The sequence below is a fragment of the Cohaesibacter sp. ES.047 genome, from assembly GCF_900215505.1.
GTDB lineage: Bacteria > Pseudomonadota > Alphaproteobacteria > Rhizobiales > Cohaesibacteraceae > Cohaesibacter.
The window spans coordinates 4252753-4309689 of the sequence record NZ_LT907844.1 but is presented as its reverse complement, the minus strand read 5'-3'; the positions used below and the strand labels follow the sequence as shown (position 1 = coordinate 4309689).

Genomic DNA, 56937 nt, shown 5'->3' with positions numbered 1-56937 from the left:
CTTGCCGCCGGTGCAGCCATGGCTGGTCTCAGACCAATCGTCGAGTTCATGACCTTCAACTTCGCCATGCAGGCGATGGACCAGATCATCAACTCCTCTGCCAAGACGCTCTATATGTCCGGTGGGCAGATCACCAACCCGATCGTCTTCCGTGGTCCGAACGGCGCTGCTGCCCGCGTTGCCGCGCAGCACAGCCAGGACTATTCGGCATGGTACTCCTCGGTGCCCGGCCTGATCGTGGTGAACCCCTATACTGCGGCCGATTACAAGGGCCTGATGAAATCGGCGATCCGGACGAATAACCCGGTTGTCTTCCTTGAGAACGAGATCCTTTACGGCCACAATTTTGATGTTCCCGATATCGAAGATCATATTGTGCCGCTCGGCAAAGCGCGCGTCGCCCGCAAGGGGACCGACGTGACCATCGTCTCTTTCGGTATTGGCATGACCTATGCGCTTGGCGCAGCGGAAGAGCTGGCCAAAGAGGGTGTCGATGCTGAAGTGATCGACCTCAGGACCCTGCGTCCGCTCGATATCGATACGGTGCTTCGCTCTGTCATCAAGACCGGACGCTGCGTGACGGTCGAAGAAGGCTGGCCGCAATGTTCAATGTCTTCGGAGCTTGGTTTCCAGATCATGGAAAAGGCTTTCGATTATCTCGACGCTCCGGTCGCCCGGGTGACAGGCAAGGATGTGCCGATGCCATATGCTGCAAATCTCGAAAAGCTCGCACTGCCGAGCATTGCCGAGGTTATTCAGGCCGTCAAAGCCGTCACCTACGCGTAAGGAGAAAGATCAATGCCCGTAACCATTACGATGCCTGCGCTTTCTCCCACCATGGAAAGCGGCACACTGGCCAAATGGCTGGTGAAAGAAGGGGATGATGTGGCCATCGGCGACATCATTGCCGAAATCGAAACCGACAAGGCCACCATGGAAGTGGAAGCTGTCGACGAGGGTAAGGTTGGCAAGATTCTCGTTGAAGCTGGTGCGACCGAAGTCCCGGTCAATCAGCCGATTGCCATGCTGCTCGAAGAGGGCGAGGATGAATCCGCTCTTGACGAGGCCCCTGCTGCGGCTCCGGCGCCAAAGGCCGAAGACGACGCGAAAGAGGCGCCTTCCGAGCCTGAGCAGAAAGAGGCCGCTGCGCCTCAACCCGAGGTGGCTGCCGGTGCTGGTGTGTCCGATGGCGATGGTAATCGCCTCTTCTCCTCGCCGCTGGCTCGCCGACTTGCCAAGATGAACGATCTTGATCTCAGCAAGATCGAAGGGTCCGGCCCGCGTGGCCGTATCGTCAAGCGCGATGTCGATGCTGCTCTTGAAGCGGGTACGGCCAGTGCTTCGGCTCCGGCTGAGGCAAGTGCCGAGAAAGCGCCGAGTGCCGGTGGTGGTGCAGCTGCGGCTCCATCCGCACCAAGCGACGATGCGATCAAGGCTCTGTACGAGGAAGGCTCTTACGAAGAAGTGCCGCATTCCGGTATGCGCAAGGTCATCGCCAAGCGCCTGCAGGAATCCAAGCAGACCGTGCCGCACTTCTATCTTGAAGCCGACATCATGCTTGATGATCTGATGGCGCTGCGCAAGCAGGTCAATGGTCAGGCTCCTGTCAATGATGATGGCAAGCCGCTCTACAAACTCAGCGTCAATGACTTCATCATCAAGGGTATGGCGCTGGCGTTGCAGAAGGTCCCAATGGCGAATGCCACATGGACGGAAGGCTCGCGGCTCATTCACAAGAATTCTGATGTGGGTGTTGCGGTTTCCGTGCCGGATGGACTGTTTACACCGGTCATTCGCAAAGCCGAGCAGAAAGCTCTTTCTACCATTTCAAATGAAATGAAAGATCTGGCTGGACGCGCTCGCGACAAGAAACTTTCTCCTGAGGAATATCAGGGCGGCACGACCGCTGTGTCCAACCTTGGCATGTTCGGCATCAAGAATTTCTCTGCCGTCATCAATCCGCCGCACGGCACGATCATTGCGATTGGTGCTGGTGAAAAGCGGCCCGTGATCAAGGATGGTGAAGTCTCTGTCGCAACCGTGATGTCCGTGACGCTTTCTTGCGATCACCGCGTTGTTGATGGTGCGCTGGGTGCCGAGCTGCTGGCTGCTTTCAAGGCTTATCTTGAAAAGCCGATGGCAATGCTCGTCTAGAGCCGCATCAATGCTGTCCGGTCTGATCAGGAAAGCCGGACATTCAATCTGAAAGACAGTCAGGTCGCGCCACGGTGCGCGACCTCACTCCGGCCCGACGGGGCGGGGGGACGCTAGCGGCGTCCATTCGCCAATTGCCGGGATTGCGGGAGACGCCCTAGCGAAAGCATGGAGACGATCCCGAACAGAGGGCCCGCCACCAACGGCGTGAAGGCCCAGTGCCATCCAACCAGGTCGATCCAATGGGGCATGAGTTGAACAGAGACAAGCGCAAGGAAAAAGCCGACAGCGATCTGCATCGTCAGCATCGTGCCGCGATTTTCCGGCTTGGCCAATTCGCCCACAGCGGTCGAGCATTGAGCGCTGTCCGGAGATACGGTTGCGCCCCAGAGGATGGCGAGAAGACAAACAATAACAACCGGGCCGCCTTTGGCTCAGCTCGTGGCGATCTTCATGCCGACGGGATAGACGCCCGCGATGACCTCGCCGGTCAAAGAGAATTTGCGCGCCAGTGTTGGCGCAACCGCAGAAGCGGAGAACCAAAGAGACAGCACCGCGATCTGGCTGATGCAAAGCAGCCCCAGAGAGCGGGTTTTGATCAAAACAATGGTCATGGCTGTTCGGCAATCCACTTCGTGACTCACTATCGCACCAACACGGCGGCCTAGCGCCACAGTGTTGCAAAGACAATGAATCGAGAAAAGGGCTGGCCCTTTAATCCTTCGGAACAGGCTATGTAAAGGAACCTGTGATATGGCTCAAAATGAATTTGACGTGATCATCGTTGGCTCGGGCCCGGGTGGCTATGTTGCCGCAATCCGTGCGTCACAGCTTGGCATGAAGACCGCGATCGTCGAGAAAAAAGACCTTGGCGGCATCTGTCTGAACTGGGGGTGTATCCCGACGAAGGCTCTGCTTCGCTCTGCCGAGATCTATCACTACATGCAGAATGCCAAGGATTACGGCCTTTCCGCAGAGGGTATAGACTTTGATCTGCAAAAGGTCGTCGAGCGGTCCCGCGGTGTATCGAAACAGCTGAACAACGGCGTCGGCTTCTTGATGAAAAAGAACAAGGTGACCGTGATCAGGGGCACCGCTGTTCTCGAAGGCAAGGGAACGATCAAGGTTACGGGCGAGAATGAAGGCACCTACAAGGCGCCGCACATCATTCTGTCGACCGGTGCCCGTCCGCGCGTTCTGCCCGGCCTCGAGCCTGATGGCAAGCTGATCTGGACCTATTTCAATGCCTTGAAGCCGGACATCATGCCCAAGTCTCTGGTCGTGGTTGGCTCCGGTGCCATCGGCATCGAGTTTGCCAGCTTCTTCAATACCATGGGCGCTGATGTGACCGTGGTCGAGATGATGCCGAAGATCCTGCCCGTGGAAGATGATGAAATCTCTGCCATGGCACGCAAGGCGCTTGAAAAGCAGGGCATCAAGTTCCTGACCGAAGCCAAGGTGACAAAAGTTAACAAGAGCGGCGAGACTCTTGAAGCCACCGTCGAGAAGAAGGGCGGCAAGACCGAAACCATCAAGGCGGACCGTCTGATTTCGGCTGTTGGCGTTCAGGGCAACATCGAGAAAATCGGCCTTGAAAAGCTGGGCGTCAAAACGGATCGTGGCTGCGTCGTGATCGATGATTACGGCCGCACCAACGTTGAAGGCGTCTATGCCATTGGTGACGTTGCCGGTCCTCCGATGCTTGCCCATAAGGCCGAGCATGAAGGCGTGGTCTGCGTTGAGAAAATCGCTGGCAAGCATCCTCATCCGATGGACAAGAACAAGATCCCGGGCTGCACCTATTGCAACCCGCAGGTTTCTTCTGTCGGCTTGACGGAACAGGCGTGCAAGGAAAAAGGCCTTGATGTTCGTATCGGGCGCTTCCCCTTCATTGCCAACGGCAAGGCGATTGCGCTTGGTGAGCCGGAAGGCATGATCAAGACGATCTTTGACAAGAAGACCGGGCAGCTTCTGGGCGCGCACATGATCGGCGCTGAAGTGACCGAGCTCATTCAGGGCTTCTGTGTCGCGATGGGTCTTGAAACCACCGAAGAAGAGCTGATGCACACGATCTTCCCGCATCCGACGCTGTCGGAAATGATGCCGGAATCGGTACGCGAAGCCTATGACATGATGATCCAGGCCTGACGGGCCGAATGCAGGCCTTCGCAATGGGGCCAAACAACCGGACGAACGGGATCTCTCCCGTTCGTTAAGCTTTCGCTTGAAGATCCTTAACGAAATGTTATGTAAGAGTCGGGGCTTTTGGGGTCCGGGTGCTTATTTACAAGAGTGAGAGGCTAGAGATTATGGGCTTTATCGGTTGGATCATCGTCGGCATCGTTGCCGGTTTCATTGCAGAGAAAGTTACCAAGTCCGATCATGGACTGATTACAAACCTGATCGTCGGTTTGATCGGCGCATTTGTTGGCGGTTTCATTGCCGATAGGTTCGGCATTTCGTTCGTGAATAATGCGCTCGTCGATACAACGATCATTGCCACCCTCGGCGCAATTCTGGTTCTGTTCATTTACCAGAAAGTCAGAAGCTGATCGACATGGCTGACGATTGATGGTCGGCTAGGCTGGTTCGGCCGTATAAACGTCAAGGATGGCGAAGGATAAAGCGAATGGTTACTATCATCGATACCGTTTCGAACAAGGCAGCAGGCGAAGCAGCTCCTGCGCGTCCCCGCCATCCAGAAAAAGCGCATCGTCCTGACAGTCCGGTGCAGCGCAAGCCAGACTGGATCCGTGTCAAGGCACCCGGATCCGGGACCTATCAAGAAACGCTCGATATCGTGCGCAGCAACAAGCTCGTCACCGTGTGCGAAGAGGCAGGATGTCCCAACATGGGCGAATGCTGGTCGCATCGGCACGCGAGCTTCATGATCATGGGCGAGATTTGCACGCGGGCATGCGCTTTCTGTAACGTCTCGACGGGCATGCCCAATGCGCTCGATCCGCACGAGCCGGAAAACACTGGCCGCGCGGTGGCTCAGATGGGGCTGAAGCACGTTGTGATCACCTCGGTTGACCGGGATGATCTGGACGATGGTGGAGCGCAGCATTTTGCTGAGGTGATCCATGCGATCCGCGAAGCCTCTCCTGAGACAACCATCGAGGTGCTGACGCCGGACTTCCTGCGCAAGGATGGGGCTTTGGAAACCGTGGTGGCCGCCAAGCCGGACGTTTTCAACCACAACCTTGAGACTGTTCCGTCGAATTATCTCAAGGTGCGTCCGGGTGCTCGTTATTTCCACTCGATCCGCCTTTTGCAGCGGGTCAAGGAGCTGGATCCCACCATGTTCACCAAGTCGGGTATCATGGTTGGCCTTGGCGAAGAGCGCAATGAAGTTCTGCAGCTGATGGATGACCTTCGGGTGGCCGATGTCGATTTCCTGACCATCGGTCAGTATCTGCAGCCAACCAAGAAGCACCATCCGGTGATGAATTTCGTCACGCCTGATGAATTCAAGGGGTATGAAACGATCGCCTATACCAAGGGCTTCCTTCTTGTTTCTTCCAGCCCGTTGACGCGGTCGTCGCACCATGCCGGTGAGGACTTCGCCAAGCTCAAGGCTGCTCGTATTGCCAAAATCGGTCACTAAGAGGCCGACATCGCCGATGCCAAAATTCCAGACGCGCCACAAGGTCAATCACTCCGCGCAGCAGATGTATGCTCTGGTCGCGGACATTGAGCGCTACCCTGAATTCGTCCCGCTGTGCCAACACCTGTCGGTGCGGGGGCGGCATACCGCTCCAAATGGGGAAATCTTGGTGGCCGACATGACGGTGGCCTACAAGATGATCCGGGAGAGCTTCACCTCCAAGGTGACGCTGACACCGCAGAACAACCAGATTGTTGCGGAATATCTTGATGGACCGTTCAAACATTTGGAAAATCGCTGGACCTTCGAGCCAATCGAAGGGGAGACGGACAAGAGCATTATCGTTTTTTATATCGATTATGAGTTCAAGAGCCGCATCCTTGCCGGGCTGATGGGGGCGATGTTCGATAAGGCCTTCGCCAAATTCACCACGGCCTTCGAGCGACGGGCTGATCTGATCTACGGCTAGGGGCCGTCATCAGATATCAAATGCGAAAATCACAAAAGGCCGCTACGTGCGGCCTTTCTTTTTATCCAAGGAGGCGGGGTTCAGTCTCAGTCTTTCATGTCCGGATGCAGGCTCTTGCCCAGAATGTGGCTGTCGCTGCCGATCACATAGCCGGAATGCCCGACGATCAGAGGATCGGGGCCATGCACCAGCCTTGTGTCCTTGTTGGGATAGGGCAGGGACGAGAGAAAATGCTGCATGCAGTTGAGGCGCGCCCGTTTCTTGTCGTTTGACTTGATGATCGTCCAGGGGGCATCGGCGGTGTCGGTGTAGAAGAACATCGCCTCTTTGGCCTCGGTATATTCATCCCACTTGTCGAGGGATGCCTTGTCGATGGGCGAAAGCTTCCATTGCTTGAGTGGATCGGTCTCTCGTGCGGCAAAGCGACGGCGCTGCTCCTCCTTGCTGACCGAGAACCAGTATTTGAACATGCGGACGCCAGAGCGGCAGATCATGCGCTCGAACTCCGGTGTCTGGCGCATGAATTCGAGATATTCGTTCGGTGTGCAGAAACCCATGACACGCTCGACGCCGGCGCGGTTGTACCATGAGCGGTCGAACAGCACGAGTTCACCGGCAGAGGGGAGGTGCTCGATATAGCGTTGATAGTACCATTGGGTCTTTTCGCGCTCGCTGGGCTTGTTGAGGGCGACCACGCGCGCCATGCGCGGATTGAGATGTTCCATGAAGCGCTTGATGGTGCCGCCCTTGCCAGCAGCGTCGCGCCCCTCGAACAGTAGAACCACTTTCTGGCCTGTTTCTTCGACCCATTTCTGCGCCTTGAGCAGCTCGACCTGGAGCAGATTTTTCTGCTTTTCATAATTCGCCCGCTTCATCTTGGTCTTGTAGGGGTAGACCCCTTTCTCGAAGACGCGGTGGATCTCCGTGGGATCATGCCGCATTTCTGCGAGATGGTGCAGGCTGCTGCCCCGCCCGAACTGCTCTTCTTGTTTCGGTGCTGTCGCGTTGGCCGCGTCCGAATGATCCTGTTCGGCGTCGCTCAGGGGTTCCAAGTCTTCGTGTTCGGGCTGATCAGGTGTTATGGTCATCCGGAATGTCCTTTGATGCATCTGATGGCTCATCATAACGCAAAATGGTTAAGAGCGGGTGAGGCAAATATGACCGGTTTGCAACGCTTAAACTCTAGGAAACCTATGGTGAAAAGGGAAAACGTTGCAGAAATACAACTGATGGGTGGAAAGTGATTTGTTAACCATTCTGTTTCATAGAGTTTGCCCGTCTTCAGCCACAATATGCTGACACATTCGTCTTGACCACGAAAGCCGACTTCTTGAGCAGGGCGTTTGAATGCCAAACCTTAGGTCAGGTTCGCGACAAGAAGAGGCGTCTTGCAAAAGGCATCACAGAATCGATCGAATCGTCAAAGAATGCCTCGTCGTGGTTTATGACAAACAGGGTAATTAATGCTGCCGATGGGATGTGATCCTATTCGGTGGATGAACTGGTGAATGATGAAGCGTCAAATGGCTATTTCAAGAGTGATGCGCTGCCTGTCCTTGGCTGGGCTGCTGGCCGTTGCAGGATATGGCAACTGTTATGCTTTTGATCCCAGAACCATGCAAGATGGCGGTGCTCAGGCAGCGGATGCTTTCCGCTTCGGAGCACAAGCCTACAAGTTCGGTGACAAGACTGCTGCCGTCGATGCGCTGACCTATGCGGCGCACAATGGCCACATGGCATCGAAGTGGAAGCTGGGTATCATGTATTCCGAGGGTGATGGCGTCTCCAAGGACCGCGCCCGAGCCTTCGATCTTTTCAACGATATTGCCGCCCGCTACGGCGATGCGCGGCCCGGATCTGTTGAAGCGCGCTATGTTTCGAACGCGATTGTGAAGTTGAGCGAGTTTCTCAGGGTTGGCATCGAGAATAAAGTCAGGCCAAATCCGCAGAAAGCGCAGGAATTCCTGCATTATGCTGCGTCCTATTTCCGTGATCCCGATGCGCAATATCATCTGGCCATGTCCTTCCTTGGCAACTCGGATCGCAAGTCCGATGCCCGTCAGGCTGCGCGCTGGCTGAACAAGGCGGCGATGAAGGGGCATGTCATGGCCCAGATGCAGCTCGGAGATCTTCTGCTGGAAGGCAAGACCGTGCCGCGGCAGCCCGTCAATGGGCTGAAATGGCTGACCATTGCCCGCATGCTGGACAACGGAAATGCGGTCGTCATGGATCGGCAGGAAGCGGCCTTTGCGCTCGCTGATGAAGCGACCCGCAAGAAAGCGGTTGAGCTGGCCGAGGAATGGGTCAACGTCATCAATCCATGATGATTGATGGTGCGCCTTCCTTACAAGCGTCTCATCTCTTTTGAGGCCGGTTTGCCCTTAGGTGTCGCTTTGGCTCTAGGTGTCAGGCTGCCTGACAGTCTAGCGACAGCACCACGGGTACGTGGTCTGAAGGCTTTTCCCAGTCTCGCGTGTCTTTCTGGATTTCGCATGCAGCGAGCCAGTCAGCAGCCTCGGGCGAGAGCAGGTGGTGGTCGATCCGGATGCCCTTGTTCTTTTGCCAGGCGCCCGCCTGATAGTCCCAGAACGAATAAAGATGGGCGGTGTCGTCGCAGGCCCGATAGGCCTCGGTCAGGCCGAGCATCTTGAGCTCGCGAAACAGGTCTAGCGTTTCCTGCCGGTAAAGGGCATCTCCCCACCATGCATCGTGATCATGAACATCGTCGACCGTTGGGATGACATTGTAGTCGCCGGACAAGACAAAGGCCTCTTCCAGTTCAAGGCGCTGTTTCGACCAGTCGATCAGACGACGCATCCAGCCCAGCTTGTAGGGATATTTGTCGCTATCAACCGGATTGCCGTTGGGCAGATAAAGGCTGACGATGCGCAATGGCCCCTTGTCAGTTGACAGCACCCCTTCAATGAAGCGGGCCTGTTCGTCTTCCTCGTTACCGGGAAGGCGGCGGTTGACCTCTTCAAAGGGTGTCTTAGATAGAAGGGCCACGCCGTTGAAGCCCTTCTGGCCATGGGTCTCGACATTGTAGCCCAGCGCCTCAAGGTCGGCGCGCGGAAAGGCTTCGTCCACCGACTTGATTTCCTGCAGGCAGGCGATGTCCGGCTTTTCTTCTTCCAGCCAGCGAACAAGATTGATGCCGCGGGCCTTGATGCCGTTGATGTTCCAGGTCGCGATGCGCATGGTGTTCTTGCCTTTGCCTGAGCGTTCAATAGAGAGATATGGCCTAGATCGCGAAACTGGTGCCGCAACCACACGAAGCCGTGGCCTGCGGGTTCTTGATCTGGAAGGCCTGGCCCATGATATCGTCGACAAAATCGACAGCCGAGCCTTCCATGTAGGCCTGCGACATGGGGTCGATCACCACGATGGCGCCGTCCCGTTTGATCACCAGATCGTCGTCTTCGCTCTTGGTGACGAGGTCATAATTATACTGGAATCCGGAGCAACCGCCGCCGCTCACTGAAATGCGCAGCATGGAACCGTCGCTCTCTTTTGCGAGGATGGCAGCGATTCGGCGGATGGCGCTGTCGGTCACTGTGATCATATTCGACATGATGTGCGCTCCTGTCGTTGCGGGCATGATGTCTTTTGCCCGACTGAATGGGGTGCCTTTTTCACCTGTTCGGCCTTGTTGGTCAAGAGGGATTGGCCTGAAGGGAAGGCATGGGTTCGGATCGGCCATTGACAGTCCAGAAATCAAAGGTTTATGCCTTTGCCGAACTGCCGTGAGGCAATATTGTCATTGTTGATAGTTAAGACTGAATTGCCCCCAGTCAACCCTTATGCCAAAGCATGGTGCCAGCATTTGCGGTAAATCTCGAGTGAAGATTGGAAGTCATGATGAATCCTGCCATCGGATTTGGTGCCCAGCCACGCGCTTCGTATGCGGTGCAGCCCAGTGAAAGCAGGGGGCGGCTCTATCCGGAGGCGTCCAGTCCGACCCGGACGGACTACCAGCGCGACCGTGACCGGATCATTCACTCGTCGGCCTTTCGCCGTCTCAAATACAAGACACAGGTCTTTCTCTATCACGAGGGGGATCTGTTTCGTACGCGTCTGACGCATACCATTGAAGTGGCGCAGATCGCCCGCTCTATCGCTCGCGCCCTGTCCGCCGACGAGGATCTGGCCGAAGCGCTGGCGCTGTCCCATGATGTCGGGCACACGCCGTTTGGCCATGCCGGTGAACGGGCGCTTGATTCTCTCATGAAGCCCTATGGCGGGTTTGATCACAATGCACAGTCCTTGCGCGTCGTGACCAGTCTGGAGCTACGCTACGCGGAATTCGACGGCCTCAACCTCAGTTGGGAGACCCTTGAGGGGCTGGTCAAGCACAATGGCCCGGTGACAGACCGGGAAGGCAACGGGGTTGGTCGCTATCAGGAGAGCGGCGTGCCCTGGGGCATTCGGACCTATGCCGAGCAGCAGGATCTGATGCTCTGGTCCTATGCCAGCATCGAGGCGCAGGCGGCGGCGATTGCTGATGATATCGCCTACAACAGCCACGACATCGATGATGGCTTGCGGGCCGGGCTCATCCACCTTGATCAGCTGCGGGAGGTTCCCTTGGTGGGTGAGGCCTATCGCGAAGTCAGCGAGAAATACCCGAAATTGGATGAAACGCGCACGGTGCACGAGATCGTGCGGCGCCTGATCACCCGCATGGTTGAGGATGTGATCAAGACGTCTATGGACAATCTGGCGCGCATCAAGCCGCAGAGCACCGCCGATGTGCGTGCGGCCGGGGAAACCATCGTTCGGTTTTCGGATGCGATGGCCAAGGCGGAGGCTGGTCTCAAGGCCTTTCTGTTCGGCAATGTCTATCGCGAAAAGCATGTGATGCGCGTGATGCATAACGCCGAACAGGTGCTCAAGGATCTGTTCGAGGCCTATTTCGAGAAGCCCGAGAGCATGCCGCTTGAGTGGCAGTCCGATCTGGATGGCTGTGCCGAGACGGTACTTGCCCGGCGGGTGGCCGATTATGTTGCTGGAATGACCGATCGATTTGCCATTCTCGAACATCGGCGACTGTTTGACGTCACCCCGGATTTGCGCTAGAGCGTATCCAACAAAACCGGACGGTCCTTTGGGCACAATTGTGCCTTTTATGGCGTGGTGGGCGGTCGCGCGGTCTCGGGTGAGATGGCGATTTGCTCTGTCCAGAATAAAATGGTGGCGCGTGCCAGTCTGTTTGTTTTCTCCAATGCTTGAACAGCGTTGGGAAATGCGATGATTTGAGCCGCTTCACAAGACAGGAATGACGATGAACGTCTTTACTCTTTTTACCGATCGTGTCGTGTCAGCCGTGACGAAAAGTGATCTTTCCGCCCGTGATGGAGGGGAGTTGGATCTGTCTCGCGTTGCCGTAGAGCCGCCGCGCGATGCGTCTCACGGGGACCTGGCCACAAATGCGGCCATGGTGCTGGCAAAACAGATCGGTGCAAAGCCTCGCGATGTGGCCGAGACGATTGCTGCCGTGTTGCTCGAGGATAAGGATGTCGCCAAGGCCGAAGTCGCCGGACCCGGGTTCATCAACCTTACCCTGTCCGATGATTTCTGGCGTGGACTGGTCGCTTCGATCATCAAGGCTGGCAGCGCTTTTGGCCGCTGTGATCTGGGGCAGGGTGCAAAGATCAACGTCGAATATGTCTCAGCCAACCCGACCGGCCCGATGCATGTGGGCCATACGCGGGGCGCGGTGCTGGGCGACTGTATTGCCAATCTGCTCGATTTTGCCGGCTATGATGTGTGCCGTGAGTATTACATCAACGATGCAGGCGCGCAGGTGGATGTGTTGGCACGCTCTGCCTACTTGCGGTATCGCGAGGCGCTCGGCGAGGATATTGGTTCCATTCCGGACGGCTTCTATCCGGGAGATTATCTTGTTCCAATCGGTGAGGCGCTTGCCAAGGAACATGGCGGCAAGCTCAAGTTGGCGAGTGAGGAAGAATGGTTTCCCTTGGTGCGGGCATTCACCGTCGACGCTATGATGAACATGATCCGGGGAGATCTCGCTGCCCTCAATGTCAAGCATGACGTCTTCTTCTCCGAGCGCAGCCTCATCTATGGTGAGACGGACCGGGTCAAGGAAGCAATCGACTGGCTGACTGACCGGAACAAGGTCTATGTCGGCACGTTGCCGCCTCCCAAGGGGCAGTTGCCTGATGACTGGGAAGATCGCGAGCAGACCCTGTTCCGCTCGACGGACTTTGGCGACGACATCGACCGGCCATTGAAAAAATCCGATGGCAGCAATACCTATTTTGCCAACGACATTGCCTATCACTTCGACAAGTTCAAGCGCGGTTATGCGCATCAGGTCGATGTTCTGGGCGCGGACCATGGCGGGTATGTCAAACGGCTGAAGGCTGCGGTTTCTGCGATTACCGAAGAAAAGGGCGGGCTTGAAGTCAAGATCTGCCAGCTCGTGAACCTGATGCGCAACGGCGAGCAGCTCAAGATGTCGAAACGGGCGGGCAACTTCGTCACGCTGCGCGATGTGGTCGAGGAAGTCGGCCGTGATGCGGTCCGCTTCATGATGATGTATCGCAAGTCCGAGGTGACCATCGACTTCGATTTTGCTAAAGTGACCGAGCAGACAAAAGACAATCCGGTCTTTTATGTGCAATATGCCCATGCTCGGACGGCGTCGATTTTCCGGCAGGCAGCAACTGAACTGCCGGGCGCTTCGGTCTCAGCCGATGATCTGGCAAAGGCCGATCTGTCGCGACTCAAAGACGAAGTCGAATTGGCGCTCATTCGCAAGCTGGCAGAATATCCTCGGGTTATCGAGGGCGCAGCCGAAACACAGGAGCCACATAGGGTGGCTTTTTACCTATATGATCTTGCCGGATATTTCCATTCTGTGTGGAACAAAGGCAAGGAAATGCCGCAATTACGCTTTATTAACGCTAAAGATGAAGAATTGACTCAAGCGCGCTTGGCTCTTGTTCAGGCCGTGGCCACCGTAATCTCGTCGGGGCTGGGTCTGCTTGGTGTGACGGCACCAGAAGAAATGCGATAATATCGCTGTCGCGATAATGCAGACAAACTTTTGCCAGGCAATACGAGTACGAGTATGAATGAAAAGGCAAATCGTCATGTCTGATAGCAATGACAAGAAGCCCGCTTCCTCCAGTCCCGGTTGGCCCAGTGCCAGCGATCCGGCCCGACAGGGTACGGCCGCTGGCCATTCAATCGATGATCCTCTGGCGGAGTTGGACCGTATCGTGAACCAGAATTACGGTTCCGGTGGACAGCAGCATGGGGTGGTTTCAGATGAAGATTTGCGCTTCCTCGAGCAGGAACTGATCCGCGAGTTGCGCGGCAAGCAGGGCGTTGATCAACAATCTGCTCCAGCGGCTCGACCAGATCCGGTGGCTTCGCAGCCTGCGTCGCCCGCCCGGCCGCAGACCAGCGCACAGGATAGCGATCAGCTGAGCCGTCCTCATCCCCTTTCACCCAGTGCGTCTGCAGCGCAATCACCAGCGGCTCCTCGTCAGCCTGCTGCTGAACCTCGCAATGGTCCGACGATCAATGCGCCGGACTATCCTGCCGCGAGGCCTGAACAACCATCCCAGCCCGGTTCGCGCTATGCGCCCGAACCTGTTGGCCATCGGCCTGAAGAGAGACTGGCGACCCAGCCTCAGACGCCCCAGCCTTCTCAGCCACGGGCGGCCATGCCAAGCTCGGATCATGCCGCAAAGAGCAGCTTTGCTGCCCCCAGCCTTGATGACTGGAGCAACCTATTCACCGATGATACGCCGGATACCAGTTATGATGATCCTGCGACTGCATCTGAGCGAGGGGGAGCGACATCTGGCGTTTCAGCTCCGAGTGTTGATGCTGGAGGCGCGGTTAGCGGTAGCTACGGGCAGTTGAAACGCTCGTCAACCCGCGATCAGCAGACTGACGACAGGCTCGGAGCCTATCGTCCAGATCGATCGACAGCACCATCTTATGATCACCGGGAAGCGTCCCCCGCGGTGCCGCCTGTGTCCTCGACATGGGATGAAGAGGTTGCTACTCCTTCACCGAGTTATCCTGACCCGGCCCGCGACTATCGCCCGCAGGCGACATCTGCGCGTGATACTGCACCGGTTGATAATCGCCATTATTCTTCTTACACGGATCCGGGTCATGTCGATCATGGCCAACAGCCCGGTTATGTGCCGGCCTATGATCCCGCGCCCGCTCAGTATGTGCCGGAAGTGGCGGCTCCTGTTGCCAGTGATCTGGCGTCCGATCCCTATGCTGCCTTCAATCAGCATGGGGCGCAGCCAGAGCAAGGATATGATCCCGCGCTGGGCTACGGTGCTGCACCCAGTGTTGATGTGACGGGGCAGGGTGGCGATTATGCGGCCCAAGATCCGCGTTACTATGACCAGCAGAACTATGACCCGCAGATTTATACGGATCCCCATTCACCGCAGGCCCATGATCCCAACTACGCGGCCTATGATCCGGCCTATCAGTCAGATTATGCGCATGGAACCTATGCGGACCCGGCGGTGGCGCAGGCGGCCATGGAAGGGTCTCCCTATGTCCATGATGATGAGTATTCCGCTGCCGATGTCGAAGCCGCCGCTGCGGCTTCTGCTGCCGCTGCCCAGAGACGCGAGAAAAGCCGCAAGAAGCTGGTGCCCATCGTGGCTGCGGTCGCGGTTGTTCTTCTCGGTGGTGTCGCTGCTTGGAGTTTCTTTGGTGGTGACAATGGCAGCACCGAAACGCCAGTGATCACTGCGGATACCGATCCTGTCAAGGAAGCCCCTGAGGATCCGGGCGGCAAGGTCGTGCCGCATCAGAACAAGACCGTTTACAACCGGATCGATGGAACCGAGACCGACGAAGCGCCGAGCAGCATGATGCCGGCGACGGAAACGCCGATGGCGATTGATAACAATGGTCAATCTCCAAGGGTCATCGACATGTCTTCGGGCAAGTCGAATAACCCAGCCGATCCGGGATCGATCGCTCCCAAGGAAGTTCGTACGGTCATCGTTCGTCCTGATGGAACGATCGTGCCGCAGAGCAACCAGTCCGGGACTGCACAGACTAATCCCCTGCTGCAGGCGACCCCGTCCGAGTCTGCTTTGCAGCAAACCCTCAATTCTGACGTGAATGGTGCGAACAATCAGCCTGATCTGACAACCGCGCCCGCGACGGCTCCGTTGCCGCGGTCCAAACCGGCTGAACTCGTTGCCTTGCAAGAGGCCGCTCAAAGCACGCAGCAGGCTGTTCAGAATACGGTTGCACCACAGACAAATCAGAACGCTCAGACCAATTCTGGTCCGCTTGTGCTGTCTCCGGGCAATACGCCGACGCTGCAGGCGCCGACGCCACAGGTGCCGATCAACAATGTGGCCAATGGGCAATATACGGTTCAGGTTACATCCCAGCGCTCGCGAGACCAGGCAAGGGCAAGCTATGCCAGCATTCAGGCACAGCTTCCAAGCGTTCTCTCTGGCTATCAGCCTGATATCAAGGAGGCTGATCTGGGTGAACGTGGGACCTACTACCGCGTTCGTGTCGGTTCGTTTGCGGACCGGGCCAGCGCGACGAGCTTCTGTAGTTCGATCAAGGCTGCCGGCGGCGACTGTCTGGTTGCCCGCAAGTAGGCCTCGCTCAGTTGATGCACTTAAAACCCGGCTTTTCAGCCGGGTTTTTTGTTTGCCTGCTTGGATCATGGAGCGTTTGGCGCTAGGCTCCTGCGACAAGCCATGCGCACCTTTGGTGCGTGCGAATGAGTCGCTCTCTGCTGATCTGGATGGATGATGTCAGACACGGACGATCCCAGCACCGATTCCCCCAAGGACAAGGCTTCAAAGGTCGTTGAGGTCGAGGTCGTGCCGGGTTCCTTGTCAAAAGAGGATCTTGCGCAGCCTGACAGCTGGACTCATATGCAAGGCATTGATCTGGTTCCCAAGGCCGGGATTGGCGAGCCGACGCTGATCGTTGACGTCGAAGGCTTCGAGGGGCCTTTGGATTTTCTGTTGGCGCTTGCTCGGCAGCAGAAGCTCGACCTGACCAAGATTTCCATGGTGGCACTCGCGGATCAGTATCTTGCCTTCATTGAAAAAGCGCAGGCTTTAAGGCTCGAATTGGCTGCGGACTATCTGGTGATGGCAGCCTGGCTTGCCTACTTGAAGTCGCGCCTTCTCATACCGGATATGGAAGACGAGGATGAGCCCAGTGGTGAGGAACTCGCGGCGCTGCTTGCCTTCCGGCTGCGAAAGCTAGAGGCAATGCGCGAGGCTTCAGCCAAGCTGATGCAGCGAGAGCAATGCGGCAAGGATTTCTTCCTGCGCGGGGCACCAGAAGACATGTCACTCAATCGCAAGCCGCATTTTGAAGCAACGCTTTATGATCTTCTGACCTCTTATGCCGGGCTGCGGCAACGGCAATCGGTGTCGCTCGTTCATGTCCGCAAACGTGAGGTCTGGTCCTTGCAGGAGGCGCGGGATGTGCTGGTCCGTCTGGTGGGGGGATTGGCCGACTGGACGCCGATTGATGAGATCTTGCGCAGCTATCTTAAGCTGCGTGATGTGCGTGTCACCGCAACAGCGAGCAGCTTTGCCGCTGCGCTGGAGCTGGTGCGAGAAGGGCAGTTGGAATTGCGGCAGACGGATGCATTTGGCCCGATTTATATGCGCGGTAAGCAACGGGGAGAGGGATGAGCAAGGACGAAACCGAGGCGCTGGAAATCGGCGATGACGACGAGCTTATCGCTCTGGCCAGTGAAGCCCGCCTGCAGCTTAAACGCATGTTGGAGGCCCTTCTCTTCGCCAGTGCCGAGCCGCTGAGCCTGTCTGAGATCAGCGCACGGATGCCCGATCACATTGATGTCGTGGCGCTGTTGGCGCAATTGCAGAAGGACTATGCCGACCGCGGGGTCAATCTCATCCAGATCGAAAACAAGTGGTTGTTTCGCACGGCCAAGGACTTGTCCTTTCTCATGCAGGCCGAAGCTCTGGAGCCGAAGAAACTGTCACGCGCGGCTCTGGAAACCCTTGCAATCATCGCCTATCACCAGCCGGTCACCCGCGCAGAAATGGAACAGATCCGCGGCGTGTCGACGGTGCGCGGAACGCTGGACGTGTTGCTTCAGACCGAATGGGTGCGTGTGCGCGGACGTAGGAGGGTTCCCGGACGTCCCGTCACCTATGGTACGAGCGATCAGTTTCTTGTTCATTTCGATCTCGAATCGATCAAGGATTTGCCGGGTATTGAGGAGTTGAAGGGCGCGGGAATGCTGGATTCTGCCCTGCCTCCGGCCTTCTCCATGCCTGAGCCGGATGACAATGAGGATCTCGCGCCTGATGAAGACCCGATTGAGGATCTTGAGGCGCTTGAGGCCGTCGCGCTTGAAGATGAGAAACCATAGCGGTTGTTTACGCTCCCACCCAAAAGACGAAAGTTTCCATTGAGTTTGTCAGCGAGGACAGGATAAGAGTTGCCTTTAGAAGACAGTGAAGGGATTGGAATGGGCGTGCAAGAAGGACCGATGGATTGGGGTTCCAGATGGGGCAACCGAGGGACCGCGGCAGCGTCGATTGCTGCTGGACTGCGTTTCGATTCGATCTCCCGAAGCTTTGATGAAAAAGAGGTTCTTAGCGATATTGCCTTTTCTATCGAGCCGGGAGAAGTGGTTTCCCTGCTTGGTCAATCCGGGTCCGGCAAGACGACGCTGTTACGCATTGCTGCGGGCATTGAACGCCAAAGCCGCGGCTCGGTTCTGATCAACAATCGTGAGGTTGCCGCAGACGGCGTGTTTGTTCCGCCTGAAAAGCGCAGCGTCGGTCTGATGTTTCAGGATTATGCACTTTTCCCGCACCTTTCCATCCTCAAGAATGTGATGTTTGGCCTCACTGATCTACCGGCCCAGGCTTCCGAGATTGAAGCGCGTGCGGCGCTCAGGCGTGTGGGGCTGGAGGACAGGGCCAACAGCTTTCCGCATATGTTGTCCGGTGGCCAGCAGCAGCGCGTGGCACTGGCGCGAGCCTTTGCGCCCCGTCCGAGTATCTTGCTGATGGATGAGCCATTTTCGGGCCTAGACAATCGGCTGCGCGATCGGGTGCGGGATGAAACGCTCGCGGTGCTGCGCGAGATTGGCGCAACGTGCATGATCGTCACGCACGATCCCGAAGAGGCCTTGCGGATGAGCGACCGGATTGTGCTGTTGAAGGATGGGCGCATCGTTCAATATGCACGCCCCGAGGAGCTCTACTTTCAGCCGGCGAACTATTGGGCTGCGCGCTTTTTCTCCGATCTCAACGAAGTCGATGGGGTGGTAGAGGGCGGCAAGGTGCGCTCACCGATCGGCATTTTCGATTGCGAGGGGTTTCAGGACCAGCAGGCAGTGCGGGTCTGTGTCCGGGAGCAGGGCGTGATTCTGCATGAAGCCATCACGGACGGCTATGTTTCGGCACTTGCTGCGCGGGTGAAGCGACGGATGTTTCTGGGCGAAGTCGATCTTTATGAAGTGTCGATCAAGGGTGTCGAGCATCCATTTATAGTGCGATCCCGCATGGGGAAGACTTTTTCTCCGGGAGAGAATATTGGTGTATCTTTCCGAAAAAAAGATATGTTGATGTTTGCCAAAGAGGACTAAACAGCTTATCTCTTTCGCAAAATGAACAAAAAAAGGTGCGATCGTCATCATAGATTGCACAGTGTGCGTACACAAAACAGGGAATTGATCCATGGGTCAGATCGGAATTTGGCAAATCGTCATCGTCGCAGTCGTTGTTGTGCTGCTGTTCGGTCGGGGCAAGATCCCCGAGTTGATGGGCGACGTCGCCAAGGGCATCAACAGCTTCAAGAAGGGTCTTACCGGCGAGGAAAAAGATAAAGACGCCGAGCAGATCGAAAATCAGCCCGCAGAAAAAGTTTCCGCCGAAGACAAGCAGAAAGACAAGGTTAGCTGAGCCAGTCTGTTTTTGAAGTGCTGAACAGGGTCAACAGCGGAGCTCGTGCGCCTGAATGTTTGATATCGGTTGGAGTGAAATCCTCGTCATTGCGATCATCACGGTTCTCGTGGTCGGTCCCAAGGAATTGCCTGGTCTGTTGCGAACAGTCGGCAAGACCATAGGCAATTTGCGCCGGATGGCTGGTGATTTTCAGAACCAGTTCAATGAAGCCTTGCGAGAGGCAGAGCTGGATGACGTGAAAAACGCCATTGGTGATGTGCGCAACCTCAATCCGAGGACCGCGGTCAAGGATGCTGTTCAAAAACAGCTCGGCTTTGACGATGATTTTGCGGATGACCTGACCGAACAGGTTAGCCAGAGCAGCCGCGATATCAATTCGGCCCTTTCCGATGCCAAGGTTAAATCGGGCGGGACAGACAGCGCTGCCAGCTCAGTGAAAAAAGACAACAAAGACAAGTCCAAAGAGCCGGAGGTCGCCGACAAGGAACCTCTGGAGGTCGAACCCGGACCGGTCGCTGCGGTGTCAGATGACCAAACGCCGAGCGAAGACAAAGGATCGTCATCCTCTGAAGATGACGCGAGCCAGAAGGCCTGATCATGAGTGACAGTGAATTGGACGACGTCGAGTCCTCGAAGGCCCCCCTAATCGAGCATCTGATCGAGCTGCGCAGTCGCCTGATGAAGACTGTCATCGCGGTGTTTATTGCTTTTCTGGTCTGCTTCTTCTTTGCCAGCGATATCTTCAACATCCTCATCATTCCCTATGAGCAAGCGGTGGGTTCGGGTCGTCAGGTGGAGATGATTTTCACTGCGCCGCAGGAATATTTCTTCACTCAGCTCAAGCTGGCGTTGTTCGGGGCCCTGTTCATTGCCTTTCCAGTGATTGCAAGCCAGATCTACATGTTCATGGCTCCGGGGCTCTATCGTCATGAGCGACAGGCCTTTGTGCCGTTCCTGATTGCCACACCGATTCTGTTCGCAATCGGGGCCTCTCTTGTCTTCTTTGTTGTCATGCCGCTTGCGATGGATTTCTTCCTGTCCATGGAGCAGACCGGTGAGGGGGTTGCCCAGATCATTCATCTGCCCAAGGTGAGTGAATATCTCGGGCTGATCATGACGCTGATTTTCGCCTTCGGGCTTGTCTTTCAGTTGCCCGTGGTCCTGACCCTTCTGGCTCGGGCGAGCCTCGTGAATTCCGAAGGGCTGAAGACCAAGCGGAAATATGCCGTTGTTGCCACCTTCGTTATGGCTGCGGTTTTGACGCCGCCCGATCCGATCAGCCAGCTCGGTTTGGCTATCCCGACGTTGCTGCTCTACGAGATTTCGATCCTGTCGGTAAAAAGGGTTGAGAAGATGCGGCGCGAGCGCGATCAGGAACGCGAAGCGGCTGACTGATGCGTTCTGTCGCATCGATTTCGCTTCGTTCCGGGGTGATTGTGGTGGCTTAATCAACAGAGTTTGTGGGTTAGTCCCCCGTTTGGGAGCATGCTGCTGCTCTGGGCTTGCGTCCGGGCGCGCGCTCTCCTATTTTTCCGCCCGTCTAACAACCCTTCCCACCGACCAGTGTAGATTCGGATCATCGTTATGTTTGATATCAAATGGATTCGCGACAATGCGGACAGCTTCGATAAGGCTCAGATTGCTCGTGGAGCCGAGGCATCCTCATCTCGCCTGATCGCACTTGACGATGAACGCGTTACGCAGGTGCAGATCCTTCAGGATGCTCAGCAGCGCCGCAATGCTGCCTCCAAGGAGATTGGCAAGGCCAAGGGGCAGGGCGATGAGGACAAGGCACAGGCTTTGATGGCGGAGGTCAGTGACCTCAAGAGCGTCATCCAGAATGGCGAAGCCAAGACCCGCGAATTGCAGGACACGATCGCAGATATTCTAAGCAAGCTGCCCAATATTGCACTTGATGACGTGCCTGAAGGTGCGGACGAAGAGGACAATGTGGTTCACCATCTCTGGGGTGACAAGCCAGAGATGGCCTTTGAGCCCAAGGAGCATTACGAGCTGGGTGAAGCGCTCGGCCAGATGGACTTTGAAAGCGCGGCAAAGCTCTCCGGCTCGCGCTTTGTTGTGCTCAAGGGCCAGCTGGCCCGCCTTGAGCGTGCAATCGGTCAGTTCATGATCGATTTGCACACGAACGAGCATGGCTATGAGGAAGTATCCGTGCCAACGCTCGTTCGGTCCGAAGCTATGTTTGGAACCGGCCAGCTACCGAAATTTGCCGAAGATGCTTTTCACACGGACGATGACCGTTGGCTGATACCGACCTCGGAGGTGCCGCTGACCAACCTTGTGCGCGACTCCATTGTTGATGGCGATCAGCTGCCAATGCGCGTCACGGCGCTGTCGCAGTGTTTCCGTTCCGAGGCAGGATCCGCCGGGCGCGATACGCGCGGCATGCTGCGCCAGCATCAGTTCTCAAAGGTCGAGATGGTCTCCATCACCGATGAGGACAGCTCGGTTGCCGAGCAGGAACGCATGTTGTCTTGCGCTGAAGCGGTGTTGCAGAAACTTGGTGTGTCTTACCGCGTGATGACGCTTTGTACCGGCGATATGGGCTTTGGAGCCCGCCGCACATTCGATATCGAAGCATGGCTGCCGGGGCAGAACGCCTATCGGGAAATCTCGTCTGTTTCCACCTGTGGTGACTTTCAGGCTCGCCGCATGAATGCCCGCTATCGCCCCACCGGCGAAAAGGCTGTGAAATTCGTGCACACGCTGAATGGCTCTGGCGTTGCGGTTGGACGCTGCCTGATTGCCGTGGTGGAGAATTATCAGACCGAGGATGGGTCCATCGTGATCCCCGAGGTTCTGCGACCCTACATGGGTGGACTTGAAAAGATTTCGGCCAAGAGCTGAGATTCGCTTCGGGTCGATCTGAACGCCAAACGTTCTGTTGGCTTTTTTGTCGCTACGGGGGACTTTTGCCCGCGCAGCTCTTGACCGAGATTTGAAGAGGGAAAAGATGCGTATTCTGCTGACCAATGATGATGGTATCAACGCGCCGGGCCTGAAGGTTCTGGAAGAAATCGCGCATTCCCTCTCCGATGATGTCTGGGTGGTTGCGCCCGAAACAGAACAGTCTGGCATGTCGCATTCTCTGACACTGCATGATCCTTTGCGGATGCGCCAGATTGACGAGAAGCGCTTTGCGGTCAAGGGAACGCCCACGGATTGCGTGATCATGGGGGCAGGGCATGCGCTGCCGGAGAAACCGGATCTCGTGCTCTCCGGCGTGAACCGTGGTCAGAACATGGCCGAGGATGTGACCTACTCGGGCACGGTGGCCGGGGCCATGGAAGGGGCGTTGCTCGGTGTACGCTCCATCGCGCTCAGTCAAGCTTATGGCTGGGAGTCCAAGGACGGCATCAGCTGGGATTGCGCGCGCGAGCATGGAGCCCGCGTCGTCAAGGATCTGCTGAAGCATGTGCTGCCGTTCCAGACCCTGCTCAATGTCAACTTTCCTGATTGTGATCCTGCGGACGTCAAGGATGTGGTGCTCACCCGTCAGGGACGCCGGGATCAGGCACAGTTGAGCGTGGAAGCCCGCGAAGATACACGAGGCCAGTCCTATTTCTGGCTCGGGTTCGAGGGGCGCCGGTTTGAGCCGCAGGAGGGTACAGACCTTTATGCGATCTACCACAAGCAGATCTCGGTCACGCCGTTGCATCTGGATATGACAGATCGTGAAACCTTGAAGAAACTCTCCGCTCTATAGGCCGTCCAAGGCTGCTTACCGACCAAAGTCGTGCAACAAATCAGAGTGATTGCGGCTCATCACAATGTGGTGGGCCGTTTTCGTGTGTGTCCTATTGGAACAGGGCATCTCATTGAGAGGTTGTTCGGTCAATTTATGCCGATCCGGGTGAGGGCGCTCCTTGGTTCGTCAGCCCTCGCTCATCATCTCATGCTGCTCTACTGGTCTTTGTCGCGCGGTGGGTTGGGGACGTTGCGCGCTCTCTATCCAAGCCAATTTGCAATCTTTTTGGCAATCCTTGCGCGGAATCCAACCCGTTTTAAAGGTTTAGAAAGGTTACTGAGTTCTAATCAAACTGAGTAACGGGGTGTAGTGCGTTTAATCCGGTGTTGGTATGAACTATTCAGTATTGCGTAAGTTTCTGTCCACGACGTCTTTGCTTGCAGTCGCAGCTGTGCTTGGCGCGTGCAGTGGCGAGATAGAGCGATTTGGCACTCCCGGGTCGGGATATACTGCGAATCAAAAAGACGTTTTTACGAATTCGACTGCCAGGGCTCCTGTGCAGCAATCGGCGGCTCAGCCGATGCCGAACACGTGGTCTCAGCAGGCGTCTTATTCTGCGCCTCAGCCGACCTACAACAAGCCTCAGACAGTTTATGTCAATCCACAGCCCGTCAGTTCCCAATCGGTCAGTTATCAGCCGGTCAATGTGCAACGGCAGCAGGTCGCGTCAGCACAGCAGTCTGTGTCTAATTTTCCGACCCATTCTGTGAATACCCAAAGGACACCGGTTCCTGTGTCCTCGCAGCCCATGCCGCCTTTGGCATCAAATGCGCCGCAAGGGATCGATTATACGGCAACCAGCTCGATCAAGCAGTCCTCACGAACGCCGGTCTATCAGCCGAACACGAATTCGCGGTTTGAAGCGCTACCGAAAGCAGCTCCCAAGTCGAAGCGGATCGACAACACGCAGACAGCATCCGTAACGCCGCCTGCGCCGATCCCCACGACGGCTTCGGTTCCGGTCAATCAGCCGACCCGGACACAGGTTGCATCCGTCGCTCCATCGTCCGGGCAATCTCCGCGCACGAGCGGTCAGTGGACGAGCGCCGGTGGAACCATGGTGAGTGTGCTGCCGGGTGAAAATATCAAGCTTTTGTCCCAGCGCTATGGCGTTCCCGAAAAGGCGATTGCCGAGGTAAACAATCTGCCGAGCAATGGCGCGCTTGTCTCCGGACAACGCATTCTGATTCCAGTCTATCAGCAGCAGCGACACGAGACCTATCCGGCACGGCAACAGGTTGCCTCCCTAAATAGTCAGGGCTATGTGGCTAATCAGGGTTATGTGCCGCCGATCTCGAAAATGCCCGAAGCTAATCCATTGCGCCTTCAAAGCCAGACGCCGTACGCCCAGCAGGTGACGCGCATGCAGCAAAGCGCGAATGCCGAACGTCGTCACATGGTCATGCCGGGTGATACTTTGAGCGGGATTGCCAGTCGTTATAACGTGTCTATCGCGGCGCTTGCGAATGCCAATGGCCTGACAACAAAATCACATGTGCGGATGGGGCGGCGGCTTCATATTCCGGAGGCGCGGCAGTCCAGTCCGGTCGATTATACGTCAACCGCTTCGGTCAACCGGCAGCCAACCTACAGCAGGGTTCCGGTCAGCAGTCCTGATGCGATGCCATCAGTGCGGCTGAATAAAGTGCCGCGCTCGAAGCCACGCCAATTGGTGCAGCAGGCATCTCAGCAGATTCAGCAAACGCACGCCCGTCCTTTGGCAGCTTTGCCTAAGGCGAAAAGCCGCCATCAGGTTGCGAGTATCCGGCAGACGGTTGGGCTTCCCGGTCCCGATTCCAGCAGTGCGAATAGTGTGAACCACACGGGTTCCGTCAAGAAGCAAAACGCGTCGCAAACGCCGAAATTCCGCTGGCCGGTTCGGGGGCGGATCATTTCAAGCTATGGTCGCAAGCGGGATGGCAGCCGCAATGACGGGATCAATCTTGCGGTGCCTGGAGGAACCTCGGTACGCGTTGCGGAGAGCGGTACGGTCATTTATGCCGGTGATAAGCTCAAGGGATATGGCAATCTTGTGCTCGTGCAGCATTCAAACGGCTGGGTAACGGCCTATGCGCACAATGAAAAAGTGATGGTGTCCAAAGGGCAGCAGGTGCGGCGCGGACAGATCATCGCGCAGGCCGGCAAGAGCGGCAATGTGGAAGCCCCGCAAGTGCATTTCGAACTCAGAATCAAGGGCGATCCAGTGGATCCGGTGCCGTATCTGGTCAGCAGTTGATGTCTTGAAGACATGCGATACCACAAAAAAAGGGCTGCCTGTGCAGCCCTTTTTTTATGCCCTCACGGGCTTTTTTTGATGATTGTTTGCGCTGGTTATTCAATCGCTACGTAAGGTTTCTGCGTCATTGCTTCGATCAGCATGATCAGAGCGTGCTCAACCGTTGCCGCCCTGACGTCTTCGCGCTCCATGGTGGCGAAGATCTTGTGATTGTGGGCCTGGGGATAGTGGCGCGACGATACGGCAAAATGGACAAGCCCGACCGGCTTTTCCTTTGTGCCGCCTGCGGGACCGGCGATACCGGTCACGGCCACTGCAAAGTCGGCGCGCGAATGAAGGATCGCGCCCTCTGCCATGGCGCGGGCAACCTCTTCGCTCACGGCACCGCAATCCTCGATCATTTCGCTGGGCACGTCCAACATCTCTATCTTGGCTTCATTGGAATAGGTGACGAAGCCTCGATCAAAGAATTGCGAAGAGCCGGGGACTTCGGTGAGGGTGGCTGAAATCAGGCCGGCGGTGCAGGATTCGGCTGCCGCGATCGTGTATCCCTTCTTTTTGGCGATATCGAGCAACTCGTTCGACAGTTCGATTGCATCGGAGGGAACATACATGGCGAATCCTTGCCGCTTGTTTGATCATAGGGCCGCGTGAGTTGCGCATTCGTCCGGCTGCACGCAACAGGTCTATACCAGTGATACTCTAGTCTTGCGGTTCGGGCAATCGGACACAGACGCTTGCCAAGGCCGCAATTCCTTCTTTGCGGCCCGTGAAGCCCAACCGCTCGCTCGTTGTCGCCTTGACGCTGATACGCTCAAGGTCAAGATCGCAAATCTGAGCAATGCGGGCGCGGATGGCAGGGCGATGCGGTCCGATCTTGGGTGCTTCGCAAATGATCGTCAGGTCGATGTTGGAGACCTTTCCGTTTCGATCCGCAACGCGCCGCATTGCGTCCTTGAGGAAAAGATCCGAGGATGCGCCCTTCCATTTGGGGTCGGAGGGCGGGAAATGGGTCCCGATATCGCCATCTGCTATGGCGCCCAGCAACGCATCGGTGATGGCATGCAGGCCGACATCGGCATCCGAATGCCCCTTGAGCTTTTGGTCATGGGGGATGGATATACCACCGATGATCACGCCGTCGCCCGGCTCGAAGGCGTGAACATCGTATCCCGTGCCCATTCTTGCGTCGGTCAGAGGTTGGGTGGCGGGCTTGATGCCGCTAAGGGCCTGTTCTGCCATGTCTAGATCTTCCCGGTTTGTCAGTTTGGTGTTGCTGGGGCTGCCTTCTACAATGCGAACGGGCTGACCCGCCCATTCGGCCACGGCTGCGTCATCGGTGAATGCGGCGGTGACGGATTGGGCGGCGCGCCTATGGGCTTCAAGGATAAAGTCGAAATGAAAGCCTTGTGGTGTTTGGGCTGCCCAGAGTGTCGAGCGGTCGATTGTTGCCTCGATCACGCCGTCTTGCGATACGCGCTTGATAGTATCGGTGACCGGGGTGGCGACGAGGCAGGCCTTGTGCTGTTGCAGGGCACTGCGGCAGCGTCTCAGAATTTGTCTGGTGACAAAGGGGCGGGCGGCATCGTGGATAAGAACGTTGTCCAGCTTGTGATCGGCAAGACCATCAAGGCCGTTCAGGACGGATGATTGTCGCGTGTCCCCGCCTATGACTGGCGGCAGGAGTTTGGCTTTCAGAAGGCTTTCCGGATAATCGGACAGCAGCGGCTCGATGGCACAATCATAAAGCGACCTGTCCCCCTCGGCGATGACCACTTTGACGAAATCGATATCCTCTGATTCCAGGAAGGGTATCAGCGTGTGGCAAAGGACCGGTTTTCCGGCAATTCGGACATATTGTTTGGCAACAGTGTCGCTGCTTCGCTTGGCGCGGTTGCCAACTCCGGCAGCCACGATGATTGCGGCGCATGTCATGATGTTCGTTGCCATCCTTGTGCGTTTGTGCTTTTGCTTTAAGGGCGGATCCATTTGCGTTTGGCAGATCATTCTGGATTACCACCATGCTCATTGCTTTAGCAGGGGGCGGTCTGTTTGGGAATTGACCAATTGAAAATTCCTGTTTTTTGCCAAAGCAATCTGAGCCGCTTTTGCCCATGTGAGATCGCATGCGTGCACAAAGGGTGTTAATGACCAAATTGTAGACACTAAATTCCCTTGCACATTTATTAGGCATCTCTATACTGTTTTTGAAGAATGCCTTGAAAGATGACCTCCTTATGAAGTCCAGCTCCCTACATAAGGCCGCCTCCAGCCTTGCTATCGGACCCGTCGTCGTTCCAAACGGCGTCTTTCTTGCACCCATGTCCGGTATCACGGATGTGCCGTTTCGGACCCTTGCGCGTCGATTCGGAGCCGGGCTTGTGGTTTCCGAAATGGTTGCCAGCAAAGCCTTTGCTGTTGGCAAGGAAGAAATGCGCCTTCGGGCAGAAGGGCAGGGGCTTGAGGTCCATGCTGTTCAATTGGCCGGTAACAGAGCGGACTGGATGGGCGAGGCAGCACGCCTGAGTGAAGGCGCCGGGGCCTCGATCATTGATATCAATATGGGGTGTCCGGCCAAGAAGGTCATTTCAGGTTATTCGGGGTCGGCGTTGATGCGGGATCTGGATCAGGCGCTGAGATTGATCGATGCGGTTGTCGGCGCGGTGTCGGTGCCTGTCACCGTTAAGATGCGACTGGGTTGGGACGATGCATCCCACAATGCGGCGGAGTTGTCGCGCAGAGCTGAAGAGAGCGGTGTTGCGCTGGTCACCATCCATGGACGCACCCGCAACCAGTTCTATAAGGGAACGGCTGACTGGACTGCGATCCACGCCGTAAAAGAGGCCGTGTCCATTCCGGTCATTGCCAATGGCGATGTAATGAGTGAAGCGGACAGCATGGAAATTCTCGGCCAGTCGGGTGCCGATGGGCTGATGGTGGGGCGCGGTGCCTACGGGCGCCCCTGGCTGCCGGGTCATGTGGCGCACTATCTGGCGACCGGGGAAAAGCTTGACGAGCCCGAAGGAGAGACTTTGCTCCCTCTCGTGCTCGAGCATTATGACCGAATGATTGACTATTATCCGGACGTGGTGGGCGTGCGTTGCGCCCGCAAACATCTGGGGTGGTATATGGATTATCAAATTGAACGGACCGGCTATTATTCCTCCGAACTGGCCGATCTGAAAAAGACAATTTTGACCGCAAATGAACCGGAACGCGTTCGCGCGGGGCTGCGCGACTTTTTCGATTTGGCTGCGGCGAGGCAGGTAGCATGAATGACAAGCCAAGACGCAGCAATCCCAAGGACGTTCCCTATCAACTGATGCTCAGTGCCTTACCGCACCCGATCGTCATGATTGATCGGGACGGCTATGTGGTTGCGGCCAACGATATGGCGGAGTTTTTCTTTCAGACAAGCGCGGCGGTTCTTGCCAAGCAAAAGCTGACAACGCTTCTTCCCTTTGGTAGCCCCGTTCTGGCTCTGGTGGATCAGGCCAGAGAGCGACTTGCGCCGGTGAATGAATATCGGGTCGATATTTCCAATCCGCGCATCGGAATAGACAAGGTGGTGGATGTCTATGCCGCACCGGTACAGGATCGCACGGGCGCTGTTACCCTGATGCTGCAGGAGCGCACGATTGCAGACAAGATGGATCGGCAGTTGACCCATCGGGATTCGGCTCGCTCCGTTACGGGCCTTGCCTCCATGCTCGGCCACGAAGTCAAGAACCCGCTTTCGGGCATTCGCGGTGCTGCCCAGCTGCTCGAGAGCTCGGTGTCCGACGATGACCGCGCATTGACGAGGCTGATCACTGACGAGACAGACCGGATCGTCCGATTGATCGACCGTATGGAGGTCTTTTCCGACCAACGCCCCGTTGAGCGAGAGGCCGTCAATATTCATGTGGTGCTTGATCGGGTCAAGAAGCTGGCACAGGCTGAATTCGGCGACCGCATCCACTTCGGGGAACAATATGATCCGTCCCTGCCTTTCGTGCATGCCAATCAGGATCAACTGGTTCAGGTTTTCCTTAATCTGGTCAAGAACGCTGCAGAAGCCGTGTTGGAAGTACCCGGACCTGAGATTGTTCTGAGCACTGCATTTCGTCCCGGCATCCGCATTCAGGTGCCAGGATCGACCGAGAAAACATCCCTGCCGCTTGAAATTTGCGTCAAGGACAACGGGCCGGGCATTCCCAAGGAAATCGAAGATTGTCTGTTCGACCCCTTTGTCACCTCCAAGACGAACGGATCCGGTCTGGGACTGGCTCTGGTTGCCAAGCTGATTGGCGATCATGGAGGTGTGATTGAGTATGACGGAACTGGCCGTCAAACCATTTTCCGCGTCATGCTGCCACCCAGCGACATGGAACTATAATAGGAGATTGTACCATGACCAAAGGGACAATCCTGCTGGCTGATGATGATACTGCCATCCGCACCGTGCTCAATCAGGCGCTGTCCCGCGCCGGATATACGGTTCGGTTGACATCCAACGCGACGACCTTGTGGAGCTGGATCTCACAAGGGGAAGGCGATCTTGTGATCACCGATGTCGTGATGCCGGATGAGAATATTTTTGATGTTCTGCCAAGGATCAAGAAAACCAGACCCAATTTGCCAGTCATTGTGATGAGTGCGCAAAACACGTTCATGACGGCGATCAAGGCGTCCGAGCGCGGTGCTTATGAATATCTGCCCAAGCCGTTCGACCTCAAGGAACTGATCAACATTGCCGGACGAGCGCTGTCCGAGCCACGCCCGAGCCTTAAGACGACCGAAGACGACGGCATGGATATTCCGTTGATTGGTCGCTCTGCTGCGATGCAGGACATCTACCGGATGCTGGCGCGCCTGATGCAAAATGATCTCACGGTTATGGTCACCGGCGAGAGCGGAACGGGCAAGGAGCTGGTTGCCCGGGCCTTGCATGATTATGGCAAACGCCGCAAGGGACCATTTGTGGCCATCAACATGGCGGCGATCCCCAAGGACCTTATTGAGTCGGAGTTGTTTGGCCACGAGAAAGGCTCTTTCACCGGGGCGCTTGGTCGCTCGGCGGGCAAGTTCGAAATGGCTGAAGGGGGGACTTTGTTCCTCGATGAGATCGGCGATATGCCGATGGAAGCGCAGACCCGTCTGCTTCGCGTCCTGCAGCAGGGAGAATATACCACTGTCGGCGGACGCACGCCGATCAAGACGAATGTGCGCATTATCGCCGCAACCAACAAGGATCTTCAGTCCCTCATTCATCAGGGCCTGTTCCGAGAGGATTTGTTTTTCCGGCTCAACGTGGTTCCGATGCGTTTGCCGCCTTTGCGCGAGCGGTCCGAGGATATCAAGGATCTGATGCGGCACTTCTTCGCTGTCGGCGAACGCGAGGGCTTGCCGGTCAAGACCATCCAGCCAGATGCGCTTGATGTCATGCTGCGCTATCGCTGGCCGGGCAACGTCCGCGAGCTTGAGAATCTGGTGCGTCGTCTTGCTGCGCTTTACCCACAAGAAACAATCACGGCAGCGCAGATCGAAAATGAGCTCAATCAGATCAGTCTGACCACGGATGTTCAGCCAGAGCAGAAGGTCCAGAATCTGGCTGCTGCTATGGAATCCTATCTGGAGCAATTGTTCAAGGAATTCGGCGACAGCTTGCCGCCCCCCGGTCTCTATCACAGACTGCTGCGTGAAATCGAATATCCCCTGATTTGCACGTCGCTTGCCGCGACCAAGGGCAACCAGATCAAGACCGCGGAGTTGTTGGGACTCAACCGCAATACCCTGCGTAAGAAGATAAAGGATCTGGATATTCAGGTGGTGCGGGGTGCCTGACCGGCAGACTTTGGCGATTTTTCCCGGTTTGATGTGGCTAATTTAACACAACAAACTGTGGGGCATGGACAGTCATTGCGATAGCTGTCACATTTAAGCAACATTTCAGTTCAATAGAGGGGCCTGCTTCAATCGTTTGATCAGGCCCTTTGCAGAGGATGTGTTGCGCGTGAATGATCGTTCCGAAAAGGATTTAGAGCCCGGCCAAAGTGACCGGAGCGGCAGACGTACGGGTTTGCTCGCTGAAGGATTGTCGATGGTGGGCGAGATGCCGGACATGCAGCGCAAGGTGCGGCTGGTTGGTCTTGCTGTCGTCATTCTGGCGGTTGTCTCCGGCGTTACCACATTTGTGGTTCTGCTCGGTCTTACCTCAATCGAACCGACCGATGATGTCATTCGCATCGCAATGATCGTCAACGGCATCATTCTGGTCGGCTTGGCGTTTCTGATTTCTTGGGAAGCGAGTTCCATCATTCTGGCCCGCCACAAAGGCAAGGCCGGCGCGCGCCTGCATATTCGGGTCATGGGGTTGTTCGCCCTTGTTGCGACCGTGCCGACTGTGCTGGTGGCCATTTTCGCGTCTATCACCCTTGATCGCGGTCTTGATCGCTGGTTTTCATCGCGCACCATGGCGATCATCAACAGCTCGCAGACGGTCGCAACCGCTTACACCAAGGAACATGCCCGCGTTCTGCGCAACGAACTGCTCGGGATGGGACGGGCGTTGAACGACTCCGAGCCCTATTTTTTGTTGGCCGAAGACCGGTTCCGGGCCATCTTCGCCCGTCAGGCGCGCATTCGCGGCATTCCTGCGGCATTCATCGTCAGCGGAGATGGCAAGGAGATGATGGCGAGTCCGAGCCGACTTGATCAGCCCTTGCCCAGAATGCCGACCCCCGAATTGCTCGAACGAGCCCGTAGCGAGCCAGAGTTGATCGCGCTTGGGGATTCCAACCTTGTCGCCGGAATCTTGCGTCTTGACGAATTCAGCGATGCCTATCTTTTCGTGGTGCGGGTCATCGATCCGGTCGTGTCGAACTTCCTGCGCATGACATCGGAGAATGCGCAGGAATATCAGGCCTTTTTTGACAGCCGATCAAACATTCTGGCAGCCTTCGCCATGCTGTATATCGGTGCGGGGCTGATCGTGCTTCTCTCGACGACCTGGTTTGCCATCGGCTTTGCCAATACGCTGGTTGCTCCGATCCGGCGTCTGATCAGCGCAGCGGAGCGGGTCCGTCACGGTGATCTGTTTGTGCGGCTGCCCAACGAGATCGGATCATCGGATTTTTCGAGCCTCAACCAGACCTTCAACACCATGACAACCGAGCTGCGCTCTCAGCGGGATGAACTCATCCTTGCTCGCGACACCATGGACGCCCGGCGGCGCTTCACCGAGGCGATGCTGGAGGGTGTCAGCGCCGGTGTTCTGGGCATTGACGAGTTGGGGCAGATCACTCTCGCAAATCCCTCGGTTCAGAAGCTCCTGAACATGCGCGAGCGCGAGTTGCTGGGCAAGAAACTGACATCGGTGCTGCCCGAGATTGCGGATCTTTTCGAAAATGCGATCTATGCCGACGGGTCCCAGCATCTGGAAGAACAGATTTCTGTTGTCCGGAGCGGTTTGGAACTGGCGTTGCGGGCGCGTATCACCTCTGAAAGTGGAGATGATGACCTGCATTCCCATGTGGTTACGCTTGATGATGTCACCGATCTGGTTTCGGCCCAGCGTTCGGCCGCGTGGGCGGATGTTGCGCGGCGGATTGCTCATGAGATCAAGAATCCGCTCACTCCCATCCAGTTGTCAGCGGAACGGTTGCGCCGTCGGTATGGCAAAAAGGTCGCCGATGATGACCGCAAGGTGTTTGACCAGTGCGTCAACACGATCGTCCGTCAGGTCGGTGACATCGGACGCATGGTCGATGAGTTTTCCTCGTTTGCCCGCATGCCCAAACCGGTGTTTGAGCCGGGAGACCTGTCGGAAGTCGTCAAGCAATCCGTGTTTCTGATTGAAGTCGCCAATCACGACATCACGTTCGAAACGGATCTGCCGGAAGAAATGCCCGGATCCTTTGATCACCGTCTTCTGTCTCAGGCGATGTCCAATATCGTGAAAAATGCAACCGAAGCGATCAGTGGCCGCGATGGTGGAGAGGACCGAGACGAAGAAGCAGGAAAAGTTCTCGTCGTTGCCACGGTCGAGGACGACACCTATTGCGTCCGGGTGATTGACAATGGCATCGGGTTTCCCGTCAACAATCGTCAGCGCTTGCTGGAGCCTTACATGACGACGAGAGAAAAGGGCACGGGTCTAGGACTCGCCATCGTGCGCAAGATTTTGAATGAGCATGGCGGTTCGATCCAGTTGCGGGATGCCGCGGAAGTTTCCGATTTTGAGCATGGGGCCTGCATCGAGATGCGGCTTCTCAAGGATGCTGTAGCGTCTATGGATGGTGCCGATGGCACCGCAGAAGGACACCATAATTCAGGGCTGTCGCTGGATAATCTGCGACAGGCAGGAGGAGAGTGAACATGTCAGCGGATATTCTTGTAGTTGATGATGAAGTCGATATTCGCGAACTCGTCGCCGGTCTTCTAGAGGATGAGGGCTATGATACGCGCATGGCGTCCCATAGCGATGAAGCGCTCGAGCTGATCGAACAACGACGGCCGTCCCTGATTTTTCTGGATATATGGCTTCAGGGATCCCGCCTTGACGGGCTTGCGTTGCTCGCAGTGATCAAGCAGAAGCATCCGGAATTGCCGGTGGTGATGATCTCGGGCCATGGTGGCGTCGAAACGGCGGTGGCGGCCATCAAGCGCGGGGCCTATGACTTCATTGAAAAACCTTTCAAGGCCGACCGGCTTATTCTCGTCGCGGAGCGGGCGCTCGAGGCCTCAACGCTTAAGCGGCAGGTGAAGGATCTGCAATCGCGCAGCGGTGAGACCAACCGGCTGATCGGCTCCTCCAGCGCCATGAACAATCTGCGCCAACTGGTCCAGAGGATCTCTCAAACCAACAGTCGCGTGCTGATATCCGGCCCTTCTGGTTGTGGCAAAGAGCTGGTCGCGCGCTGCATCCATCTGGAGTCCCATCGTTCGTCTTCGCCTTTTGTGTCCTTTTCGGCCATCCAGTTCACCGAGACGGATCTGGAAATCGGACTGTTCGGCACCGAGGCCGATGGCACCACACCCCGCAAGATCGGGGCGCTGGAAGAAGCTCACGGAGGGACGCTCTATCTGGAAGAAATTTCCGATCTGCCGATGGAAACGCAGAGCAAACTGACCCGTGTGCTGACCAGCAACAAGTTCGTGCGTGTCGGCGGGCAGAAACCTGTGCAAGTGGATGTTCGTTTCATTTCATCCACCTCGCGCAATATGGATAGCCTGGTCGAGGTTGGCGGGTTCCGGGAAGACCTTTTCCACCGCCTCAATGTCGTGCCCCTCGCTGTTCCGCCGCTTGCTGACCGGCGTGAGGATATCCCTGAGCTGGTGCTGCATTTCATGGAGCTTCTGTCTAGTACCGCCGGGCTTCCATCCCGCAAAATCGGTGAAGACGCGATGGCCATATTGCAGGCGCATAACTGGCCGGGAAACATTCGCCAGCTGAAAAACAATATCGAGCGCCTCCTGATCCTGACCAAAGGGGATGAAGACGCGATCATCACGGCAGATCTTTTGCCCAGCGAAGTTGGGGAAACCGCCCCAAGTGTTCCGGGCAGTGGGGAAGCCAGCGAGCAGATCATGTCTTTGCCTCTCAAGAAAGCGCGTGAGGTGTTTGAGCGGGAGTATCTGAAGGCTCAGATTGCCCGGTTTGGTGGTAATGTGTCACGCACCGCAGAATTCGTCGGAATGGAGCGGTCCGCACTGCACCGCAAGCTCAAAAGCCTTGGCGTTGTTTGATCGCATGTCGGCCGCCCGAAAACGCGATTACGGATGGCCCCACTTTTTCGCAAGCGCCGATAAGTGATTGGGCTTAAGCGAAATTTGTGCAATAAATTTCGAAAGTGCCTGAACAAGAGGTTTGAGTCTGCTGTCGTTCCGCTCGTTGCGATGCTCCCTTGGAGCGAATTGCGAAACGCGTTGGGCTTGCCGCCAGCTTGGTATTGAGAAAGAGAGCTGCAAGATATGAAAGTGGTGATTTGCGGTGCGGGTCAGGTCGGTTACGGTATTGCCCGACATCTATCCTCCGAGCAGAATGACGTTACGGTGATCGACAGTTCTCCGGCTCTGGTTTCTGCCATTCGCGACACGCTCGATGTGCGTGGATATGTCGGCCATGGTGCCCATCCGGACGTGCTGGCGCGGGCAGGGGCCGATGAAGCGGACATGATCGTCGCCGTTACCCTTTACGACGAAGTCAATATGGTCGCCTGTCAGGTGGCCCATTCGCTTTTCAACGTGCCGACCAAGGTAGCGCGCGTGCGGGCCCAGTCCTATCTGGAGAAGCATTGGGCAAACCTCTTCTCTCGGGAGCATCTGCCCATTGACGTGGTGATTTCGCCCGAGGTGGAAGTGGGCGAGATGGTGCTGTCGCGCATGGCGATGCCTGGCGCCGAGGACACAGTGCGCTTTGCCGATGGTGAAGTGCTGATGATTGCGGTTCTGTGCGAGGAAGAATGTCCGGTTGTCGATACGCCCTTGCGGCAATTGACTGAACTCTTTCCTGATCTTCAGGCGGTGGTTGTCGGGATCCGCCGCAATTCACGGCTGTTTGTTCCCCATGCCGAGGACCAGATGCTGGCCGGCGATCTTGCCTATGTGGTGGTGGATCGCCAGCAGGTCTGGCGGACGCTCAATATCTTCGGGCATGACGAGGGGCTTGCCAACCGCGTCGTGATCGCGGGTGGCGGGAACATCGGTCGGTATGTCGCCATGGCAATTGAAGCAAGACGTGCGCGCACACGCGCCAAGGTGATCGAGCTGGACCGCGACCGGGCGATCAAGATTGCCAATGATTTCAAGGACACGATTGTTCTGCAGGGCAGTGCGCTTGATCAGGATATCCTGAAGGAAGCCGATGTGCGGGACGCGGATACGCTGATTGCGCTGACCAACAATGATCAGGTCAATATCCTGTCCTGTGCGATGGCCAAGCGTCTGGGCTGTACGCGCACCATGGCCCTGCTCAATGATTCCCATTATCCCGATTTGGCGCATGATCTGGGCATTGATGCCTATGTGAACCCGCGCTCGGTGACGATTTCCAAAATCCTGCAGCATGTTCGCCGCGGCCGTATTCGCGGAGTACACGCGGTCGAGGATGGTGCGGCAGAAGGCATCGAGGCAGAAGCGCTGGAGACGTCACCGCTTGTCGGTCGGCCTTTGCGCAGTGTCGAATTTCCCGAAGGGGTTCGTGTTGGAGCAATCTACCGTGACAAGCAGGTGATCATGCCCAACGGCGACGTTCAGATCGAGGCGGGGGACCGTGTCATCCTGTTTGCTTTGGCTGATCGCGTCAAACAGGTTGAAATGCTGTTCCGTGTCAGCTTCGAGTTCTTCTAAGGCACGAAAAGGGCTGTCACCGGATGACCGCAATCCTCTATTTCCTGTCGATCCTGCTTGGAGCATTGGGCGCACTCATGCTGCCTACGGCGCTCGTTGCACTCAGTTCGGGAAATACGGAACTGGCAGGCGGGTTTCTGCTCGTTGCGGGCCTGACCGGCTTTCTGTCGGGTGGGGTCTATTTTGCCCTTCGTGGGCAGAAGAAAGATCTGGTCAATGCGCAAACCTTCCTTCTGTGTGTGCTTGCGTGGTTTGGTTTGCCGTTCGCCGGTGCGTTTCCCTTCATTCTGTCAGGACAGCTTTCCGGCATTGATGCGCTGTTTGAGGCAGCCTCAGCGCTGACGACGACCGGATCCACGGTCTTCACGGTATTGGAACCCGTGCCGCGTGCGCTGATCTTCTGGCGGGCCATTTTGCAATGGTTTGGCGGCTTTCTTACGTTGCTGAGCTTCCTGCTTATTCTGGCCCCCGGCGGGGTGGGCGGATTGCCTGATCACCAGACCGGGATCACAGAGCGCAATCTGGGCGACGAGTCCGGGCGCACCTTCTATGTCATTCGGCAGGTTGGAGGTGCTTACGGCCTTGTGACGATGGGGCTGGCGTGGCTTTTGATCATTTCAGGGCTGCCTCCTTTTGATTCCCTTTGTCTTGCCTTTTCAACCATTTCAACAGGCGGTTTCATGCCGGTTGATGGCCCCCTGTCTGTCTATGACAATCGTTTCGCCGAGCTGATTGTTGCGGTGGGGATGGTGATCGGAGCGTCCAGCATTTTGTGGCACCGGATGGCGGTGCGCGGCAAATTTCAGCTTTCGTACGAACAGGGTGAAAGCTACGCCCTTCTGGCCATCATCGGGGTCTTGGGGCTTTTCTATTCCATTACGCTGTTCCAACTGGCGGGCAGTGCATCTGTGTTGCCGCCTTTGTCCGCTCTGCGGCAGGGGTTCTTTGCGGCGGCGTCTCTGGTCTCCACGACCGGGTTTGAATTGCGTCATGCGGACGTGACAGTTCTGCCGGGCATTCTCGTCATCTGTGTGGCCCTCATTGGTGCGACGCCTTTCTCAACGGCGGGAGGGCTCAAGCTTTATCGGATTGGCGCCATGATCCTTCAGGCAACGCGCGAGGTGGGGCGCCTGATCTATCCGCATTCGATCCGTGGAGGCCGCCTTGGCCGAACCGAATATACCATTCAGTTGATGAAGGCGATTTGGGCTTCGTTCCTGTTGTCGATGATCCTGATTGCCATTGTCACCGGTATGGTGACCTATGAGATCGGTCACTTTGACGGAGGTCTCGTTGCGGCCATATCGAGCTTTTCGAACATCGGCCCACTCTATCAATCAGGATGGAGCCAAACTGGCGAGTGGCCGCCTTATGCGGAGATGGGGCTGGTTATCAAATATGCGCTGGTTGTCACAATGATCCTCGGGCGAATTGAAATTATCGTTCTGTTTGGTGCGTTTAATGTGAACTTCTGGCGCCGGTGATCCGTTTATGACTTCATTTTAGAGTGGTTTTCAGTTTTAGTGCATAGAATGGTTGCGTTTGAGACTTGGCAAGTGTCTCAATATGGGTAAACTGTTCCTCCGAGAATCGATCTTATCGGTACTCGATGGTTCAGGAATAAAATTGCGCGGCCGGTGTTGTTGGGGGACTCGGTTTTGTCGTAGCAATTTGCCGATATCCCCAGACATGTGGAAAATATCACTGCCAGTGAGGCTGGTGGCGAGTTTATGGGGTTTGCCGGTCTGGTCTAATTCTTGTGACTAGGTCATAATGGTGGTTCCATTAAAGCAACATCTTACGAGATAAACGACAACAATAAGGCAGGACCTATGGCAGAAAGAGCCCAGAACCTCCAGGATACCTTTCTCAATCACGTTCGCAAAACTAAAACACCGCTGACCATTTTTCTGGTCAATGGGGTTAAGTTGCAGGGTGTTGTGACCTGGTTTGATAATTTTTGTGTGTTGTTGCGGCGCGATGGGCATTCGCAGCTGGTTTATAAACATGCCATTTCCACCATTATGCCAAATGGGCCATTGTCGCTCTTCGAAGCGGCAGAAAATGGCGAGAAGGCTGAAGGCTGATTGTCAGAAGATAAAGAAGATCTAGAAGAAAGCGGAGCCAAACGGCGATCGCAGAAGAAGATGATCAAGCGAGAGACGGTTGCGACCCGTTCGCTTGTTCTGGTTCCCATTCTATCGCAGAATTTGCAAAACAAGGCGGCTGCCGAAGGAAAGATCGTTCGGCGGACCGATGATTCACGTCTGGAGGAAGCCGCCGGTCTGGCCGCTGCCATCGAGCTTGATGTCGTCGATGTCATCCGCATTCCGCTCAATGCGCTTCGCCCCTCGACCCTCATCGGGAAGGGTAAACTGGAGGATATCTGGGATATCATTGACCGCGAAAAGGTCGACTTGATCATCATAGATTATCCGCTCACTCCGATCCAGCAACGCAACCTCGAAAAGGAATGGGACTCAAAGGTTCTCGACCGAACCGGCCTCATTCTTGAGATTTTCGGTCGTCGTGCCCGCACCAAGGAAGGGCGGCTTCAGGTCGAACTGGCGCATCTGAATTATCAGAAAGGCCGACTTGTTCGCAGTTGGACGCACCTTGAACGCCAGCGCGGCGGGATCGGCTTCATGGGTGGTCCCGGTGAAACCCAGATCGAGGCCGACCGCAGGGCCCTGCAGGAAAAGATCACACGTCTTGAGAAGGATATTGAACAGGTACGCCGGACGCGCGGGCTGCATCGCAGTAACCGCCAGAAGGTTCCGCATCCAATCGTGGCTCTGGTCGGCTATACCAACGCTGGCAAGTCGACGCTGTTCAATCATCTGACGGGGGCGGGGATCTTTGCCAAGGATCTGCTGTTTGCTACGCTCGATCCAACCCTTCGCACCATGACACTGCCCCATGGTCGGCCGGTAATCCTGTCTGACACTGTGGGCTTCATTTCCGATCTGCCGACCCATCTGATTGCGGCCTTCCAGGCGACGCTTGAAGAGGTGCTCGAGGCCGACGTTATTCTGCATGTGCGCGATATTGCCCATGAGGATACAGGCGCGCAGGCCGAGGATGTGGCCAATGTGCTGCACGATCTGGGCATTGAGATCGATGAAGATCCGCGTGTGATCGAGGTTTGGAACAAGATCGATCTGCTTGAAGACGATGATCGGCAGAAGGTGATCGAGCGTGCCGCGAGCCAGCAGCCATCAAAGGCGACAGAGCAGTTGCAACCGGTCGCTCTGTCTGCGGTCAGCGGCGAGGGGACGGATATCCTGCTCGACGAGATCGAAGCCAAGCTCGCCCAGAATGACAATATCCTCAAGCTGCATTTGGCCGTCGAGGACGGCGAGGGCCTCGCCTGGCTCTATCGTCACTGCGATGTTCTGGACCGTCTCGACAGCGAGGACGGCATCGACCTCAAGGTTCGCGCTGCCGACAAGGTTCAAAGCGAACTCCGCAACCGTTTCATCGTGGATTAAAGCAATTGGCCGCGTGGTATCTTCCCGAACCACGCGGTCTTCAAAACCGAACTGTCGCCATCAAAGACAGCCGGGAGATAGCCATGCTTGGAACTGGCGAGCCAATAGCGTTTGGCACTCGGAATCTGAGCCGATCTTGCTGCATGATCGATAGATGGCAGCCGTCGTGACGAAGGCAGAAATGCCGGCCGCAAGGTCTGCGGGGACAAGATCCGTCCTGATTCCTTCAGTCGCATCCTTGCTCCAGTCTTCCAGAAATGACAGCAATTTGGTCTCCAGCGCGTCGAGTGCCGCCAGAAACTGTTCGGATGTTTTGTGGGACGTTGCTCCCGAAAAATCCAGATAGATTTGAAGAACTGTTCTGTCAGCACTGAGAAGACGGATCAGCTTCATACTCTGACGAACAAGATAGTCCTGCGGACTTTCTACGCCAGCAGACTCCTTTTCCCAATCGTCAACAATTGCCTGAATGCGCTCTGCAACAAGGTACGAGAACAAGCTGTTCTTGTCGCCAAAATGTGCGAAGAGCGATCCTTTGGCGACGCTGGATTCTTTCGCTATCGAATCCATGGACACATCGTCAAATGATTTCCCTTTTGTCAGTTTCCGAGCTGCTTCCAGAATGTTCGCTCTCGTCTCATAGCTTCTCTTTTGAATTGGCTCTCTCCTAAGAAAAAATGACCGCAGTCAATTTTTGATATTGCATATGGCCCTAACCATTCTATATAGAAATTGACCGCGGTCAATTTTATGGAGACTCAAATGGCAATCGGCAACAAAGAAAACAAAGGCAACCATATCTTGATTCTGAATGGACATCCTGCCGGGAGCAGTTTGTCTAAAGGTATCGCAGACCGATATGAACAAAAAGCGCAGAATGCGGGCTATCATGTCGCGCGGTTCAACCTGGCAGATATGCAGTTTAACAGCGACTTCGGGCAAGCGACCTATAAGAACGCGCCAAAGCTGGAAGCCGATCTACAAGCGTTCTGGGATGCGCTTGAAAAATGTGACCACTTCGTCCTGACGCATCCTTTGTGGTGGGGTGGAATGCCTGCCAAGCTGAAGGGGCTGTTTGATCGGATCCTGCTGCCCGGAAGAGCTTTCGCGCAACAAAAGGGGGCACCACTTCCCAAAAAACTACTCACCAACAAAACCGCGCATGTGTTCATCACATCAGATACGCCCAACTGGTACTTCAAATTGTTTTTGGGTGCTGCCATCGCCAAGCAGATCAAGAAGCAAATTCTGGGCTATGTCGGCTTCTCGCCGGTGCAGGTCACCAACTTCGCCACCACCAAGGCCTCGACCGCGCAGGTTCGCGAGAAGTGGCTGACCAAGGTTGGAAAATTCGCTCAAACCGCACGTTGAGTTAGAAGGTGCTGGATCAGGTTCAAAGAGCCAAAAGAAAGGGAAATGCATTGAACGATCGATTGATACTGCTAACGGGGTGTTCGGGTGGGGGAAAATCGACCCTGCTCGATGCCTTGGCCGACCGTGGCTTTGCAACTATGCCAGAGCCGGGTCGTCGCATCGTTGCGGATGAGTTGGCGGGAGACGGTAAGGCCCTGCCATGGGTGGATATGAACGCATTCGCGCTCCGAGCCATCGAGGTGGCCAAGGCCGATCTGGAGAGGGCGAAGCGTCTGGATGGTCCCGTCTTCTTCGACCGGGGGCTGATCGATGCCGCTGTTGCTTTGGAGCATTCCGGCGGGCCGACAGCAAGCGAAACCCTTGGTCAAACTCCGCCATATGCGAAGCGTGTTTTCATCGTTCCGCCATGGCAAGAGCTGTTCGTTGGGGACGATGAACGCAGGCATGACTTTGATGCGGCGGTTCAGGAACATCTGCGCATCACCCGCACTTTGGAAAAGCTCGGCTATACTCTGCATGTGCTACCCAAAGTGTCGGTGACGGAACGGGCTGAGCTCGTCTTGACAAAATTAGACCAGTGGTCTAATTCCTTCTCAACGATTTAGACTAGTAGTCTATGGAGTGTTTGAGAAGACATCATCATGACCCCACGAGACCGATTTCTGGCGCTGAGCAAACAAGATCGCCTGCTTTGGCTGGAACCAGCCGAAGATGAATTCTGCGCATATGGGCTGGAAGGGGCTTCCCTGAACCGGATTTTGAAGCGCGCTGGCGTGAGCAAAGGGCGCACCTATCACTACTTTGCCAATAAGGGCGAATTGTATCGTGCCACTCTCGAAGCTCGCCTGCCTCATATCGATGAGTCTACGCTGTCGGTTCCGCTTCAAGCCACGGATGCACGGGCATTCTGGCTAGGTATTTCTGGCTTGGTTGAACAGGTGACGACAGCGCTCAACGAAGACAAAAGTCTTGCGGAGTTGGTTCGGATCCTGCACCACGAAGTCGCTGCAAAGCGTGCGTTCGAAGAGCCGCTTACTCGGCTGCAGACCCAAATTGAAAAGTTCGTCGGCGTAGGTCAATCTGTTGGTGCCATTCGAGATGACGTTCCGCACACGCTTCTGACAAGCGTCACGCTAGACCTTGCGACAACGATTGATCGCTGGTTTGCAAATTACGCTCAAGACCTATCCAGCGAAGAAGAAACCATCTTGTCCCAACGTGCCTTTGGCATGCTGATAGCACCCCTTCTTCCGCCTCAACAATTCCCCACGCATCAATCCGATAGAAAAAACTCATGACTCATTCTCGTATCGTTGGAATCCTCGTTCTGTTAAGCGCCCTCAATCTGGCCCTGATGGTGCCGGGCGGGTTCGTTGAAACCAGAGTCTTTCCGCACTATTCCGTTTCTGTTCTGGCCGCTTTCAATGTCTTTTTGACCATCCTGGGACTGGGCAGTTTCATCCTTGCCTACGCTGCCTTACGCTATGGCAGAACCGGTATGTGGCCGGTAGTAGCCGGTGTTGCGTATGTTGCGGTTTATGTGGCGGATCTCCTGCATATTTTCCCCGTATCACAAAATCCAATGTCGACAGTGCTAACCACATTGGAGAGCGTTGGCACGGTCCTTGGGGTGATGCTTATCGTCGCAAGCATCCGGTCTGTTTCCGCTTCACAAGGAGACAGGGGAGGCGTTCCGAGCGGGCTTTCTAGAGGATTGCTCTTTGTCCTCAGCGCAGTTGGAATTGGCATCGTTATCTTCGCAACCTTGTCAGCGATGTAGCGGGATTTCAAGGGATCGCGCTGGGTCACTCGAAACGAAGGCAAAGAAACAATCCGGAGCCGACTGATGCACACAAAAAAAGGGGAAGCAACCTTGGTTGCTTCCCCTTTTTACTTGGTGATGTGCAGCGCCATGATGTGCGCCGCTGCTTGTCAGAGCACTTCCTGCAGGAAGTGCTGGAGACGGTCATTCTTGGGATGATCGAAGATCTGCTCGGGCGTACCCGCCTCGACGATGCGGCCCTCATCCATGAAAACGACCTGATCGGCCACCTTGCGGGCAAAGCCCATTTCGTGGGTGACGACAAGCATTGTCATGCCGCGCTTGCCAAGATCTGTCATCAGTTCCAGAACGCCCTTGACGAGTTCAGGGTCAAGCGCACTTGTCACCTCATCAAAGAGGATGACTTCCGGTTCCATGGCCAGTGTCCGGGCGATGGCAACACGCTGTTGCTGGCCGCCAGACAGGTTGGCAGGCCGATGATTCATGCGGGAGGCAAGCCCCACTTCAGAGAGGCGTTCCTCGGCAAGTTTGCGAGCCTCGGCAATCGGCATCTTCTTGACCTTGTTCAGCGCCAGACTGACATTCTGCAGTGCAGTATGGTCGGGGAACAGGTTGAAGTGCTGGAAGACCATTCCGATGCGGCGGCGAAGCTTCTCGGGATGCATGGTCAGCACATCGCTGCTGTCCAGAGTGACCGCGCCGGACTTGGGCTCGACCAGACGGTTCAGACCGCGCAGCAGGGTGGACTTGCCCGAGCCGGAGGGTCCGATGACGCAGGTCACGGAGCCAGCGGGAACCTCGAGCGAGATATCCTTGAGCACATCGATGTCGTCATAGGCCATGGTCAGGTTCGAGATTTTCAGGCTGCCGCCCCTGAAGGCCGGTTTCTCGACCGCAGGAAGGTTGGGGACAGAGGCTTGTTCGGTTACTTCCTCAAGGCCTGAGACCGGGCCTGACTTGGTGACCTTGCCGGTGCGGAGCCTGTCGTCGATATAGTTGACCAGATGGGTGAGCGGCACCGTGATTATCAGATAGAAGACGCCTGCAAGGAGCAACGGCGAGAGATTGCCTGTGACCACAGCCTGATCCTGACCAACGCGGAACAGATCGCGCTGGTAGGTAAGCAAGCCAAGGAAGTAGACAAGGCTCGAATCCTTGACGTTGCCGATGAACTGGTTGACGAGGGCGGGGAGAATGCGGCGGATACCCTGCGGGATGACGATAAGACGCATTCCCTGACCGTAGCTCATGGAAAGAGCGCGGCTGGCTTCCATCTGGCCCTTGTCAACGCTCTGGATACCCGAGCGAAAGATTTCGCCGATGTAAGCGCCAGCAATCAGGCTGAGTGCGGCAATTCCCAAAGGAAAGGGGGAGGGGCCGAACAGCTCGCGACCGATGCGGGCAAAGCCCTGACCGATCAACAGGATGGTTACGGTTGCGGGGAGACCACGGAAAATATCGGTATAGATACGCGCGGGCAGCTTAAGCCAAGGGGACCGGGAGATGCCCATGACCGCCAGCACAATGCCGATAAGAACGCCGAAGAATGTTGAAAATGCTGCGAGAATTAGTGTGTTCTTGAGCCCGATGTAAAACATACTGGGCAGAACTGAAGCCATAGCGTCGAAATCGAGAAAGCTACGTCTTAGGGTTTCTAACCACTCCATCTGCTGTTGTCCTGTTTGTTACCGTCTGGCGAGAAAGCCCTGTTTGGTCGATGGAGATGCGGCGTGTCCTTCAGGTATGGGAAGGTAATAGGGCACGCTAAAACACCTCGACTTTTTTACTTTTTGCCTTTGGGGGCGGAATGCTCCGCCCCCATGCTTCTTGAATTGCTGGTTTTGCAATGACGAGTAATCAGTTCTGCGGGAGATACTGTTTAGGCATCGGGCTGCCTGGGAACCACTTGCTGTGCAGTTCTTTCCAAGTGCCATCCTGCATGGCTTCGTGGATCTTTTCATTGAGTGCGTCAAGCAGCCTGCTGTTTCCTTTACGCACAACGAAACCTGCGGGTGCATCGAAGGATGCGAAGTTCTGCATGACTTTCAGGCCCGGATAGTTTTTACCGAACTGTTTGGCTGCTTCGAAATCGAGGAAGTGAGCGTCGACCATGCCATTGTTCAGGGCAGCAACGGCGCTGTTGTTGTCTGGGAAACGAACCAGCTGAGCTTTGGGGAAATGCTTCTGCGCATAGTCATCCTGCAAAGTGCCCTGCACGATGCCGAGGCGCTTGTCATCCAGGGCTTCGATGGTGGACAGCGATTCATCGGAACTGAGAACCGAGAGGAAGCCTGCGAGATAACCATCCGTGAAGTCAGCGACTTTCTGACGTTGCGCGGTGGTGCCGATCGCGCCGACGGCCACGTCAAAGCGGCCATTGACAACGGAAGGAATAAGTGCTGCGAAATCCTGACCAACAAAGGTGACCTGATCTTTTTCGAAGCCGAGCCGTTTGGCAATGTTTTGGAAGAACTCAACGTCGAAACCGGAAAATGTGCCGTCTGCAGTCACAAACGCATATGGTTTCGCATCGGACATGGTGCCTACCATAATGGAGTCAGTATCCAAAAGTCCGTAGGGATTGTCATCTGCAGCGTTGGCGGGAGCAACGAGACAGGATACAACTAGACCTGACATCATTGCCAGGTAGGAACGGCGGGTGAATTTGCCGAAAAGATTGGTAATCTTCATGCTGTTCTCCATGGGGGCTTGCCGGTTATCTGGCTTATTTGGTGTTTGAACCGACAAAATCGAAAGTGAGTGATTTTGGCGAATTTTATTCCGATCCTTATTAATGAGACCGGTCTCAATGAAAGACTATAATGATCTTGACTGACCGTCAACTCGTCTGTAGGCATTTAAATTATGGATAAAAAGAAACTTCAGTCTCCTGCCGTCACCGTTGCCGACGTTGCCCGACATGCACATGTTTCCAAGTCGACCGCAGCGCGTGTGCTTGGGGGCTATGGCGTGACAAGCGAAAAAGTCCGCGAACGCGTGCAAGCCTCTGCCAAGTCTCTGAAATATAGAGCAAATGAGTTGGCTCGTTCGATGACTACCGGAAAATCGAAAACCATCGGTGTTGTGGTGGGTGACATCGAAAACTCATTCTTTGGTATTGCTGTGAGAAGTATCACCGACGTTGCCAATGCGAGCGGATTCAATGTGATTTTGACCAACTCGGATGAGAATTTCGATGTGGAACGAGAGGCTGTGAACGTTCTGGTGGGTAAGCAGGTTGACGGTTTGATCATTGCGCCGGCCAATCGCTATCAAACGGCCCACCTTGAGAATCTCAAATCCCTCAATTGTGCGATGGTTCTGTTCGACCGCGAGGTTCCCAGTCTGGAAGTCGATACGGTTGTCAGCGATGATTTCGAATCAGCTTCGAAGGCGACTGAGCAATTTATCGAGGCTGGCCACCGTCGGCTGGCATTCGTGACCGAAACGCTGGAAAGCGGGATGGATGAAAATGGTGAATTGCTGATTCCCACCTCGTCGGTCGGACGCCGTATCTCGGGATTCCTCTCAGCCTGCCGTGCTGGCGGAATTCCGCAGGAGGACAGCATTATCGTACTCAATGCCGATCCCGATCGTGGTCTTAGTGCCTCGATCAGCAAGGTGCTTGATCAGGCGGACCGTCCGACCGCGATGCTTGCATCGGACAGTCATGTGGCGCTGAAGATCTTCAAGCAGGCAAAGCGGCGCGATATAGATATGCCGTCCGACTTGTCGCTGATCGCGTTTCACAATGCCGACTGGACGGAAGTCACGAACCCGACAATCACGGTGATTGACCAACCTGTCGCGGAGATGGGGCGCTGGTGTGCCGAACAACTCATCAAACGGATTGAAGGCGTAACCGAGCCGCCATTGCGGCATGTGATGAAGATGCAGATGATCGACAGACAGTCAGTCGAGACTGCGAAATGACAAAAAGGCGAGATCAAATCTCGCCCTTTTGTCAATTTGTGACCAGATCTGGCTTCGATGAAGCAATCCTGTCGTCTTGCAGCCTCAGCTCGCGGAAACCTTATAGGGATGACCGAAGGCACCGAGGCGGGTGCAGGTGTCGGCTGCGAAAGTCGCGGCACCATCCAGAGATTCCTCAACAGAATGGCCCATCAGGATGCCACTCAGATACGCGGCGATGAAGGAATCTCCCGCGCCGAGCGTGTCGACGACTTCAACCGGCTTGATGCCCTGGCGATAGCGTTTGCCGCCAACCTGCCAATAGGCACCGTCGGAGCCGCGGGTCACGCCGATTGTGTCAACACCCAGCCCTGCGACGGTCTCGATCAGGTCGTCAACCTCGCTTTCATTCAGCGCAGATCCGGAAAAGAAAGCCGTCGTGATAGAAGGGGCGATACGTTTCACATAGTCCAGTTCCAGATGGGAGGAGAAATCGAACGCCACCGCATTCGCCCGCTCCCTGATCAGGGGCAGTTCATTCTCCAGATAGCTGAAGATGGATGTGTGAACGCAGCCATAATCTTCTACGGCCTGAAGGTCGACCTCTTCCATTTTCAGGGTCAGTTGGCGCTGGATGCCGCCCTTGTTGGACCCCAGAAAGACGCGGTCTCCCTGATCGTCGAGATGGACGACGGCCTTGCCATTCTCGCCGCAAGCCTGACGAATGCGGTCGATCCAGAGGCCCTCGGCCTCAAGGCTTCTGACCACATGCTTGCCCTCTTCATCATTGCCGACAAGTCCGATATAGCCGGCTTTCTCGAGGCCAAAGCGTTTGGCCAGCACTGCGACGTTGAGCGCGTTTCCGCCGGGGAAAAATTCATTCCGGTCTTTGTAGAAATCAACCACGTTGTCGCCAATGCCGAGCAGGGAGGCCTTGTTGTTGGAGCGAGCCATTTCTAGGACTTTCTATTGTTGTCTTTTCGCGAAAATTCGGTGAGATCGCTTCCCTTTTGGAAATGAGGCCGAAAATTTGGTGCGTTCTGATTATTGATTTTTGACTATTCAAAAAAGTGAGGGCGGATCGGAGACAATCGAAAGGGCCTCCGATCCGAGTTTGATCAGTATTCCATGCGCCACATGTAGCGGCGGACGGTCAGCGGATGGCCGCGCTTGTCGCCGAGTTCAACGGCATAGAGCCGAAGGACCAGATTGAACATGATCGGCGTGAGATATTCTGCAACCTCGCCAGCCACTGCTTCGAGACCGAAGTCGGTCGCATCGAGAACAGAAAGACGTTTGGAGTATTTCTGTGCAAATGCCAGAGCGCGTTCATCCATCTTGCGGGCATTGCCGAGGCCTTTGAGGATGATGATCGGGGTATCGAAATCGGTGATTTCAAACGGCCCGTGGAAATATTCGCCCGAATGGATGCAGGCGGAATGCACCCACTGCATTTCCTGCAGCAGACAGATTGCAAAGGCATAAGCGGTTGAATGGTTCGCGCCGGACGCCATCGTGTAGATGACCGGTTCGCGCTTGTGAGACTCGCCGAATTCAGCAGCCGCGGCAGCATATTTTTCTTTCAGGCCTTCACCGATATCGTGCAGCGCGGGGATAGCCTTGTTCGCCAGATCATATTTGCTGTTGCCTTCAAGCTTGTTGAGAATGCCAAGCACCAACAGGAGCAGCATCACCGAATTGTGCTTGGTGGTGACAGACAGCGGATCCCATTCGTAGAAGACCGTGTTTTCTGTGGCTTTGTCCAGCGGGGAGTCGGCCAGATTGGTCAGGGAAATGGTCAGCGCTCCGGCCTTGCGGGCATACTCGGTTGCTGCAACCGTTTCGGGGGTGTTGCCGGAATGCGAGCAGGTGATGACCAGTGAATTCTTGCCAAGGCGCGCCGGTGCGCGGGAGATGAACTCGGCTGAGCTGTATGCGTAAGAGGCGATGGATTTCGCCTCACAGTCCACCACATACTGCCCTTCCTGCAGGAGCGCATAGGATCCACCGCAGGCTACAAAATAAATTTCGGAGATGGAGCCGTGGGCCGCGACAGCCTCGATGGCTTCATCCAGACCGTAGGCCTTAACTTGATCGTTCATCCTGAGATCCTTGATTACGTGATGGGATGTTTTGAATGGAATCTTATATTGAGACCGGTGTCAATATTGCAAAACGGACGTTTTTTGGCAAGAAAAAAGAGGTTTTTTCCCTATTCAGAAATTCGCGATGGAAGGCAGGTGTGGGTGCAGGTGCCCCAAAAAGCGCTTGTAGCGCAGGTCCGGAAGGGGCTGAGGCTATGGTCTCGTAGGGGGGGAGCTTCAGAAACGGGCAATCTCGAGATTGACACCGCGCAGGCGGATTTTCTCGGCTGCCTCGTGGGACAGACCTTCATCGGTGATGATGGTGTCAAAGGTCTCGATCGGCACGGTGCGATAAATGGCGCGGTCAAAGAAGCGGCTGCTATCGAGCATCAGGACGGTGCGTTCGGCCGCCTTGATCATCGCCCGCTTCATCAACATCACATCCAGCAAGGTTTCCGATGCGCACTCTATGTCGAGTGCCTGAGCTGACATGAAGAAGCAGTCGCAGCGGATATCATCGAAAAACTCGAGCCCGGGCTCTCCTAGCAGGCCGTAGGAGCCGAAGCGACAGGTTCCACCCGGTACGATAAGCTTGATATGCTCCTTGTAGGCGAGGGTGGTGGCAACATAGAGGTCGTTGGTGATGACAGTCAGGGGGATCCCATTGGCTGCGATTTCCTCTGCAAGCATATGGGCAATCACGGCACCGGAATCGATGATGATGCTCTGCTTGGGTTCAATCATCTTGCAGGTGAGCCGGACGATCGAGTTCTTTTCTTCGACCGCGGTCCGCCGCGCCAGATCGGTTGATGGTTCGAAATTGGTGCGCGAGCGAATCCTCACTGCGCCGCCATGGGTGCGGCGTACGATGCCTTCGGCTGCCAGCGAGTCCAGATCTCGTCTCACTGTCGAGACGGAGATGTTGAACATGCGTGCGAGTTCCTGATTGGTGCCGGAGACATTGGTCTGAAACCACTGAATCAGTTGTTCCCGTCTTTCTGCGGGCAACAGCTCTTCCCCTTGAGATACAGTTATTTCGACCAAGATACACTCCAGTAGTTTCTCAATAGGCAGGGTTGATGGATTGAATGTTACTACACAGATCTATCAACCCTGACTTGAACTTACCCCGAAAACCTCACTCGGGGAATGGATGAATAAACAAATTCCAGTCGAAATGTCACTATAGTGCCGACGGCAACCACAGAACTATCTGGGGGAATGTGGCCAGAAGGGCCGTGCCGAGACAGAGCAGCAGGAAGAAGGGGGCCGCGGCGAGAATTGTGGCTCCCAAACTTCGCCCGGTCAGCGCCTGCAGGATGTAAAGGTTGAGGCCGACGGGTGGCGTGATCGTGCTCATTTCGATCATGATGACCAGATAGATGCCGAACCAGAGCGGATCGTAGCCAGCCTGAACGATCAACGGCACGGCAATCGGCACGGTCATCACGGTCATCGATGTGCCGTCCAGGAACATGCCGAGTACGATATAGAGTACAGCCAGAATCAACAGGACCCCATAAGGTGAGAGATCGAGGCTGGCAATCATTTCGGTGATCATCGTAGGCAGATGCATATAGGCGATCGCTGCGGACAGGAAGGCCGATGCTGCAATCAGCATGCAGATCATGGACGAAATCCGCAGGGTGTTCATCAGGCTTTCGACAAGCATCCTGATACTGAACTGCCGGGTGGCTATCGTGATCAGGATGGCGCAGAAAACGCCCACTGCTGCTGCTTCAGACGGTGTGGCAAGGCCCGAATAAATCGAGCCGAGGACGACGAACATCAAGACGGCGAGGGGGGCCAGTTCCCAAAGCCCCTTCAGGACGACACGCAGAGAGATTTCGCCTTCATATTTGGGGGCCATATGCGGGAAGAAGGTCGAGATGATGGCGATGTAGCCCGAATACAGCAGCGCCATCATCGCACCGGGGACAATCCCTGCGATGAAGAGTTTCGAGATCGAGACCTCGGCCAACACACCATAGATGATCATGGCGATGGAGGGAGGGATCAGCAAACCGAAACTGCCTGCGCCGGCGAGGGATCCGGCTGCCAGCGACATGCTGTAATCGCGCTTTTTGAGCTCTGGCACGGTGATCTTGCCAACCGTTGCCGTTGTTGCGGTCGAAGAGCCCGAGATTGCGGCAAACAGGGTGCAGCCGAAGACGTTGGTATGCAACAGACCGCCCGGGATCTTGGCGACGATAGGGGCGAGCCCGCGAAACAGGCGTTCGGATATATCCGTTCTGAAGATGATATCGCCCATCCAGACAAAGATCGGCACAGCGGCCAATTCCCAGGATACGGCGGAGGAGGAGATCACTTTCGTGGCGATCGCACCGACCCGGACCCAGGGAAAATCAAGAATGAGCCACATGGCCCCTGCGCCCGATAGCATGAGGCCGGCAAAGATCCAGGTACCGGCTCCCAGAAACAGGGCCAGCAGGGCGAGCAGGAGAATGGAGGAAAGCGCAACAGACATGGTTCTAACCTTTCATGCTCAGATCTTGAGCGATCCTTCCGATGTATGTCCGACAGCGAGAACGCGAAGCAGTCTCACAAAAACCTGCAGGGCCAGAAGCCCCAGTCCGATGAGGAAAAAGCTTTCCGGTATCCAGAGCGGGATCTTGACGTAATGCTGGCCGACCGTTCCGCGCGACCAGTATTTATAAACCGAGTGCCACTGGTAGCTGATGAGGAAGAGGAAGATGGCCTCAGTGGCAACAAGGCAAAAGAGCTCTGCGACGCGCTGCGCGAAGGAGGGCATGATATTGGTGAGTGCGGTGACGCGGATCATGGCACCGTGCTCGAGCGCCCAGGCGGCCGACAGAAAGGTCGTCGCCGCGACCCCATATCCGACCAGCGTGTCTGCCATGAATGTCGAGAGCGAGAAGAAGCGCAAACCAATCTCGACGATGATCAACAGGGTCATCAGGGACACAAAGATCGCCGAAATCACTGCACAGAACAGATTCAGGCTGCTCGAAATGCGGCTCAGCATGGCGAGCCAAACCGGATCATCGGGATGAGAGGGGAATTTGAAAGGTGACCCGTCGGAGATCGCGTCTGCTTCCGATGAGTCGAAGCCAGTATTCGTGGACATCGATTGGTGACCTTAAAAAGGTCCAGTACCCGGCAAGACCCGGATACCGGACGCCGGATTAGCTGGACTTCTTGGCTTCGAAGGCATCGAGAACGGTCTTGCCTTTCTCTCCGGTCTGGGCAAGCCAGTCTTCACGTACGGGCTTGCCTGCATTCTGAAGCAGGTCGAAGACTTCGCTGGGTACGTCATCATCATGGGTGATGGTCATTCCGTTCTCACTCATGACCTTGTAGGACTTCTCGATGGAGTCCACGACGATCTTCCAGCTGTAGGTGTCGCACTCATCGCAGATATCCATGATCGCTTTCTGGACATCTTCGGGCAGGGCGTCAAAGGCTGGTTTGTTGACGTGGCAGACAAACAGCCCCATGGCATAGTTGATTTCGGTGAAATCGGAGACATAGTCCCAGATGGAGAGCTGCATGCCGCCATCTGCCGAGGTGAGCACCGCATCGATGCCGCCGGTCGACAGCTGCGGGATCAGATCACCCCAGGAGATCTGCAGCGGCGAGGCCCCTGCATTGACCAGTGTCTGGGTGCCGTTCACATCATAGGTACGGATGCGCAGTCCTTCGATGGCATCAACAGATGTGATTGGCAATTTGGCGTGAATGCCGGACGGAGCGTTTGGCATGGCCCACAACAGCTTCATGTCGTGATCTTCAAAGATCTTCGAGTATTCGGGTTTTGCGGTCTTCCAAAGAAGGAGCGCTTCTTCGGGCGAACGGGCCATGAAGGGCAGGGAGGTGAGGTTGAACAGTGGATCGATGCCGCCCAACTGAGTCAGCAGCGTGATCGCAATCTGCACGGCGCCATCTTCAACCGCGTCGAAATGATCGGCAGACTTGTAACCAAGTGCGCCACCACCCTGATAGGTGATCTGCAGCGCGTCGCCGACTTTCTTCTTCAATTCATTGATAAAGAACTTGCAGGCCTGACCTGTGAGCGACTGAGCCCCATACTCGTCAGCCAAGTCCCATCGTGCGCCTGCAGCAAAGGACGGTGTTCCAACCAGAGTGGCTGCGCCCAGTATGGTTGAATATTTAAGAACGTCGCGTCTCGAAATTGTCATGTAATCCTCCAGTCGGCAATCGACCCAGTGATCCCGCTTCCGGGTATTTGTTAACGGTGAAATGAAAGAGTTTTCTCTCATATCTCTCACATGCAGCCATAAAATTCCAAATATTGTCAAGCTCTCGAATTGATACCGGTGTCAAAAGCCTAAAAATAATTCAGTTGCCCAGATAATTGTCATGGTTTGCACGTTTTCGTGGTGGGTTACGATAGAAAATGATAGAAATTAGGTTTACGGAGCAACATTTCTGGTTATATCCTCTCGCTAAGGAACAATTCTATCACGAGGTGCAGTCTCCATGAATGATGGTGGGAACGCTAAGATTGCTCTCGTAAGTGGCAGGAATCGGAGCTATGAAGCAGAAAACGTGCGCTGCCTAAGATCTCGTGACTATCATTTTTCGCGCCGCGCGGGTGACGCGACGATGCTCGGAAACCTTCATGGTATGTCCGATATAGTGATACTTTTTGGTAGGTTTGTCGCATCTGATAGGAAGAGCGCTGAGGAATGGGGCGGCGCGCACGCGCTAAGTGCGCAGATCGCCATGGGAGTGAAGCCAACGGGGGAAACCGGACAGTTTCGCTTCAACCGATTTGGCAAAACCCAATCACCGAAGCTGCAAGTGGCAGCATAATTCCGTTTAAGAGAGAGAATACAATGGTTTGGAGAATTGGAGTGGATTCTGGTGGCACTTTCACCGATATCTGCTTGTTTGAGGAAGAGACCGGGCGACTGGAGATCTGGAAACTGTCATCTTCTCCTGACGATCCGTCCCGTGCGATTGCGCAAGGGGTTGTCGAGGGACTGGAGCAGGTTGATGCGTCCGCCAGCGAACTGGGCTTCCTTGGTCACGGGACGACCGTTGCCACCAACGCGCTGATCGAGTTGCGCGGAGTGAAGACCGGATTGTTGATTTCAGACGGCTTCCGTGACTTGCTGGAGCTTGGCCGCCAGAAACGTCCAAGCCTTTACGACATGAATGTCGACAAGCCCGAGCAGCTGGTCAGTCGTGATCTGCGCCGACAGGTGCCCGAACGGATGCGCTCAGACGGTACAGTGGATCTGCCACTTGATATGGAAGCCCTGAAGCGCGAAGTCGCCCTGCTCAAGGAGCAGGATGTCAAGGCAATCGCGATCTGCTTCCTGTATGGCTTCCTCAATACAGACCATGAAGTGATGGCGCAGAAGGTGGTTGCGGACATGCTGCCGGATGTCTTCGTGTCAACCAGTCATGCCGTCGCGCCGGAATTCCGAGAGTTCGAACGCCTCTCCACGACCGTGGTCAATACCTATCTTGGGCCGGTGATGAAGCGCTATATCGAGAGGCTGCGCAAGCGTCTTGACGAGGTTGGTCTGAAGGTCGCGCCGCAGTTGACCCAGTCCAATGGTGGCGTGATCGGATTTGATGCCGCAGCGGACCTGCCGGTGCGCACCGTGCTCTCCGGGCCGTCCACCGGTGTGGTTGCCGCACAGGAAATCGGCAAGATGTCTGGCTTCCCCAACATCATCACCTTTGACGTCGGGGGCACCTCCTCGGATGTGGCTTTGCTGCAAAATGGTGTGTGTCATCTGACGGGCGAAGCGGATGTCCATGGCTATCCGATCAAGGCGCCGATGCTCGATATTCACACAGTGGGAGCGGGTGGCGGCTCGATCGCCCATGTTGATAGCGGTGGTCTGCTCAAGGTGGGGCCGCGTTCTGCCGGGGCCTATCCGGGGCCGGTCTGTTATGGCAACGGCAATGAAGAACCGACGGTGACCGACGCCAACATCGTTTTGCAGACCCTCAACCCGGTTGAGATCCTTGGTGGCCGTATGAAAGTGCGCCGGGATCTTGCCGTTGAGGCTGTGCAGCGATTGGCTGACCAGATCGGTCTTGGGGTGATGGAAACCGCAGACGGTATTCTGCAGGTGGTGATCGCCAACATGGCCAAGGCCATTCGTGTGATCTCTGTGCAGCGTGGCCATGACCCGCGCGATTATACGCTGATGGCGTTCGGCGGAGCCGGTCCCTTGCATGCAGCCCGGCTTGCCAAGGAACTTGATATTTCGCGCATGATCATCCCGCTCACGCCGGGTGCCCTTTGTGCGCTTGGCCTTTTGCTGACCGATCTGCGTGCCGACTTTGCGATCTCGCGGCTCACTGAACTTGAGGCTCATTCGCTTGACGCCGTCGAGGCCGGTTTTGCGGAATTGTCGTCTCAGGCGCAGGACTGGTTCCTTGCCGACAACATCCCCGAAAGCCGCCGCAAGGAAGTGCGCACGGTCGACATGCGTTACGCCGGTCAGAATTATGAATTGTCCGTTCCTGTCCCCGCAGGTCCGATCAGTCTTGAGACCTTCAAGCAACTGGAAGAAGGCTTTGAAGCCGTCCATAAACAGCGCTTCGGCTTTATCGCCAAGGGCGAAAAGATCCAGTTGGTCACCTTGAGGCTCGAGGCTGTCGGGGAAGTCAAGAAGGCCCAGCTCCAGTCCTATCCGCTCGAGGGCGCTGCATCAGATGCTGCCCGGATCGGGGAGCGGGACGTTTGGCTGAAAGAGGCTGGCGATTTCGTCAACTGCCCGGTGTATGACCGCAAGCTCCTCAAGCACGGCAACCAGATTACCGGCCCGGCCATTATCGAGCAGATGGATACAACCAGTGTTCTCCTGCCCGGCATGACCGCTGTCGTCGATGCCTATCTCAATCTTATCGTGGAGATCGCCCAATGAGCCAGATCGATCCAATCACCGTAGAAGTCATCGGCTCCGCGCTGTCCTCGATCGTGGAAGAAATGGGCGAGGCACTGGTCCGTGCCTCCTATTCCACCAACATCAAGGAACGACGCGATTGCTCGACTGCGCTGTTCGACAATAAGGGCAACACCCTTTGTCAGGCTGAACATATCCCGATGCATCTGGGCAGTTTCATCGGCATCTTGCCCAACATCATGAAGCGTTTCAGGCTTGAAGATATCAAGCCCGGTGACGTTTTTATGGGGAATGACGCCTATGAAGGCGGGGCGACGCATCTGCCCGATATCGTGATGGCCGAGCCGATCTTTGTTGATGATCAACTGATCGCCTGGGCCGTCAATACCGCGCATCATTCCGACTTTGCAGACCTTGGTCACGAGCATATCTATCAGGAAGGTATCCGCATTCCGCCTGTTCGGCTCTACAAGGCCGGTGAGTTGCAGGAAGACATCCAGAACATGTTCCTCCTGAACTGTCAGGTGCCCCATGAGCGGATTTCCGATCTGCGGGCGCAGATGTCAGCCAACCGGCTCTGCGTGCAGCGGATGCAGGATCTCTGTGCCAAATACGGCACCCAGAAGGTGCTCGCGGCCGGTGATGAATTGCAGGATTATGCCGAGCGCAAGATGCGGGCCGGCATTGCCGCCATTGCCGATGGCACCTATTCCTTCTCCGACATCTTTGACAGCAACCAGTGGCAGGAGAAAATGACATTCTCCGTTGATATCACGATTGCTGGCGACGAGATGACGCTTGCCTTCGACGGCCCGCCACAGGTGCGTGGTGGTCTTAATATGATCTACACTTCGCTGCTTGCGTCCTGTTATTACGCGGTGAAGATGGTGGTTGACCCCAGC

The 56937-nt window shown here is 55.8% G+C and carries 52 protein-coding genes (2 of these 52 cut by a window edge); 35 read left to right on the top strand and 17 right to left on the bottom strand.

The features are described 5' to 3' along the window. Window positions 1-786 carry the 3' portion of a pyruvate dehydrogenase complex E1 component subunit beta gene (locus CPH65_RS19755; protein WP_096175439.1) on the top strand. Its footprint begins 639 nt before the window's first position, so the window shows 786 of its 1425 coding nt (coding positions 640-1425); the start codon falls outside the window, past its left edge; it ends in the stop codon at window positions 784-786. Window positions 787-798: 12 nt separating this feature from the next. Beyond that, on the top strand, window positions 799-2154 hold the full coding sequence (locus tag CPH65_RS19750; RefSeq protein ID WP_096175438.1) for a pyruvate dehydrogenase complex dihydrolipoamide acetyltransferase: 1356 nt from the start codon (window positions 799-801) through the stop codon (window positions 2152-2154). A gap of 113 nt (window positions 2155-2267) precedes the next feature. Here the strand turns inward: CPH65_RS19750 and CPH65_RS19745 are convergent, their stop codons facing one another. Together CPH65_RS19745 and CPH65_RS19740 are read right to left on the bottom strand one after the other, a co-directional pair. Next, window positions 2268-2462, bottom strand: a complete 195-nt coding sequence (locus CPH65_RS19745) for a hypothetical protein (protein ID WP_172891553.1) — start codon at window positions 2460-2462, stop codon at window positions 2268-2270. Window positions 2463-2588: 126 nt separating this feature from the next. Further along, window positions 2589-2768, bottom strand: a complete 180-nt coding sequence (locus CPH65_RS19740; protein WP_096175436.1) for a hypothetical protein — start codon at window positions 2766-2768, stop codon at window positions 2589-2591. Between the two features lie 139 nt (window positions 2769-2907). On the opposite strand from CPH65_RS19740, the gene lpdA reads away from it, so the two are divergent. From lpdA to CPH65_RS19720, 4 genes are all read left to right on the top strand, one after another. Beyond that, window positions 2908-4302, top strand: a complete 1395-nt coding sequence (gene lpdA / locus CPH65_RS19735) for a dihydrolipoyl dehydrogenase (RefSeq protein WP_096175435.1) — start codon at window positions 2908-2910, stop codon at window positions 4300-4302. Between the two features lie 161 nt (window positions 4303-4463). After that, window positions 4464-4706 carry a GlsB/YeaQ/YmgE family stress response membrane protein gene (locus CPH65_RS19730; protein ID WP_096175434.1) on the top strand — a complete coding sequence of 81 codons (243 nt, stop codon included), beginning with the start codon at window positions 4464-4466 and terminating at the stop codon, window positions 4704-4706. Between the two features lie 77 nt (window positions 4707-4783). Beyond that, window positions 4784-5764 (top strand): lipoyl synthase, encoded by a 981-nt coding sequence (gene lipA / locus CPH65_RS19725; RefSeq protein ID WP_096175433.1) that lies wholly within the window; start codon window positions 4784-4786, stop codon window positions 5762-5764. A gap of 16 nt (window positions 5765-5780) precedes the next feature. After that, window positions 5781-6233 (top strand): type II toxin-antitoxin system RatA family toxin, encoded by a 453-nt coding sequence (locus tag CPH65_RS19720; protein ID WP_096175432.1) that lies wholly within the window; start codon window positions 5781-5783, stop codon window positions 6231-6233. Window positions 6234-6319: 86 nt separating this feature from the next. On the opposite strand, the gene ppk2 is transcribed toward CPH65_RS19720, so the two are convergent. Beyond that, a complete protein-coding gene (gene ppk2, locus CPH65_RS19715) occupies window positions 6320-7321 on the bottom strand; it encodes a polyphosphate kinase 2 (protein ID WP_096175431.1) in 1002 nt (333 codons plus the stop codon). A 435-nt stretch (window positions 7322-7756) separates the two neighbouring features. Here ppk2 and CPH65_RS19710 point away from each other — a divergent pair, with 435 nt between their 5' ends. Continuing rightward, window positions 7757-8557: a tetratricopeptide repeat protein gene (locus CPH65_RS19710; protein ID WP_172891552.1), complete on the top strand. Its 801-nt coding sequence runs from the start codon at window positions 7757-7759 to the stop codon at window positions 8555-8557. A gap of 82 nt (window positions 8558-8639) precedes the next feature. Here CPH65_RS19710 and xth read toward each other — a convergent pair whose 3' ends face one another. Beyond that, complete coding sequence (xth, locus tag CPH65_RS19705) at window positions 8640-9431, bottom strand: exodeoxyribonuclease III (RefSeq protein ID WP_096175429.1); 792 nt, start codon at window positions 9429-9431, stop codon at window positions 8640-8642. 43 nt (window positions 9432-9474) lie between these two features. Then, window positions 9475-9804 (bottom strand): iron-sulfur cluster insertion protein ErpA, encoded by a 330-nt coding sequence (gene erpA, locus CPH65_RS19700; RefSeq protein ID WP_096176522.1) that lies wholly within the window; start codon window positions 9802-9804, stop codon window positions 9475-9477. 287 nt (window positions 9805-10091) lie between these two features. On the opposite strand from erpA, the gene CPH65_RS19695 reads away from it, so the two are divergent. From CPH65_RS19695 to surE, 11 genes are all read left to right on the top strand, one after another. Continuing rightward, on the top strand, window positions 10092-11309 hold the full coding sequence (locus CPH65_RS19695) for a deoxyguanosinetriphosphate triphosphohydrolase (protein ID WP_096175428.1): 1218 nt from the start codon (window positions 10092-10094) through the stop codon (window positions 11307-11309). 205 nt (window positions 11310-11514) lie between these two features. After that, window positions 11515-13275: an arginine--tRNA ligase gene (gene argS, locus CPH65_RS19690; protein WP_096176521.1), complete on the top strand. Its 1761-nt coding sequence runs from the start codon at window positions 11515-11517 to the stop codon at window positions 13273-13275. 76 nt (window positions 13276-13351) lie between these two features. Then, window positions 13352-15868 carry an SPOR domain-containing protein gene (locus tag CPH65_RS19685; RefSeq protein ID WP_157747819.1) on the top strand — a complete coding sequence of 839 codons (2517 nt, stop codon included), beginning with the start codon at window positions 13352-13354 and terminating at the stop codon, window positions 15866-15868. Between the two features lie 282 nt (window positions 15869-16150). Next, a complete protein-coding gene (locus CPH65_RS19680; protein ID WP_096176520.1) occupies window positions 16151-16927 on the top strand; it encodes a ScpA family protein in 777 nt (258 codons plus the stop codon). Beyond that, on the top strand, window positions 16924-17634 hold the full coding sequence (gene scpB, locus CPH65_RS19675) for an SMC-Scp complex subunit ScpB (protein ID WP_096175426.1): 711 nt from the start codon (window positions 16924-16926) through the stop codon (window positions 17632-17634). The genes CPH65_RS19680 and scpB overlap by 4 nt, the downstream gene beginning before the upstream one ends. Before the next feature lie 120 nt (window positions 17635-17754). After that, window positions 17755-18861 (top strand): ABC transporter ATP-binding protein, encoded by a 1107-nt coding sequence (locus CPH65_RS19670; protein WP_197703892.1) that lies wholly within the window; start codon window positions 17755-17757, stop codon window positions 18859-18861. 91 nt (window positions 18862-18952) lie between these two features. After that, window positions 18953-19177 (top strand): twin-arginine translocase TatA/TatE family subunit, encoded by a 225-nt coding sequence (locus CPH65_RS19665; protein ID WP_096175424.1) that lies wholly within the window; start codon window positions 18953-18955, stop codon window positions 19175-19177. Window positions 19178-19232: 55 nt separating this feature from the next. Beyond that, window positions 19233-19775, top strand: a complete 543-nt coding sequence (gene tatB, locus CPH65_RS19660) for a Sec-independent protein translocase protein TatB (RefSeq protein ID WP_096175423.1) — start codon at window positions 19233-19235, stop codon at window positions 19773-19775. Window positions 19776-19777: 2 nt separating this feature from the next. Beyond that, the gene (tatC, locus tag CPH65_RS19655; RefSeq protein ID WP_096175422.1) at window positions 19778-20575 is read left to right on the top strand and encodes a twin-arginine translocase subunit TatC; all 798 of its coding nucleotides are present in this window, start codon (window positions 19778-19780) and stop codon (window positions 20573-20575) included. A 189-nt stretch (window positions 20576-20764) separates the two neighbouring features. Next, on the top strand, window positions 20765-22048 hold the full coding sequence (gene serS, locus CPH65_RS19650) for a serine--tRNA ligase (RefSeq protein WP_096175421.1): 1284 nt from the start codon (window positions 20765-20767) through the stop codon (window positions 22046-22048). 106 nt (window positions 22049-22154) lie between these two features. After that, on the top strand, window positions 22155-22907 hold the full coding sequence (gene surE, locus CPH65_RS19645) for a 5'/3'-nucleotidase SurE (RefSeq protein WP_096175420.1): 753 nt from the start codon (window positions 22155-22157) through the stop codon (window positions 22905-22907). Window positions 22908-23783: 876 nt separating this feature from the next. On the opposite strand, the gene CPH65_RS24850 is transcribed toward surE, so the two are convergent. Beyond that, window positions 23784-23915, bottom strand: coding sequence for a hypothetical protein (locus CPH65_RS24850; protein WP_256385197.1), 132 nt, complete (start codon window positions 23913-23915; stop codon window positions 23784-23786). Window positions 23916-24006: 91 nt separating this feature from the next. Here CPH65_RS24850 and CPH65_RS24160 point away from each other — a divergent pair, with 91 nt between their 5' ends. After that, window positions 24007-25185, top strand: coding sequence for a LysM peptidoglycan-binding domain-containing M23 family metallopeptidase (locus CPH65_RS24160; RefSeq protein WP_172891551.1), 1179 nt, complete (start codon window positions 24007-24009; stop codon window positions 25183-25185). A gap of 95 nt (window positions 25186-25280) precedes the next feature. Here CPH65_RS24160 and CPH65_RS19635 read toward each other — a convergent pair whose 3' ends face one another. Together CPH65_RS19635 and CPH65_RS19630 are read right to left on the bottom strand one after the other, a co-directional pair. Beyond that, on the bottom strand, window positions 25281-25799 hold the full coding sequence (locus tag CPH65_RS19635) for a CinA family protein (RefSeq protein ID WP_096175418.1): 519 nt from the start codon (window positions 25797-25799) through the stop codon (window positions 25281-25283). Window positions 25800-25887: 88 nt separating this feature from the next. Further along, a complete protein-coding gene (locus CPH65_RS19630; RefSeq protein WP_244574461.1) occupies window positions 25888-27135 on the bottom strand; it encodes a bifunctional 2-C-methyl-D-erythritol 4-phosphate cytidylyltransferase/2-C-methyl-D-erythritol 2,4-cyclodiphosphate synthase in 1248 nt (415 codons plus the stop codon). Window positions 27136-27422: 287 nt separating this feature from the next. On the opposite strand from CPH65_RS19630, the gene dusB reads away from it, so the two are divergent. The 9 genes from dusB (at window position 27423) to hflX (ending at window position 40007) form a co-directional block, all read left to right on the top strand. Then, on the top strand, window positions 27423-28460 hold the full coding sequence (gene dusB / locus CPH65_RS19625) for a tRNA dihydrouridine synthase DusB (RefSeq protein WP_096175417.1): 1038 nt from the start codon (window positions 27423-27425) through the stop codon (window positions 28458-28460). Further along, on the top strand, window positions 28457-29563 hold the full coding sequence (locus tag CPH65_RS19620; RefSeq protein WP_096175416.1) for a nitrogen regulation protein NR(II): 1107 nt from the start codon (window positions 28457-28459) through the stop codon (window positions 29561-29563). The genes dusB and CPH65_RS19620 overlap by 4 nt, the downstream gene beginning before the upstream one ends. A gap of 14 nt (window positions 29564-29577) precedes the next feature. Continuing rightward, entirely contained in the window at window positions 29578-31011 is a 1434-nt protein-coding gene (gene ntrC, locus CPH65_RS19615; RefSeq protein ID WP_096175415.1) for a nitrogen regulation protein NR(I), read from the top strand. Between the two features lie 169 nt (window positions 31012-31180). After that, window positions 31181-33541: a PAS domain-containing sensor histidine kinase gene (locus CPH65_RS19610; protein ID WP_157747818.1), complete on the top strand. Its 2361-nt coding sequence runs from the start codon at window positions 31181-31183 to the stop codon at window positions 33539-33541. A 2-nt stretch (window positions 33542-33543) separates the two neighbouring features. Beyond that, a complete protein-coding gene (locus CPH65_RS19605; RefSeq protein ID WP_096175413.1) occupies window positions 33544-34914 on the top strand; it encodes a sigma-54 dependent transcriptional regulator in 1371 nt (456 codons plus the stop codon). A gap of 225 nt (window positions 34915-35139) precedes the next feature. Then, window positions 35140-36516 carry a Trk system potassium transporter TrkA gene (gene trkA / locus CPH65_RS19600; RefSeq protein WP_096175412.1) on the top strand — a complete coding sequence of 459 codons (1377 nt, stop codon included), beginning with the start codon at window positions 35140-35142 and terminating at the stop codon, window positions 36514-36516. Window positions 36517-36539: 23 nt separating this feature from the next. Further along, window positions 36540-38000 (top strand): TrkH family potassium uptake protein, encoded by a 1461-nt coding sequence (locus CPH65_RS19595; protein WP_096175411.1) that lies wholly within the window; start codon window positions 36540-36542, stop codon window positions 37998-38000. A 348-nt stretch (window positions 38001-38348) separates the two neighbouring features. Beyond that, window positions 38349-38603 (top strand): RNA chaperone Hfq, encoded by a 255-nt coding sequence (hfq, locus tag CPH65_RS19590; RefSeq protein ID WP_096175410.1) that lies wholly within the window; start codon window positions 38349-38351, stop codon window positions 38601-38603. A gap of 60 nt (window positions 38604-38663) precedes the next feature. Next, a complete protein-coding gene (gene hflX / locus CPH65_RS19585) occupies window positions 38664-40007 on the top strand; it encodes a GTPase HflX (RefSeq protein WP_096176518.1) in 1344 nt (447 codons plus the stop codon). A gap of 60 nt (window positions 40008-40067) precedes the next feature. Here hflX and CPH65_RS19580 read toward each other — a convergent pair whose 3' ends face one another. Continuing rightward, on the bottom strand, window positions 40068-40628 hold the full coding sequence (locus tag CPH65_RS19580) for a TetR/AcrR family transcriptional regulator (protein ID WP_256385227.1): 561 nt from the start codon (window positions 40626-40628) through the stop codon (window positions 40068-40070). Between the two features lie 141 nt (window positions 40629-40769). Between CPH65_RS19580 and CPH65_RS19575 the strand changes: the two genes are divergently transcribed. The 4 genes from CPH65_RS19575 to CPH65_RS19560 are packed head-to-tail and all read left to right on the top strand — an operon-like array spanning window position 40770 to window position 43161. After that, window positions 40770-41378 (top strand): NAD(P)H-dependent oxidoreductase, encoded by a 609-nt coding sequence (locus CPH65_RS19575; protein ID WP_096175408.1) that lies wholly within the window; start codon window positions 40770-40772, stop codon window positions 41376-41378. Between the two features lie 50 nt (window positions 41379-41428). Beyond that, the gene (locus CPH65_RS19570) at window positions 41429-41986 is read left to right on the top strand and encodes an AAA family ATPase (protein WP_096176517.1); all 558 of its coding nucleotides are present in this window, start codon (window positions 41429-41431) and stop codon (window positions 41984-41986) included. A gap of 36 nt (window positions 41987-42022) precedes the next feature. Then, window positions 42023-42679 carry a TetR/AcrR family transcriptional regulator gene (locus CPH65_RS19565; protein WP_096175407.1) on the top strand — a complete coding sequence of 219 codons (657 nt, stop codon included), beginning with the start codon at window positions 42023-42025 and terminating at the stop codon, window positions 42677-42679. Continuing rightward, window positions 42676-43161: a hypothetical protein gene (locus CPH65_RS19560; RefSeq protein WP_096175406.1), complete on the top strand. Its 486-nt coding sequence runs from the start codon at window positions 42676-42678 to the stop codon at window positions 43159-43161. Before CPH65_RS19565 ends, CPH65_RS19560 begins: the two co-directional genes overlap by 4 nt. 152 nt (window positions 43162-43313) lie before the next feature. On the opposite strand, the gene CPH65_RS24885 is transcribed toward CPH65_RS19560, so the two are convergent. Continuing rightward, window positions 43314-44831, bottom strand: a complete 1518-nt coding sequence (locus tag CPH65_RS24885) for an amino acid ABC transporter permease/ATP-binding protein (RefSeq protein WP_096175405.1) — start codon at window positions 44829-44831, stop codon at window positions 43314-43316. Window positions 44832-45021: 190 nt separating this feature from the next. Then, on the bottom strand, window positions 45022-45867 hold the full coding sequence (locus tag CPH65_RS19550; protein WP_371359351.1) for an ABC transporter substrate-binding protein: 846 nt from the start codon (window positions 45865-45867) through the stop codon (window positions 45022-45024). A 162-nt stretch (window positions 45868-46029) separates the two neighbouring features. Between CPH65_RS19550 and CPH65_RS19545 the strand changes: the two genes are divergently transcribed. Continuing rightward, window positions 46030-47097 (top strand): LacI family DNA-binding transcriptional regulator, encoded by a 1068-nt coding sequence (locus CPH65_RS19545; protein ID WP_096175404.1) that lies wholly within the window; start codon window positions 46030-46032, stop codon window positions 47095-47097. A gap of 84 nt (window positions 47098-47181) precedes the next feature. Here CPH65_RS19545 and CPH65_RS19540 read toward each other — a convergent pair whose 3' ends face one another. The 6 genes from CPH65_RS19540 to CPH65_RS19515 form a co-directional block, all read right to left on the bottom strand. Then, window positions 47182-48030: a PfkB family carbohydrate kinase gene (locus CPH65_RS19540; RefSeq protein ID WP_096175403.1), complete on the bottom strand. Its 849-nt coding sequence runs from the start codon at window positions 48028-48030 to the stop codon at window positions 47182-47184. Between the two features lie 164 nt (window positions 48031-48194). Beyond that, window positions 48195-49178 (bottom strand): SIS domain-containing protein, encoded by a 984-nt coding sequence (locus tag CPH65_RS19535; RefSeq protein ID WP_096175402.1) that lies wholly within the window; start codon window positions 49176-49178, stop codon window positions 48195-48197. 219 nt (window positions 49179-49397) lie between these two features. Beyond that, window positions 49398-50204, bottom strand: coding sequence for a DeoR/GlpR family DNA-binding transcription regulator (locus CPH65_RS19530; protein WP_244574459.1), 807 nt, complete (start codon window positions 50202-50204; stop codon window positions 49398-49400). A gap of 139 nt (window positions 50205-50343) precedes the next feature. Then, a complete protein-coding gene (locus CPH65_RS19525; RefSeq protein WP_096175401.1) occupies window positions 50344-51648 on the bottom strand; it encodes a TRAP transporter large permease in 1305 nt (434 codons plus the stop codon). Window positions 51649-51666: 18 nt separating this feature from the next. Further along, entirely contained in the window at window positions 51667-52269 is a 603-nt protein-coding gene (locus CPH65_RS19520; RefSeq protein ID WP_096175400.1) for a TRAP transporter small permease, read from the bottom strand. Window positions 52270-52327: 58 nt separating this feature from the next. After that, a complete protein-coding gene (locus CPH65_RS19515) occupies window positions 52328-53341 on the bottom strand; it encodes a TRAP transporter substrate-binding protein (protein WP_096175399.1) in 1014 nt (337 codons plus the stop codon). A gap of 660 nt (window positions 53342-54001) precedes the next feature. On the opposite strand from CPH65_RS19515, the gene CPH65_RS19505 reads away from it, so the two are divergent. Together CPH65_RS19505 and CPH65_RS19500 are read left to right on the top strand one after the other, a co-directional pair. Continuing rightward, window positions 54002-56056, top strand: a complete 2055-nt coding sequence (locus CPH65_RS19505; protein ID WP_096175397.1) for a hydantoinase/oxoprolinase family protein — start codon at window positions 54002-54004, stop codon at window positions 56054-56056. Beyond that, a protein-coding gene (locus CPH65_RS19500; RefSeq protein WP_096175396.1) for a hydantoinase B/oxoprolinase family protein crosses the window boundary here: on the top strand, window positions 56053-56937 show its 5' portion. 738 nt of this gene lie beyond the right edge of the window; the window shows 885 of its 1623 coding nt (coding positions 1-885); it begins with the start codon at window positions 56053-56055; its stop codon lies off the right edge, out of view. The genes CPH65_RS19505 and CPH65_RS19500 overlap by 4 nt, the downstream gene beginning before the upstream one ends.

What these genes read in the sequence shown, in the direction of transcription:
- CPH65_RS19545 (WP_096175404.1), top strand. Translation starts at nt 46,030, where the DNA reads ATGGATAAAAAGAAACTTCAGTCTCCTGCCGTCACCGTTGCCGACGTT.
- CPH65_RS19525 (WP_096175401.1), bottom strand. Translation starts at nt 51,648, where the DNA reads ATGTCTGTTGCGCTTTCCTCCATTCTCCTGCTCGCCCTGCTGGCCCTG.
- surE (WP_096175420.1), top strand. Translation starts at nt 22,155, where the DNA reads ATGCGTATTCTGCTGACCAATGATGATGGTATCAACGCGCCGGGCCTG.
- argS (WP_096176521.1), top strand. Translation starts at nt 11,515, where the DNA reads ATGAACGTCTTTACTCTTTTTACCGATCGTGTCGTGTCAGCCGTGACG.
- CPH65_RS19505 (WP_096175397.1), top strand. Translation starts at nt 54,002, where the DNA reads ATGGTTTGGAGAATTGGAGTGGATTCTGGTGGCACTTTCACCGATATC.
- CPH65_RS19745 (WP_172891553.1), bottom strand. Translation starts at nt 2,462, where the DNA reads ATGCTGACGATGCAGATCGCTGTCGGCTTTTTCCTTGCGCTTGTCTCT.
- lipA (WP_096175433.1), top strand. Translation starts at nt 4,784, where the DNA reads ATGGTTACTATCATCGATACCGTTTCGAACAAGGCAGCAGGCGAAGCA.
- hflX (WP_096176518.1), top strand. Translation starts at nt 38,664, where the DNA reads ATGATCAAGCGAGAGACGGTTGCGACCCGTTCGCTTGTTCTGGTTCCC.
- CPH65_RS19575 (WP_096175408.1), top strand. Translation starts at nt 40,770, where the DNA reads ATGGCAATCGGCAACAAAGAAAACAAAGGCAACCATATCTTGATTCTG.
- CPH65_RS24160 (WP_172891551.1), top strand. Translation starts at nt 24,007, where the DNA reads ATGGTGAGTGTGCTGCCGGGTGAAAATATCAAGCTTTTGTCCCAGCGC.
- erpA (WP_096176522.1), bottom strand. Translation starts at nt 9,804, where the DNA reads ATGTCGAATATGATCACAGTGACCGACAGCGCCATCCGCCGAATCGCT.
- CPH65_RS19670 (WP_197703892.1), top strand. Translation starts at nt 17,755, where the DNA reads ATGGATTGGGGTTCCAGATGGGGCAACCGAGGGACCGCGGCAGCGTCG.
- lpdA (WP_096175435.1), top strand. Translation starts at nt 2,908, where the DNA reads ATGGCTCAAAATGAATTTGACGTGATCATCGTTGGCTCGGGCCCGGGT.
- CPH65_RS24885 (WP_096175405.1), bottom strand. Translation starts at nt 44,831, where the DNA reads ATGGAGTGGTTAGAAACCCTAAGACGTAGCTTTCTCGATTTCGACGCT.
- CPH65_RS19730 (WP_096175434.1), top strand. Translation starts at nt 4,464, where the DNA reads ATGGGCTTTATCGGTTGGATCATCGTCGGCATCGTTGCCGGTTTCATT.
- CPH65_RS19515 (WP_096175399.1), bottom strand. Translation starts at nt 53,341, where the DNA reads ATGACAATTTCGAGACGCGACGTTCTTAAATATTCAACCATACTGGGC.
- tatC (WP_096175422.1), top strand. Translation starts at nt 19,778, where the DNA reads ATGAGTGACAGTGAATTGGACGACGTCGAGTCCTCGAAGGCCCCCCTA.
- CPH65_RS19665 (WP_096175424.1), top strand. Translation starts at nt 18,953, where the DNA reads ATGGGTCAGATCGGAATTTGGCAAATCGTCATCGTCGCAGTCGTTGTT.
- CPH65_RS19565 (WP_096175407.1), top strand. Translation starts at nt 42,023, where the DNA reads ATGACCCCACGAGACCGATTTCTGGCGCTGAGCAAACAAGATCGCCTG.
- CPH65_RS19520 (WP_096175400.1), bottom strand. Translation starts at nt 52,269, where the DNA reads ATGTCCACGAATACTGGCTTCGACTCATCGGAAGCAGACGCGATCTCC.
- CPH65_RS19710 (WP_172891552.1), top strand. Translation starts at nt 7,757, where the DNA reads ATGGCTATTTCAAGAGTGATGCGCTGCCTGTCCTTGGCTGGGCTGCTG.
- dusB (WP_096175417.1), top strand. Translation starts at nt 27,423, where the DNA reads ATGAAGTCCAGCTCCCTACATAAGGCCGCCTCCAGCCTTGCTATCGGA.
- ppk2 (WP_096175431.1), bottom strand. Translation starts at nt 7,321, where the DNA reads ATGACCATAACACCTGATCAGCCCGAACACGAAGACTTGGAACCCCTG.
- hfq (WP_096175410.1), top strand. Translation starts at nt 38,349, where the DNA reads ATGGCAGAAAGAGCCCAGAACCTCCAGGATACCTTTCTCAATCACGTT.
- CPH65_RS19635 (WP_096175418.1), bottom strand. Translation starts at nt 25,799, where the DNA reads ATGTATGTTCCCTCCGATGCAATCGAACTGTCGAACGAGTTGCTCGAT.
- CPH65_RS19605 (WP_096175413.1), top strand. Translation starts at nt 33,544, where the DNA reads ATGTCAGCGGATATTCTTGTAGTTGATGATGAAGTCGATATTCGCGAA.
- CPH65_RS19750 (WP_096175438.1), top strand. Translation starts at nt 799, where the DNA reads ATGCCCGTAACCATTACGATGCCTGCGCTTTCTCCCACCATGGAAAGC.
- xth (WP_096175429.1), bottom strand. Translation starts at nt 9,431, where the DNA reads ATGCGCATCGCGACCTGGAACATCAACGGCATCAAGGCCCGCGGCATC.
- CPH65_RS19620 (WP_096175416.1), top strand. Translation starts at nt 28,457, where the DNA reads ATGAATGACAAGCCAAGACGCAGCAATCCCAAGGACGTTCCCTATCAA.
- CPH65_RS19740 (WP_096175436.1), bottom strand. Translation starts at nt 2,768, where the DNA reads ATGACCATTGTTTTGATCAAAACCCGCTCTCTGGGGCTGCTTTGCATC.
- ntrC (WP_096175415.1), top strand. Translation starts at nt 29,578, where the DNA reads ATGACCAAAGGGACAATCCTGCTGGCTGATGATGATACTGCCATCCGC.
- CPH65_RS19720 (WP_096175432.1), top strand. Translation starts at nt 5,781, where the DNA reads ATGCCAAAATTCCAGACGCGCCACAAGGTCAATCACTCCGCGCAGCAG.
- CPH65_RS19560 (WP_096175406.1), top strand. Translation starts at nt 42,676, where the DNA reads ATGACTCATTCTCGTATCGTTGGAATCCTCGTTCTGTTAAGCGCCCTC.
- CPH65_RS19550 (WP_371359351.1), bottom strand. Translation starts at nt 45,867, where the DNA reads ATGGAGAACAGCATGAAGATTACCAATCTTTTCGGCAAATTCACCCGC.
- scpB (WP_096175426.1), top strand. Translation starts at nt 16,924, where the DNA reads ATGAGCAAGGACGAAACCGAGGCGCTGGAAATCGGCGATGACGACGAG.
- serS (WP_096175421.1), top strand. Translation starts at nt 20,765, where the DNA reads ATGTTTGATATCAAATGGATTCGCGACAATGCGGACAGCTTCGATAAG.
- CPH65_RS19535 (WP_096175402.1), bottom strand. Translation starts at nt 49,178, where the DNA reads ATGAACGATCAAGTTAAGGCCTACGGTCTGGATGAAGCCATCGAGGCT.
- tatB (WP_096175423.1), top strand. Translation starts at nt 19,233, where the DNA reads ATGTTTGATATCGGTTGGAGTGAAATCCTCGTCATTGCGATCATCACG.
- CPH65_RS19695 (WP_096175428.1), top strand. Translation starts at nt 10,092, where the DNA reads ATGAATCCTGCCATCGGATTTGGTGCCCAGCCACGCGCTTCGTATGCG.
- CPH65_RS19685 (WP_157747819.1), top strand. Translation starts at nt 13,352, where the DNA reads ATGTCTGATAGCAATGACAAGAAGCCCGCTTCCTCCAGTCCCGGTTGG.
- CPH65_RS19595 (WP_096175411.1), top strand. Translation starts at nt 36,540, where the DNA reads ATGACCGCAATCCTCTATTTCCTGTCGATCCTGCTTGGAGCATTGGGC.
- trkA (WP_096175412.1), top strand. Translation starts at nt 35,140, where the DNA reads ATGAAAGTGGTGATTTGCGGTGCGGGTCAGGTCGGTTACGGTATTGCC.
- CPH65_RS19540 (WP_096175403.1), bottom strand. Translation starts at nt 48,030, where the DNA reads ATGGCTCGCTCCAACAACAAGGCCTCCCTGCTCGGCATTGGCGACAAC.
- CPH65_RS19630 (WP_244574461.1), bottom strand. Translation starts at nt 27,135, where the DNA reads ATGGCAACGAACATCATGACATGCGCCGCAATCATCGTGGCTGCCGGA.
- CPH65_RS19680 (WP_096176520.1), top strand. Translation starts at nt 16,151, where the DNA reads ATGCAAGGCATTGATCTGGTTCCCAAGGCCGGGATTGGCGAGCCGACG.